The 57671-nt window shown below is 58.7% G+C and carries 49 protein-coding genes and 1 pseudogene (2 of these 50 running past the window's edge); 13 read left to right on the top strand and 37 right to left on the bottom strand.

Translation table 11 applies throughout. The annotated features are described in order from the left end of the window. From OQ273_RS11050 to iolB, 3 genes are all read left to right on the top strand, one after another. Positions 1-402, top strand: partial view of a MurR/RpiR family transcriptional regulator gene (locus OQ273_RS11050; RefSeq protein WP_267990559.1) — the end only. The gene continues 441 nt to the left of window position 1, outside the view; only the last 402 of its 843 coding nucleotides appear in the window; the start codon falls outside the window, past its left edge; the stop codon is at positions 400-402. An 86-nt stretch (positions 403-488) separates the two neighbouring features. Beyond that, on the top strand, positions 489-2420 hold the full coding sequence (locus OQ273_RS11055) for a bifunctional 5-dehydro-2-deoxygluconokinase/5-dehydro-2-deoxyphosphogluconate aldolase (protein ID WP_267990560.1): 1932 nt from the start codon (positions 489-491) through the stop codon (positions 2418-2420). Positions 2421-2434: 14 nt separating this feature from the next. After that, the gene (iolB, locus tag OQ273_RS11060) at positions 2435-3232 is read left to right on the top strand and encodes a 5-deoxy-glucuronate isomerase (protein ID WP_267990561.1); all 798 of its coding nucleotides are present in this window, start codon (positions 2435-2437) and stop codon (positions 3230-3232) included. A 9-nt stretch (positions 3233-3241) separates the two neighbouring features. Here iolB and OQ273_RS11065 read toward each other — a convergent pair whose 3' ends face one another. The 15 genes from OQ273_RS11065 to OQ273_RS11135 form a co-directional block, all read right to left on the bottom strand. Next, positions 3242-3637, bottom strand: coding sequence for a RidA family protein (locus OQ273_RS11065; protein WP_267990562.1), 396 nt, complete (start codon positions 3635-3637; stop codon positions 3242-3244). Between the two features lie 37 nt (positions 3638-3674). After that, positions 3675-4361: an ABC transporter ATP-binding protein gene (locus OQ273_RS11070; protein ID WP_267993081.1), complete on the bottom strand. Its 687-nt coding sequence runs from the start codon at positions 4359-4361 to the stop codon at positions 3675-3677. Continuing rightward, a complete protein-coding gene (locus tag OQ273_RS11075; RefSeq protein ID WP_267990563.1) occupies positions 4358-5107 on the bottom strand; it encodes an ABC transporter ATP-binding protein in 750 nt (249 codons plus the stop codon). Before OQ273_RS11075 ends, OQ273_RS11070 begins: the two co-directional genes overlap by 4 nt. Continuing rightward, positions 5100-6080 (bottom strand): branched-chain amino acid ABC transporter permease, encoded by a 981-nt coding sequence (locus OQ273_RS11080; protein ID WP_267990564.1) that lies wholly within the window; start codon positions 6078-6080, stop codon positions 5100-5102. The genes OQ273_RS11075 and OQ273_RS11080 overlap by 8 nt, the downstream gene beginning before the upstream one ends. Before the next feature lie 7 nt (positions 6081-6087). Next, entirely contained in the window at positions 6088-7008 is a 921-nt protein-coding gene (locus OQ273_RS11085; RefSeq protein ID WP_267990565.1) for a branched-chain amino acid ABC transporter permease, read from the bottom strand. Between the two features lie 75 nt (positions 7009-7083). Further along, on the bottom strand, positions 7084-8220 hold the full coding sequence (locus tag OQ273_RS11090; RefSeq protein ID WP_267990566.1) for an ABC transporter substrate-binding protein: 1137 nt from the start codon (positions 8218-8220) through the stop codon (positions 7084-7086). A gap of 19 nt (positions 8221-8239) precedes the next feature. Next, positions 8240-9871 carry an AMP-binding protein gene (locus OQ273_RS11095; protein ID WP_267990567.1) on the bottom strand — a complete coding sequence of 544 codons (1632 nt, stop codon included), beginning with the start codon at positions 9869-9871 and terminating at the stop codon, positions 8240-8242. Continuing rightward, positions 9868-11034: an acyl-CoA dehydrogenase family protein gene (locus tag OQ273_RS11100; RefSeq protein WP_267990568.1), complete on the bottom strand. Its 1167-nt coding sequence runs from the start codon at positions 11032-11034 to the stop codon at positions 9868-9870. The genes OQ273_RS11095 and OQ273_RS11100 overlap by 4 nt, the downstream gene beginning before the upstream one ends. Before the next feature lie 2 nt (positions 11035-11036). Further along, positions 11037-11849 (bottom strand): enoyl-CoA hydratase family protein, encoded by an 813-nt coding sequence (locus OQ273_RS11105; RefSeq protein ID WP_267990569.1) that lies wholly within the window; start codon positions 11847-11849, stop codon positions 11037-11039. Further along, the gene (locus OQ273_RS11110; protein WP_267990570.1) at positions 11846-12316 is read right to left on the bottom strand and encodes a MarR family winged helix-turn-helix transcriptional regulator; all 471 of its coding nucleotides are present in this window, start codon (positions 12314-12316) and stop codon (positions 11846-11848) included. Before OQ273_RS11110 ends, OQ273_RS11105 begins: the two co-directional genes overlap by 4 nt. After that, the gene (locus OQ273_RS11115) at positions 12313-13074 is read right to left on the bottom strand and encodes an SDR family NAD(P)-dependent oxidoreductase (RefSeq protein WP_267990571.1); all 762 of its coding nucleotides are present in this window, start codon (positions 13072-13074) and stop codon (positions 12313-12315) included. Before OQ273_RS11115 ends, OQ273_RS11110 begins: the two co-directional genes overlap by 4 nt. 3 nt (positions 13075-13077) lie before the next feature. Next, positions 13078-15363, bottom strand: a complete 2286-nt coding sequence (locus OQ273_RS11120; RefSeq protein WP_267990572.1) for a bifunctional salicylyl-CoA 5-hydroxylase/oxidoreductase — start codon at positions 15361-15363, stop codon at positions 13078-13080. A gap of 174 nt (positions 15364-15537) precedes the next feature. Beyond that, positions 15538-16683: an NAD(P)/FAD-dependent oxidoreductase gene (locus OQ273_RS11125; protein WP_267990573.1), complete on the bottom strand. Its 1146-nt coding sequence runs from the start codon at positions 16681-16683 to the stop codon at positions 15538-15540. A gap of 121 nt (positions 16684-16804) precedes the next feature. Beyond that, the gene (locus tag OQ273_RS11130) at positions 16805-19276 is read right to left on the bottom strand and encodes a GcvT family protein (protein WP_267990574.1); all 2472 of its coding nucleotides are present in this window, start codon (positions 19274-19276) and stop codon (positions 16805-16807) included. 170 nt (positions 19277-19446) lie between these two features. Then, positions 19447-20367 carry a bifunctional enoyl-CoA hydratase/phosphate acetyltransferase gene (locus OQ273_RS11135; RefSeq protein ID WP_267990575.1) on the bottom strand — a complete coding sequence of 307 codons (921 nt, stop codon included), beginning with the start codon at positions 20365-20367 and terminating at the stop codon, positions 19447-19449. A 357-nt stretch (positions 20368-20724) separates the two neighbouring features. On the opposite strand from OQ273_RS11135, the gene pdxR reads away from it, so the two are divergent. Next, complete coding sequence (gene pdxR, locus OQ273_RS11140) at positions 20725-22203, top strand: MocR-like pyridoxine biosynthesis transcription factor PdxR (protein WP_267990576.1); 1479 nt, start codon at positions 20725-20727, stop codon at positions 22201-22203. 134 nt (positions 22204-22337) lie between these two features. Further along, entirely contained in the window at positions 22338-24113 is a 1776-nt protein-coding gene (gene xsc, locus OQ273_RS11145; protein ID WP_267990577.1) for a sulfoacetaldehyde acetyltransferase, read from the top strand. 101 nt (positions 24114-24214) lie between these two features. Here the strand turns inward: xsc and OQ273_RS11150 are convergent, their stop codons facing one another. Further along, positions 24215-25795, bottom strand: coding sequence for a trimethylamine methyltransferase family protein (locus OQ273_RS11150; protein WP_267990578.1), 1581 nt, complete (start codon positions 25793-25795; stop codon positions 24215-24217). Between the two features lie 406 nt (positions 25796-26201). On the opposite strand from OQ273_RS11150, the gene OQ273_RS11155 reads away from it, so the two are divergent. The 3 genes from OQ273_RS11155 to OQ273_RS11165 all read left to right on the top strand — a co-directional run bounded on the left by OQ273_RS11155 (position 26202) and on the right by OQ273_RS11165 (position 28943). After that, positions 26202-27188 carry a taurine ABC transporter substrate-binding protein gene (locus tag OQ273_RS11155; RefSeq protein WP_267990579.1) on the top strand — a complete coding sequence of 329 codons (987 nt, stop codon included), beginning with the start codon at positions 26202-26204 and terminating at the stop codon, positions 27186-27188. A 71-nt stretch (positions 27189-27259) separates the two neighbouring features. Further along, complete coding sequence (locus OQ273_RS11160) at positions 27260-28057, top strand: taurine ABC transporter ATP-binding protein (protein WP_267990580.1); 798 nt, start codon at positions 27260-27262, stop codon at positions 28055-28057. A gap of 19 nt (positions 28058-28076) precedes the next feature. Next, entirely contained in the window at positions 28077-28943 is an 867-nt protein-coding gene (locus tag OQ273_RS11165) for an ABC transporter permease (RefSeq protein ID WP_267990581.1), read from the top strand. A gap of 75 nt (positions 28944-29018) precedes the next feature. Here OQ273_RS11165 and OQ273_RS11170 read toward each other — a convergent pair whose 3' ends face one another. Together OQ273_RS11170 and OQ273_RS11175 are read right to left on the bottom strand one after the other, a co-directional pair. Continuing rightward, positions 29019-31454, bottom strand: a complete 2436-nt coding sequence (locus tag OQ273_RS11170) for a GcvT family protein (RefSeq protein WP_267990582.1) — start codon at positions 31452-31454, stop codon at positions 29019-29021. Positions 31455-31475: 21 nt separating this feature from the next. Then, the gene (locus OQ273_RS11175; RefSeq protein WP_267990583.1) at positions 31476-32075 is read right to left on the bottom strand and encodes a helix-turn-helix domain-containing protein; all 600 of its coding nucleotides are present in this window, start codon (positions 32073-32075) and stop codon (positions 31476-31478) included. A 270-nt stretch (positions 32076-32345) separates the two neighbouring features. Here OQ273_RS11175 and OQ273_RS11180 point away from each other — a divergent pair, with 270 nt between their 5' ends. Beyond that, the gene (locus OQ273_RS11180) at positions 32346-32477 is read left to right on the top strand and encodes a hypothetical protein (RefSeq protein ID WP_267990584.1); all 132 of its coding nucleotides are present in this window, start codon (positions 32346-32348) and stop codon (positions 32475-32477) included. A 60-nt stretch (positions 32478-32537) separates the two neighbouring features. On the opposite strand, the gene OQ273_RS11185 is transcribed toward OQ273_RS11180, so the two are convergent. Further along, positions 32538-33710 (bottom strand): NAD(P)/FAD-dependent oxidoreductase, encoded by a 1173-nt coding sequence (locus OQ273_RS11185; RefSeq protein WP_267990585.1) that lies wholly within the window; start codon positions 33708-33710, stop codon positions 32538-32540. Between the two features lie 22 nt (positions 33711-33732). Beyond that, complete coding sequence (locus tag OQ273_RS11190) at positions 33733-33969, bottom strand: Lrp/AsnC ligand binding domain-containing protein (protein ID WP_267990586.1); 237 nt, start codon at positions 33967-33969, stop codon at positions 33733-33735. A 216-nt stretch (positions 33970-34185) separates the two neighbouring features. Here OQ273_RS11190 and OQ273_RS11195 point away from each other — a divergent pair, with 216 nt between their 5' ends. Continuing rightward, a complete protein-coding gene (locus OQ273_RS11195) occupies positions 34186-35049 on the top strand; it encodes an alpha/beta hydrolase (RefSeq protein ID WP_267990587.1) in 864 nt (287 codons plus the stop codon). Between the two features lie 19 nt (positions 35050-35068). Here OQ273_RS11195 and ccoS read toward each other — a convergent pair. The 8 genes and pseudogenes from ccoS to ccoN form a co-directional block, all read right to left on the bottom strand. Beyond that, positions 35069-35209 (bottom strand): annotated as a pseudogene (gene ccoS / locus OQ273_RS11200) (cbb3-type cytochrome oxidase assembly protein CcoS); the annotation flags it as partial. Further along, entirely contained in the window at positions 35206-37524 is a 2319-nt protein-coding gene (locus OQ273_RS11205; RefSeq protein WP_267990588.1) for a heavy metal translocating P-type ATPase, read from the bottom strand. The gene OQ273_RS11205 and the pseudogene ccoS, both read right to left, overlap by 4 nt. Then, the gene (locus OQ273_RS11210) at positions 37524-38024 is read right to left on the bottom strand and encodes a FixH family protein (RefSeq protein ID WP_267990589.1); all 501 of its coding nucleotides are present in this window, start codon (positions 38022-38024) and stop codon (positions 37524-37526) included. Before OQ273_RS11210 ends, OQ273_RS11205 begins: the two co-directional genes overlap by 1 nt. Next, positions 38024-39592, bottom strand: coding sequence for a cytochrome c oxidase accessory protein CcoG (gene ccoG, locus OQ273_RS11215; protein WP_267990590.1), 1569 nt, complete (start codon positions 39590-39592; stop codon positions 38024-38026). The genes OQ273_RS11210 and ccoG overlap by 1 nt, the downstream gene beginning before the upstream one ends. A 218-nt stretch (positions 39593-39810) precedes the next feature. Continuing rightward, positions 39811-40674, bottom strand: coding sequence for a cytochrome-c oxidase, cbb3-type subunit III (ccoP, locus tag OQ273_RS11220; RefSeq protein WP_267990591.1), 864 nt, complete (start codon positions 40672-40674; stop codon positions 39811-39813). A 3-nt stretch (positions 40675-40677) separates the two neighbouring features. Then, complete coding sequence (locus tag OQ273_RS11225) at positions 40678-40854, bottom strand: cbb3-type cytochrome c oxidase subunit 3 (RefSeq protein ID WP_267990592.1); 177 nt, start codon at positions 40852-40854, stop codon at positions 40678-40680. 10 nt (positions 40855-40864) lie between these two features. Next, positions 40865-41596 carry a cytochrome-c oxidase, cbb3-type subunit II gene (gene ccoO, locus OQ273_RS11230; RefSeq protein WP_267990593.1) on the bottom strand — a complete coding sequence of 244 codons (732 nt, stop codon included), beginning with the start codon at positions 41594-41596 and terminating at the stop codon, positions 40865-40867. 12 nt (positions 41597-41608) lie between these two features. After that, positions 41609-43231 carry a cytochrome-c oxidase, cbb3-type subunit I gene (gene ccoN, locus OQ273_RS11235; protein ID WP_267990594.1) on the bottom strand — a complete coding sequence of 541 codons (1623 nt, stop codon included), beginning with the start codon at positions 43229-43231 and terminating at the stop codon, positions 41609-41611. Positions 43232-43457: 226 nt separating this feature from the next. Here ccoN and OQ273_RS11240 point away from each other — a divergent pair, with 226 nt between their 5' ends. After that, positions 43458-43982, top strand: coding sequence for a hemerythrin domain-containing protein (locus OQ273_RS11240; RefSeq protein ID WP_267990595.1), 525 nt, complete (start codon positions 43458-43460; stop codon positions 43980-43982). Between the two features lie 6 nt (positions 43983-43988). Here the strand turns inward: OQ273_RS11240 and OQ273_RS11245 are convergent, their stop codons facing one another. After that, the gene (locus OQ273_RS11245; protein ID WP_267990596.1) at positions 43989-45797 is read right to left on the bottom strand and encodes a DUF4153 domain-containing protein; all 1809 of its coding nucleotides are present in this window, start codon (positions 45795-45797) and stop codon (positions 43989-43991) included. Between the two features lie 135 nt (positions 45798-45932). Continuing rightward, positions 45933-46661 carry a Crp/Fnr family transcriptional regulator gene (locus OQ273_RS11250; protein WP_267990597.1) on the bottom strand — a complete coding sequence of 243 codons (729 nt, stop codon included), beginning with the start codon at positions 46659-46661 and terminating at the stop codon, positions 45933-45935. Positions 46662-46931: 270 nt separating this feature from the next. Here OQ273_RS11250 and hemN point away from each other — a divergent pair, with 270 nt between their 5' ends. Both hemN and OQ273_RS11260 read left to right on the top strand, forming a co-directional pair. Then, positions 46932-48284, top strand: coding sequence for an oxygen-independent coproporphyrinogen III oxidase (gene hemN / locus OQ273_RS11255; protein WP_267990598.1), 1353 nt, complete (start codon positions 46932-46934; stop codon positions 48282-48284). A gap of 202 nt (positions 48285-48486) precedes the next feature. Further along, a complete protein-coding gene (locus OQ273_RS11260) occupies positions 48487-50097 on the top strand; it encodes a GMC family oxidoreductase (protein WP_267990599.1) in 1611 nt (536 codons plus the stop codon). Positions 50098-50138: 41 nt separating this feature from the next. On the opposite strand, the gene OQ273_RS11265 is transcribed toward OQ273_RS11260, so the two are convergent. The 7 genes in view from OQ273_RS11265 to aptA are tightly spaced (at most 60 nt apart) and all read right to left on the bottom strand, a layout consistent with a single transcriptional unit that may run on beyond the window. Beyond that, positions 50139-51122, bottom strand: coding sequence for an ABC transporter substrate-binding protein (locus tag OQ273_RS11265; RefSeq protein WP_267990600.1), 984 nt, complete (start codon positions 51120-51122; stop codon positions 50139-50141). Between the two features lie 42 nt (positions 51123-51164). Next, entirely contained in the window at positions 51165-52025 is an 861-nt protein-coding gene (locus tag OQ273_RS11270; RefSeq protein WP_267990601.1) for an ABC transporter permease, read from the bottom strand. Next, entirely contained in the window at positions 52022-52918 is an 897-nt protein-coding gene (locus tag OQ273_RS11275; RefSeq protein WP_267990602.1) for an ABC transporter permease, read from the bottom strand. The genes OQ273_RS11270 and OQ273_RS11275 overlap by 4 nt, the downstream gene beginning before the upstream one ends. A 45-nt stretch (positions 52919-52963) precedes the next feature. Beyond that, positions 52964-53743: an ABC transporter ATP-binding protein gene (locus tag OQ273_RS11280; protein WP_267990603.1), complete on the bottom strand. Its 780-nt coding sequence runs from the start codon at positions 53741-53743 to the stop codon at positions 52964-52966. Between the two features lie 60 nt (positions 53744-53803). Beyond that, entirely contained in the window at positions 53804-55261 is a 1458-nt protein-coding gene (gene hydA / locus OQ273_RS11285) for a dihydropyrimidinase (protein ID WP_267990604.1), read from the bottom strand. 39 nt (positions 55262-55300) lie between these two features. Continuing rightward, complete coding sequence (locus OQ273_RS11290; protein ID WP_267990605.1) at positions 55301-56548, bottom strand: Zn-dependent hydrolase; 1248 nt, start codon at positions 56546-56548, stop codon at positions 55301-55303. A 31-nt stretch (positions 56549-56579) separates the two neighbouring features. Next, positions 56580-57671, bottom strand: the 3' portion of a protein-coding gene (aptA, locus tag OQ273_RS11295; RefSeq protein ID WP_267990606.1) for an omega-aminotransferase AptA. It continues 231 nt past the right edge of the window; only the last 1092 of its 1323 coding nucleotides appear in the window; its start codon lies off the right edge, out of view; the stop codon is at positions 56580-56582.

The raw sequence follows: 57671 nt of genomic DNA on the forward strand, positions 1-57671 counted from the left end.
GCAGACACGATCTATCTGCTTGCACGACGTCGCTCCTATCCGCTGATAGCTCACATGGCTTACGCCTTCGGCAAGCTCAAGATCCGCAATAGCCTGATTGCCTCCACCAACGGCATTGATCCGGAAATCGCATCCATGGCGCGCCCGCAGGACGCGGCGCTGGCGATCAGCTTTTCGCCCTACGCCGCCGACTGCATCACTCAGGCGCATCTCATGTCAGAGGCTGGCGTGCCTGTCGTGGCGATTACCGATTCAGCCTTCTCCCCGTTGGCGGCCTGCGCCACGCAATGGCTGGAGATCGCCGAAGCGGACTATGGCGGCTTCCGTTCGCTATCGGCCAGCATGGCCCTTTGCACGGCACTGCCGGTTGCCGTTGCAGAAGCGCGTCAGCACGGGGCGTAGAGCTTGCTACTGAATTCAATGACTATCGTTTCACGCTCCAAATCCACGGCTTGCGCCGTCGCGATTTTCCATTGGAGAGACCGGACATGAACGCTACGGCATCGCACGACGCCTCACAAACCCTGGACGTCATTACGATTGGCCGGTCCTCGGTGGATCTTTACGGCCAACAAATCGGCTCACGGCTCGAAGACGTCAGCTCCTTTGCCAAGTCGGTCGGCGGATGCCCGTCCAATATCGCGATAGGCTCGTCACGTCTCGGATTGAAATCCGCCGTCATCACCCGGGTCGGTAACGAACAGATGGGCGGCTTCATACGGGAACAGATGCAACGGGAAGGTGTTGACTGCCGCGGTATCGTGACGGATCCGGACAGACTGACGGCGCTGGTGCTCCTGTCGGTCCAAAACGACACCACCTTCCCGCTCATCTTCTATCGCGAAGACTGTGCCGACATGGCTTTGTGCGCGGACGATATCGATCCGGACTTCATTGCCCTTTCCCGTTCGGTGCTTGTTTCGGGAACGCATTTTTCGAAACCCGGTCCCGCCGCCGCCCAGGAAAAGGCGATGCGCCTTGCACGGCAGAACGGTGCGAAGGTAGTTCTGGACATCGACTACAGGCCGAACCTTTGGGGTCTGGCCGGGCATGCATCGGGTGAAGAGCGCTATATCGCTTCCGGTGCGGTGTCGGAAAAAATGAAGGCCGTGCTGGCGGCTTGCGATCTCATTGTCGGCACGGAGGAGGAAGTGCTGATCGCATCCGGAGAGAATGAACTTCCGGCGGCTCTCAAGACGATTCGCGGCTTGAGCGATGCAACCATCGTTCTCAAACGCGGTCCGATGGGCTGTATCGTCTACGATGGTGCGATACCAAACGACCTCGAAGACGGTATCGTCGGCAAAGGCTTTCCGATCGAGGTCTATAATGTCCTCGGTGCCGGTGATGCCTTCATGTCCGGTTTCCTGCGTGGCTGGCTGCGCGGAGAGGATCACAAAACCAGTGCGACATGGGCCAATGCCTGTGGCGCATTCGCCGTATCGCGGCTCTTGTGCTCTCCGGAAATTCCCACCTGGGAAGAACTCAGCAGTTTTTTAAGGGATGGCTCGCCCCACCGCGCCTTGCGCAAGGACGAGAGCATCAATCACATTCATTGGGCAACAACACGCAACAAGGACATTCCGCTGCTCATGGCGCTGGCGATCGATCATCGGGTTCAGCTGACCGATATGGCCGACTCCGCCGGCGCCGACTACGCCCGGATTGCTCAATTCAAACGCCTGGCCGTCGCATCTGCTGCGCAGGTGGCCGACGGACGGCCGGGTTTCGGTATGCTTCTCGATGAACGGTTTGGCCGCGAGGCTTTCTTCGACGCGGCAAGACACAATTTCTCATGGCTTGGCCGCCCGGTGGAGGATCCAGGCTCCAGGCCGCTGCGTTTCGAATTCAGCCAGGACATCGGTTCGCAACTTGTTGAGTGGCCGAACGACCACTGCATCAAAGCGCTGTGTTTCTATCACCCGGACGATGACGAGGCGCTCAAAGCCGAACAGCAGGAAAAGCTTCTGAGCTTGTTTGAGGCAGCGCGGAAGGTCGGCCGTGAGCTGCTTGTCGAGATCATCGCAAGCAAACACGGAAATCTGAAGGACGACACCATCGCCCGCGCCTTGGCAGAACTCTATGCCCTTGGCATCAAGCCCGACTGGTGGAAACTTGAGCCGCAGACATCGCCTGCCGTCTGGTCGAAAACCGAAGAGGTCATAAAGCGCAACGATCCTTGGTGCCGGGGCATTATCGTTCTGGGGCTCGATGCAACGGTTGCCGAACTGGAAGATGCGTTCCGGGCTTGCGCTCAAACCGAAACTGTCCGTGGCTTCGCCGTCGGACGGACAATTTTTGCCGATGCGGCCAAAGCCTGGCTCGCGGGCGAGATCAATGATGAACAGGCAATTGCGGACATGACGGAGCGGTTTGAAAAGCTCTGCGCGCTTTGGCTCCGTTGCCGCAGTTCACACTGAGAGGAGATTTTGACGTGTCGAAACTTCTGGTGAAGCCCAAGGACGGGCACGGCCTCGTCACCCACATCACTCCCCAGGCCGCCGATTGGGAATACGTCGGTTTCGATCTGCACAAACTGCGGCCGGCTGACACGGTTGGCGCGCAAACGGGCGATCGTGAAATCTGCCTTGTATTCGTGAGTGGTCAGGGATCGGTTTCCATAGGCGGTAACGATCTCGGCCTTCTGGGCGAGCGTCTGTCGCCATTCGATGGTGTACCTGCCGCTGTCTATATCCCTGGCGGATCAAACTGGCAGGTGACGGCCAGGAGCGATGTCGAGCTCGCCGTTTGCTCGGCACCCGATACCGTTCACAACCTGCCACCACGGATTATTGCACCGGACAATCTCAGCAAGGAAACGCGCGGGTCAGGCACCAATACACGCTACGTTACCAATATCCTGCCGGAAGATCAGCCGGCCCAGTCATTGCTGGTGGTCGAGGTCATCACGCCGGGCGGACACACCTCTTCCTATCCGCCCCACAAGCACGATCAGGACAATCTTCCGCATGAATCACGGCTTGAGGAAACCTATTATCACCGTTTGAACCCGCCTCAGGGCTTTGGCTTCCAGCGTGTCTACACAGATGACCGGTCATTGGACGAAGCGATGGCCGTGGAAGACGGCGACGTCACGCTTGTGCCGAGGGGATATCACCCCTGCGCGGCCTGTCATGGCTATGATCTTTATTATCTGAACGTCATGGCCGGCCCCAGGCGGACCTGGAAATTCCACAATGCCGCCGAACACGAATGGCTGCTTGATACTTAACGCGCGTTCCTAGTCATCTGGAAGCACGGCCGTCGCCTCGATCTCGACCTTGGCCGCGTCATCCATCAGCGCGACCACCTGAACGACGGCCATGGCCGGAAAATGCCGGCCGATCACGCGGCGATAAGCAGCACCGAGTTCGCGCTGGCATGCGAGATATTCGGCTTTGTTCGTGATGTACCATGTCATGCGCACGATGTGTTCCGGACCGGCTCCGGCTTCCGCCAGGACGGCGACGATATTGCGGAAAACCTGCTCGCACTGACCGACAAAGTCATCGGTTTCAAAAACCTGGTCTGCATTCCAGCCGACGAGGCCGCCAGTGACGACAACGCGGCCGCTGGCCTCAATACCGTTGGCATAACCTTTTGCCGGTGCCCAACCTTCGGGATTTAGAGTTCTCATAATGCTCTTGCCTTCACTTGATACGTTCTTCCGGCCATCAGACCCCAAGAAAACGGTCCTGAATATCTTTGTTGAGATCGGATGGCGGACCATCCCATACACTGGTTCCACGCTCGAGAATCGAACAACGGTCCGCCACCTTCATGAGTTCCTTCAGCGTTTTGTCGACAATCAGGATCGACTGGCCCGCCATTTTCAATTGCGAAACCGCGGACCAGATTTCCCGCCGGATAACAGGCGCAAGGCCTTCAGTCGCCTCATCGAGGATAAGCAGTTTCGGGTTGGTCATGAGCGCCCGCCCAATGGCCAGCATCTGTTGTTCGCCACCCGACAGCGTGCTTGACGATTGCCGCTGGCGCTCCTTGAGGCGCGGAAACATCGCGTTGACCCGTTCCAGGGTCCATTCGCCCGGGCGCGCCGCCACCACCAGGTTTTCGTGCACCGTCAGATTGGGGAAACACCGCCGCCCCTCCGGCACCAGCCCTACGCCAAGCCGGGCAACCCGATGCGAGCGCAATGGGCCCAGGTCACGGCCGCGGAAACGAACGGAGCCGTGCCTGTAGGGCAGAATTTTGCAGGCCGAGCGTATGGTAGTCGTTTTGCCCATTCCGTTGCGGCCCATGAGGGCAACGACCTCTCCCTCGTCGACACTCAGATTGACGCTGAACAGCGCCTGGGAGCGTCCATAAAATGCCTGCAGGCCTTCGATCTCAAGCAGCATTATTCTTCCTCCCCGAGATAGGCTTCCCGCACATCCGGGTTGGAACGGATTTCTTCCACGCTGCCGCTGGCGATCACGCGGCCATAGACCAATACGGAAATACGGTCGGCAAGCGAGAAGACGGCTTCCATGTCGTGTTCGACCAGAAGAATCGGCACCTCGTGCCGAAGCGCATCGAGAAACTGCGTCAGGCTGCGTGAACCTTCCGGCCCCATGCCGGCCATGGGCTCATCCAGCAGGAGAAGCTGCGGTTTCAGCGCCAGCGCCATGGCCATTTCAAGCTGACGGCGCTCGCCATGAGAAAGCTCGGCAGCCGGAATATTTGCCCGTTCGGAAAGGTCGACGGCTTCCAGCTTCTCCATCGCGGCATCGATCAGTGCACGGTCACGCATGACCGGCCTGAAGAAGCGGAAGCTCGAGCCTTGCGTGCTTTGAACGCTCAACATGACATTGCGCAATGCCGAGAATTCCGGTGCAACGGACGAGACCTGGAATGTACGTCCAAGACCGCGGCGCACACGTTGAGCAACGGTCAGGGCGCCGATATCCTCACCGAGAAAACGAATATTGCCCCCATCCGGCGAGAGCGAACCGGCGACCTGGTGGATGAGCGTCGATTTGCCGGCGCCATTGGGTCCGATCAGGGCGTGGATTTCGCCTTCATGCACATCAAGCGAGACATTGTCCGTTGCCTTGAGCGCACCGAAACTCTTGCGCAGCGAGTTGAGTGACAGGACGGCTTCAGCCATGATCGCGTCTCCCCGCCAGGACTCCGATCACGCCGCCGCGTACAAACAACACAACGCAAAGCAGGATCAGTCCGAGGAAAAACTGCCAGTGCTCGGTGATACCGCCAAGGTAGAACTCCAGGACGATGAAAAGAGCTGCGCCAGCAAGCGGACCGAAAAGCCGGCCAACGCCTCCAAGAATCACAAAGATCATGATTTCGCCGGACAGGTGCCATGACAGCATCGACGGTCCGACAAAGCGGTTCAGGTCCGCAAACAGCGCACCGGCAAGCCCCGTCATGCAGGCGGAAATCACATAGGCCACAAGGCGGACATTGAAAGGCGCAATACCGGTTGCAGCCAGCCTGACTTCATTTTGACGCGCGACTTGCAGTGCAGCGCCGAAACGCGAGTCGCGCAGCCGGGCAGATAGGAACAGGCCAAGCATCAGCGCCGCATAACAGATAAGGAAGAACTCGATCGGATTGAGTGTGTTGAGCCCCGGAAAGCCGTTGCGCACGTAGAATGACAGCCCGTCCTCGCCGCCATAGGAGGGCCAGGAAATGGCGAAGTAGTAGATCATCTGGGCAAATGCCAGGGTGATCATGATGAAATAGACACCCGATGTGCGCAGCGCGATCATACCGATCGCCACCGCAACCAGCGCGCAAACAAGGATTGCGACAATCCAGATGACAATCATGTCGTTGGTGCCGGCGATGGTAAAGGGAACGGTGAGAAACGGCTCCTGGTTGAATGCATGGATGGCTAGAATGCCAGCCGCATAACCGCCAAGCCCGAAAAAGGCAGCATGGCCAAACGACACCATTCCGCCAAACCCCAGCGCCAGATTGAGACCGACACCGGCGAGAGCCAATATGGCAACACGCGTTGCCAGCGTGACGTAAAAGGTCTCATCGGCCCACAGTGCCAGGAATGGAACGGCCAGAAGGCCAAGTCCCAAAATCCAGTTGATGGCTGTTTCACGCTTCATCGTAACCTCACGCTCCAGCCGAAAACAGGCCCTGCGGTTTAACCGCAAGGATGATCGCCATGAGGATGTAGATGGCCATCGAAGCGAGCGCCGAGCCGACCGATGTCGCCTGCGAGGCCTCCATGAAGAGCGCAAAGAACTGCGGCAGGAGAATGCGGCCCAGCGTGTCGACAACCCCGACAAGGATGGCGCCGATCAGCGCGCCTTTGACCGAGCCGATCCCACCGATGACAATCACCACGAAGGCAAGGATCAGAACCGGCTCCCCCATGCCGACCTGTACCGACTGGATTGCTCCGACAAGCGCGCCCGCAAGCCCGGCAAGCGCCGCGCCAAGTGCAAACACAACGGTGTAGAGCGTGCGGATGTCGACACCCAGCGCACCGATCATTTCCCTGTCGGACTCCCCTGCCCTGATGCGCATGCCAAGCCGCGTACGCGAGATCAGCAGGTAAAGCCCAAAGGCAATCAAAAGACCTATGGCTATGATTGTCAGACGGTAGAGCGGGTACTCCGCCCCGCCCGGCAAGGTCACTGCACCCTGAAGCACAGGAGGAATATCCAGAAAGAGCGGGAACGAGCCGAAGACCCAGCGTGTACCTTCCGAGAAGATCAAGATAAGGGCAAAGGTCGCCAGCACCTGATCAAGATGATCGCGGTCATAGAGCCGCCGGATCACTGCAATCTCGACCACCGCGCCGGCGGCGGCGGCCCCGGCAAGGCTTGCGACCAGCCCCAGCCAGAAGGAGCCGGTTGCCAGCGCCACGGTCGCGCACAGGAATGCGCCGATCATGTAGAGCGAGCCATGAGCCAGATTGATCAGCCCCATGACACCGAAAACCAGCGTCAATCCGGCTGCCATCAAAAAGAGCATGACGCCGAACTGGATGCCGTTCAGCAATTGCTCCGTAAGAAGGACAAGTGTCATCGCTCGCGCAGCCTTTTAAGAAGCTCGTGATCAGTAAATGCGGACGAAAGTGACCCCTCCGCCCGCATCGTCATCTTAAAGCTTGCAGTCCCCGACATAGGCGCTGGAGCGGTCTTCCAGGCCAACGCCGACGATCTTGTTGGTCAGCACGTCCCCTTCCTTGATGACCTCACGGACATAGATGTCCTGGATCGGGTGCTGGTTGCTGTCGAACTTGAAGTCGCCCCTGACACTGTCGAAATCCGCTTCCTTCAAGGCGGCCCGGAAGGCATCGGCGTCCTTCACATCGGCTTTTTGCATCGCGGACAGGATCAGATTGGCCGTATCGTAACCCTGGCTCGCATAAAGCGACGGCAGACGGCCATATTCAGCTTGAAAAGCCTCGACAAAGGCCTTGTTCGCCGGATTGTCGATATCCTTCGACCATTGCGACGAGTTCTTGACGCCAAGCGCCGCATCACCGACTGCTTTCAGGATGCCCTGATCAAAGGAGAAGGCCGGTCCCATTACCGGAACGTCCACGCCGGACTGGGCATATTGCTTCATGAAAGCGATACCCATGCCGCCCGGCAGAAAGAAGAAGACGCTGTCGGCGTCCGAGGCACGGATTTGCGCGATCTCGGCGGCGTAGTCGGTCTGGCCGAGCTTGGTGTAGAGTTCACCTGCGACATCGCCTTCGTAAAAGCGCTTGAAGCCGGTCAGCGCGTCCTTGCCGGCCGGATAGTTGGGCGCAAGGATAAACGTGTTCTTGAAGCCGGCGCTGCTTGCATGACCGCCCATGGCCTCATGGAGATTGTCGTTTTGCCAGGCAACATTGAAGTAGTTCTCATGGCAGCCCTTGCCAGCCAGCATGGACGGGCCGGCATTGGGCGACAGGTAAAAGACGCCCTGCGCCACGGATGACGGCACCACGGCCATGGCAAGGTTGGACCAGATAATCCCGGTCAGTACGTCGACCTTTTCCTTCTGGATCATCTTGTCGGCGATCTGAACGGCGAGATCCGGCTTTCGTGCGTCGTCCTCCACGATCACTTCAAGATCCTTGTTGCCGGCCATTTTGGCCGCGAGCAGGAAACCGTCGCGCACATCGACACCGAGGCCGGAGCCACCGCCCGAAAGCGTGGTGATCATGCCCACCTTGACGGGCTCGGCATAAGCCGCGCCAACCGTCATCGACAGCCCGGTCAGACCGGCCAATAGCAGTTTCTTCATGTCATTCCTCCCTAGTTTTTCAATCTTGTTCTTTTAGTCTAAAGCGCTGAACCTTGCCAGTCTGTGTTTTTGGCAAGCTTTTGATAAACTTGACTGATCTAGGATATTTATAGGGAGCGATCGTCGCCTTCACATGGTCCTGCAGACGTTTGGCGGTTGCCTCATCGGCGGCCACGCCCTCGCGCAACACGATATGCGCTTCGACAATTTGCCCGCGCTCCTCATCAGCCGCGCCTATTACACCGCATTCGACAACGTCTTCATGGGCCAGTAGCGCAGCCTCGACCTCCGGGCCGGCAATATTATAGCCCGATGAAATGATCATGTCGTCGGCGCGGGCAACAAAATGGAAGACGCCGTCTTCATCCTGCATGAAGGCATCGCCTGTCAGGTTCCAGCCGTCGCGGACATAGTCCTGCTGACGGGTATCGTTGAGATAGCGGCAGCCTGTCGGCCCGCGCACGGCAAGCCTTCCGGGCTCCCCACGCGGTTTTTCGGTCATGTCGTCACCGACTATCTTGGCCTCATAACCCGTTACAGGCTTTCCGGTCGCGCCGGCCTGCGAACTCCCGATGCGGTTCGAAATGAAGATATGCAGAAGTTCCGTGGCCCCGATGCCATCGAGGATCGGTTTACCGGTCTTTTCACGCCACAGGTCATAGACCGGTGGCGGCAGCGTTTCGCCCGCCGACACGGCGATCCGAAGGGACGACAGATCGGCCCCCTCTTCCATCGCCGCAAGCATGGCACGATAGGCAGTTGGTGCAGTAAAACAGATCGTCGCCTTATAGGCCTGGATGATCTCGACCATGTTCGGCGGCGTCGCGCTTTCCAGCAGCGTCGCCGCCGCACCAAAACGCAGCGGGAAAATCGCCAGGCCGCCAAGACCGAAGGTGAAGGCAAGCGGCGGGGAGCCGACAAAAACGTCATCGGGCGTCACGCCGAGAACTTCGCGCGCATAGCCGTCAGCGATGATGAGCAGATCGCGATGGAAATGCATTGTGGCCTTCGGTTCGCCCGTGGTTCCGGAGGTAAACCCCAGTAGCGCCACATCGTCACGGCCGGTATCGACCGCGTCGAATTTGACCGGCTTGTTCAAGGCCACCCGGTCGAGTTCGGCATCATGGTTGGCCGTGCCGTCAAAGCCGATCACCTGCTCGAGGTGCTTGTTGTCCTTTGCACACTGCACCAACTCATCCATGAGCCGGGTGTCGCAAAGTGCCAGCGATATCTCGGCCTTGTCGACGATCTGGCCGAGTTCGGCCGCGCGCAGCATGGGCATGGTGTTGACCACCACCGCCCCGGCCTTGGTGGCGGCAAGCCAGCAGGCAACCATGGCCGGATTGTTGGCTGAACGGATGAGGACGCGATTGCCCGGTTTTACGCCATAATCCTCGACCAGCGCGTGGGCGATGCGATTGGTCCAGTCGGCCAGTTCCTTATAGGTCCGCCGGCGCCCATTGCCGATCAGAGCGGTGTGATCGGCAAAGCCTTTGTCGACCATCACATCGGTCAGCTCAACCCCGGCGTTGAGGCGATCAGGATAATCGAAGCCCGACAGATCAAGCTGCGGCCAGGTCTCAGCCGCCGGCAGATTGTCGCGGGTAAACGTATCGATATGGGCCGTCGGACCCAGATTCGTCTGTGTCATGATTTTGCTCCCGCACCGGCCAGAGCCTGCCGCGCAATCACGATTTTCTGTACATCCGAGGCGCCTTCATAGATGCGAAGCGCCCGAATATCCCGGTAAAGGCTCTCGACAATATGACCGCTGCGCACCCCGTCACCGCCGTGGATCTGTACGGCCTTGTCGATGACCTCCTGCGCCTTGTCGGTCGCGTAGAGCTTCGCCATGGCCGCTTCGCGGGTCACCCGCGCTGCGCCCATGTCCTTGGTCCACGCAGCGCGGTAAATCAGCAGCGCGGCGGCATCGACGTCGAGCGCCATGTCGGCAATGTGTCCCTGCACCATCTGCAGATCAAAGAGCGGCGCGCCGAACAGTTCGCGTTGCGACGCCCGGCTGACGGTCTCGTCAAGCGCGCGGCGGGCAAAGCCCAGCGCCGCCGCGCCGACCGTGGAGCGAAAAACATCAAGCACCGACATGGCAATGCGGAAACCGCCGCCGGCCTCGCCGATCAGGGCGCTGCCGGGAATTCGGCAGTTTTCGAAAGAAAGCCGTGCAAGCGGGTGAGGCGCGATCACATTGATCCGTTCGGCAATACTCAGACCCGGCGTATCCGCCGGGACGACGAAAGCACTGATGCCCTTGGCTCCCGGCGCCTCACCGGTGCGTGCGAAGACCGTGTAAATATCGGCAATACCGCCATTTGAAATCCAGGTCTTTTCCCCATTGAGGACAAAACCGTCACCATCGCGATGGGCCGACATTTCCATATTTGCGACATCGGATCCCGAGCGTGGTTCTGAAAGGGCAAACGCCGAGAGCGCCTTGCCTGTCCGTGTTCTGAAAAGCCATTCCCGTTGGTCAGGCGAACCAAAGAAGGATAACGCGCCCGTTCCAAGCCCCTGCATGGCAAAGACAAAATCGGCAAGCCCGTCGTGGCGGGCCAATATCTCGCGAGAGAGGCAGAGCGTGCGCACATCAAGCGCCGATGACTCATCTGCGGGATCGACTGCCGTTGGTGAAAGCCAGCCGGCCTCGCCCAGCCTGTCGGCAATCATCCGGCAGCTGGCATCGATCTCATTGTGGTCGATACCAGTAAGATTTTCACTCACCCAGGCATCGAACCGCTCGTAATAATCGCGGTGCCAATCTTCAAAAAAGGGCCAGTTGAGAAAGCTGCGATCCGCCATGGTCAGTCGCCCTCAAATATCGGCTTCTGCTTGGCGACAAAGGCATCGTAGGCACGCCGGAAGTCCTTTGTCTGCATACAGATTGCCTGCGCCTGCGCCTCAGCTTCGATGGCCTCATCAATGGACATTGCCCATTCCTGCTTCAGCATGGTCTTGGTCATCATGTGGCCGAAGTTGGGACCGGTGGCGAGACGCTGAGCGTAGGCCACGGCCTCTTTCTCCAGCGCATCGGCCTCGATCAGCCTGTTGAAAAAGCCCCATCGCTCACCTTCTTCGGCGCTCATGGTACGTCCGGTAAATAACAGCTCGTTTGCCCGGCCCTGACCGATAATACGCGGAAGGATCGCGCAGGCTCCCATATCGCAGGCGGCTAGCCCCACCCGCGTGAACAGGAAGGCTGTCTTTGCCTCGGACGTTGCAAAGCGGATGTCGGAGGCCATGGCGACAATTGCCCCGGCCCCGACGCACACACCGTCGACTGCTGCAATGATCGGCTTTCCGCATCCGATCATCGCCTTCACCAGATCGCCGGTCATACGGGTGAACTCCAGCAGCCCCTTCATGTCACGGTCGAGCAGCGGGCCGATAATATCATGGACGTCACCGCCGGAACAGAAATTGCCGCCATTGGAAGCAAACACGACGGCGTCCACATCGTCGGCATAGACCATTTCCCGGAACGTATCGCGCAGCTCCGCATAACTCTCGAAGGTCAGCGGGTTCTTGCGTTCAGGCCGGTCCAGCGTGATAACCGCCACGCTGCCATCCATACGCCAATTGAAATGTTGTGGCTTCAAATCTGCCAACGCACTCATCGTACCCGAACTCCCCTGATCTGCATGTTGTCGAGAAGCTCGACAAGAATGTCTGCGTCCTCATCGCTCAGCATGTTCAGCATCGATGCGATCCAGCCTTCATGCACCTGCGCCATGTGCGCGAACTCATTGCGGCCCGTTTCAGTCAATCGGACGATCATGGCCCTGCGATCGCCGCTGACCGGCACGCGCACGACAAAACCGTCGGTGACCAACCGCTCGACGATACCGGTGACGTTACCATTGGACACCATCAGCGCGGCGGACAAGGCGGTCATCTTCATGCCGCCCGGCTCGCGATAGAGCGCGGCCATGACGTCGAAGCGCGGAAGCGTGGTTGCGAACTCCACACGCAGGCGCTCGCGGATCTCCGCCTCCATCTGCCGGGAGATTTTAAGCATCCGCAGCCAGATCCGCAGTTTCTGCTTGTCGCGATCCGAACCGGTCAGTTCCGCGGCCGTCGTCATACTTCACCCCCTGAAACGGATATGGCCTGGCCGGTGATGGCGCCGGAATCAGGGCCGCACAGCCAAAGAACCGTGCGGGCAACTTCCTCGGGCTGAATGAACCGGCCCATCGGATTGGTTCTCAGCAACGCTTTTTCCGCGTCGGCGCGTTCCATTCCGGTTTTGTCCATTACGTTCTCCAGTGCCCGTGTGAGCATGGGTGTCTCGGTATATCCGGGACAAATGGCATTGACCGTTATGCCGCTTGTCGCAATCTCCATCGCCAGGGAACGGGTCAATCCGATCACACCATGTTTGGCGGCACAATAATGAGCCACATAGGGATAACCCCGCAGCCCCGCGACGGATGCTATCGAGATCATTCGACCCCAGTCTTTTCCCTCCATGGCGGCAAGCCCGCCATGCAGCGTCAGGAATGCGCCGGTCAGATTGACATCGATGGTCCGACGCCATTCCTCGACTTCAAGTTTTGCAAAGGGTGACGCCTCGGCGGCCCCGGCATTGGCAATGACAATATTCACACCGCCATGCTCTTCGCGCAGTGCAGAGAACAGCGATGCAACGCTATCGGGATCAGTCACATCGCAGGTTCTGGCTGAAATCCTGTCGGCCGATCCGGCGACCGCATCAAGCGCCTCACGCCGCCGGCCGCTGACGGTCACGGTCGCTCCCTTCTCGGCAAGAGCAAGAGCGATAGCCGCGCCAACACCCGAGCCGCCGCCGGTGACCACCGCATGCTTTCCGGATAATTTCGCCATCGCCTATACCCTGACGGTCTGGGTTTCGCCGCGTTCGGTCAAACGGACAAACTGGTCCCGACCGGCCAGGTAAGGCAGCGGCCAAGGCGTCTGGGCGTCCCCCATATAGGCGGCTGTGTGCAGCGTCCAATAGGGGTTAGAAAGATGCGGACGCGCCAGACAGACGAGATCTGCCCGCCCCGCCATCAGGATCGAATTGACATGATCGGCTTCATAGATGTTGCCGACGGCCATGGTCGCCATGTCGGCCTCGTTGCGTATCCGGTCGGAAAAAGGCGTCTGGAACATGCGGCCATAAACCGGCTGCGCCTGGATGGACGTCTGTCCCGCCGATACGTCGCAGATATCAACACCGGCCTCTTTCAGCATGGCGGCAATCGCCACCGCCTCGCCCGGCGTTACACCCTGTTCGCCGACCCAGTCATTGGCGGAAATCCTGACGGAAATCGGCTTTTCGTCCGGCCATGCGGCGCGCACGGCGCGGTAGACTTCAAGCGGATAGCGCATGCGGTTTTCAAGCGATCCGCCGTATTCATCGTCGCGCCGGTTCGTCAGCGGCGTAATGAAGGACGACAGGAGATAGCCGTGGGCCGCATGGATCTCCAGCATGTCGAATCCACAGGCATCGGCCATTCCGGCAGCCGCAACAAACTGGCTGGTCACCCGGTCCATATCTTCACGGTCCATGGGCTTCGGTTTCTGGTTGTCAGGCGACCAGGCAACATCGGACGCAGAGATAATGGGCCAGTTGCCGTCCTTGAGCGGGGCATCCATCTGTTCCCAACCAAGCTGCGTGGACCCCTTGGCTCCCGAATGGCCGAGCTGCATGCAGATCTTTGCAGGTGTCTGCGAATGGACAAATTCAACGATACGACGCCACGCCGCCTCATGCTCGGGCGCATAGGTTCCCGGACATCCGGGCGTGATGCGCCCTTCCGGGCTGACACAGGTCATTTCGGTATAGATCAGCGATGCACCACCCTTCGCACGCTCGCCGTAGTGAACGAGATGCCAATCGGTCGGGCAGCCATCGACGGCCTTGTATTGGGCCATGGGCGAGACAACCACGCGGTTGTGCAAATCCATGTCGCGCAGCCTGTAAGGCGCGAACATGGGTGCGCGGTGCCCGTTGGCTCCGGCCCTGGCCTGGAACCATCCTTCCGCGCGCTCCATCCAGTCCTTGTCGCGAATGCGCAGATTCTCATGGCTGATGCGTTGCGAGCGCGTCAGCAGGGAATAGTTGAACTGAACCGGGTCGAGATGCAGATAACGCTCCACATTCTCAAACCATTCGGTCGAGTTGCGCGCCGCGGACTGAAGGCGCAGGACCTCGACACGCCGCTCATCCTCATAACGCTCAAAGGCAGCGCTCATGGACGGTTCGCTGTGCAGATAATCCGCCAGCGCGACGGCGCTCTCCATCGCAAGTTTTGATCCCGAACCGATCGAGAAATGCGCTGTTGCCGCGGCATCACCGAGAAGCACGATGTTTTCGTGCGACCAACGTTCACAAAGCACCCTTGGGAAATTGAGCCATGCGGATCCGCGAATATGATTGGCGTTCGACATCAGGGGATGGCCGCCCAGATGTTTGGCGAAAATCCGCTCGCAGGTCGCGATGGATTCTTCCTGGCTCATCTCGCCGAAGCCGAACTTCTCCCATGTCTCCTCACGACATTCGACGATGAAGGTCGCCGTGTCGGCATCGAACTGGTAGGCATGAGCCCAGATCCAGCCATGCTCGGTTTCCTCAAAGATGAATGTGAACGCATCGTCGAATTTCTGATGGGTGCCGAGCCAGACGAACTTGCATTTGCGGACATCGATTTCCGGACGGAACGTGCCGGAAAATTCTTCACGTGTTCTTGAGTTCAGGCCGTCGGAGGCGACAACGAGATCATAGTCTTTCGCATAGGCGGCGGCACTGTCGATTTCCGTTTCGAAACGCAGATCGACGCCAAGCTCTCTTGCCCTTTGCTGCAGGATCAAAAGAAGCTGGCGGCGGCCGATGCCGCAAAAACCGTGTCCCGTGGATAGCTGTGTTGTGCCGCGATAGTGGACGGCGATATCGTCCCAGTAGGCAAAATGATTGCGGATCTGCTTTGCGCTTTCGGGATCGTTGCCCTCGAAATTGTCGAGCGTCTCATCCGAGAAGACCACGCCCCAACCGAATGTATCGTCGGGTTTGTTGCGCTCGAACACCACCACCTCATGGGCGGGATCGCGCAGTTTCATACTGATTGCGAAATATAGGCCGGCCGGCCCTCCTCCAAGGCATGCAATACGCATCGGCACATTCCTGTCATTACATCGTTGGGCACCGCAGCGGCGGGCACAGGAAACTTTCTACGCCCAAATGGTGCCACTCCTCCAAATTTATTTCAAGCTTAAAATTTTTAGGCTCAACATATTTTTGGTTCGGTGACGAACGATACCGGATTGCTGGAAACTGCGCGGTGTTACCTACGGGGTGCGCAAAAGCCGCTTTGGGGAAATTTCATCGATATCAAAACCGAAATCAGTCAATTGCGGCCCGGAAGTTGTCGATTTTATCATTCCGGCGGCCAGTTGCGACAGACCGGGCGCTGATTGAATACCGTAACCGCCGTGACCGGCGAGCCAGAACAGGCCGTCCACCGTTTCATCATAGCCGCAGACCGGCACACCGTCGGCAACAAAGCTGCGCAGCCCCGCCCAGCAATGCTCCACCCGGTGCACGTCAAGTGCAAATGCCTTCTGTATCCGGTCGATACAGATCGCTACGTCAATTTCCTCGGGCTGTGCGTCACAAGGGGCCGAAGGTGTCTCGTCAGCCGGAGAGATCAGAAGACGGCCGGCATCCGGTTTCAGGTAGAATTGCTCGTCGACATCGACGACGGCCGCCCAATTGGCGGGGTCAAGCCCGCTGGGCGCGGCGACGGTAAGCGCCGTGCGCCTTTTGGGCACCAGGCCAACCGGCTCTGCGCCGAATATGGAAGCCAGTTCATCCGCCCACGCGCCGGCCGCGTTGACAACGATCGGTGCGCAAACAGTGCTGCGACGGGTCGTCAGTTCCCAGACCCCGTCCTCACGCCGAGCCGCATTGACGGCGGCATCGACAAGCAGCTCTCCGCCCCGGCTGCGCAGACCGCGTAAATAGCCATGATGCAGGGCGTGCACGTCGATATCGCTTGCCAGTTCTTCGTAGAGTGCGGCCTGCGCATAGTTCGGCCGCAACAAAGGCACCAACTCCGTCACCGCAGCAGCATCGGACACCGCTGTCACCGGCGCACCGCGAAGACGGTCGGTCAATCGCTCAAAGCTTTCATTCTGATCGGCGCGGGCGACATACAGGACACCCCGCTGCGACAAAAGCGGCTGATCTCCGAACGTCTCCGGAGGGTTCTCAAAGAAAGGCCGTGACCGACGGGTCAGGGCCCGGATCGGCCCCGGGCCATAAACCTCCGAGAAGACGGCGGCCGAGCGCCCGGTCGCGTGATAGCCTGGATGGCTCTCCATCTCCAGGATGGCCACGTGGGCATCGCCCGCCAACTCATAGGCGAGCGAAGCCCCGGCCATTCCGGCGCCGATAACGGCGATGTCGAAATGACGACGGGATGTCTGTGTCAATACCGGCTCCGCTTTCGAAAACCCGCAGGATGGAGCCCGCGGGAATTGTATCCGAGTCAAACAACCGGCAGTTTATTCACTCTTATGAAAATGCAAAGAGTACAATTTCACCGAACGTCGTTTATTGCCTGATCTGCTCATTTGTCGGATCATAAAGCGGCTTCAGGCTGGCTGTTGCGGCAACACGCCGCCCGGCGACTTCGATCTCGAACTGCGAGGCCAGCATGTCCTTGGCGCTTTCACCCTCTCGCACGGGGACATAGCCAAGACCGACCGCGCCGCCAAGATGGTGACCGTAATTTCCGGATGTCAGATAACCGACCACTTCACCGTCGCGCACGATGGGTTCGGTGTGAAACAAAAGTGGCTCCGGATCGTTGAGCAGGAACTGAACCAGCCGGTTCTTCAATCCCTCTTCCTTGCGCGCAACCACGGCATCCCGGCCAATGAACGGGCCGAACTTGCCATCTTCCTTGGCCGTCTTGACCGCGAAACCGAGACCAGCTTCCAACACATGGTCTTCATCCGTGACATCGTGACCGAAATGCCGGTAACCTTTTTCCATGCGGCAACTGTCGAGCACATGCATGCCGGCAAGGCGCAGGCCCTCTCCCTCGCCCGCTTCCATGACCGTGTCGAAGACATGCCGGGCCATATCGGCCGAGACGTAGATTTCCCAGCCAAGTTCACCGACATAGGTGATGCGGTGCGCCCGCACCGTTACCATGCCTAGCTCTATGGTCTGAAACGTTCCGAACGGGAATGCCTCCTTCGACAGATCAGCCGGCGTCACTTTCTGCAGGATTTTACGGGCATTCGGGCCCATGACGCCAAGGACTGCTTCGGCGGCGGTCATGTCGACCGCGATGCATCTTGCTTCCTCGGGGATATGCCGTTTGAGCCAGGTGAAGTCACGCGTGCCGACGGCGGCGCCGGTGATGACCATAAACCTGTCGGCTGCAAGGCGTGAGACCGTGAGGTCCGCCTCGATGCCGCCGCGCTCGTTAAGCCATTGGGTATAGACAATGCGTCCGGGTTCAACGTTGATGTCGTTGCCGCAGATGCGCTGCAGAACATCCATCGCATCCGGCCCCTCGACGAGGAACTTGCCGAATGCCGACAGGTCAAAGGCTCCCGCCTTTTCGCGCACGGCGCGGTGTTCTTCGGCGGCGTAACCGAACCAGTTCTGCCGGCCCCAGCTATATTCATATTCGGGTTTGACACCCTTTTTGAGATCGTCCGCAGGCACGAACCAGTGCGGCCGCTCCCAGCCGGCAGTTTCGCCGAAGCAGGCGCCGCGTTCAGCCATCTTGTCGTGGAATGGCGTGTGACGAATGTCGCGGGCGGTCTCGTACTGCCGGTAGGGAAAGTGATCGGCATAGAGCAGACCGAGCGTTTCGGTCACGCGGTTCTTCAGATAGGTCCGGTTGCCCTGGTAGGGCGACATGCGGCGGATATCGACATCCCAGAGATCGAAAGGCGGCGCGCTGTCGACGATCCATTCGGCAAGCGCCTTTCCGGCACCGCCGGCAGACTGGATGCCGACGGAGTTGAAACCGGCGGCGACAAAGAAGTTTTCCACTTCCGGCGACGGTCCGAGGATATAGCGATCGTCCGGCGTAAAGCTCTCCGGACCATTGAAGAAGGTGTGAATGCCGGCGGTTTCAAGAAGTGGCAGACGCTCGACGGCCTGTTCAAGGACCGGCTGGAAGTGATCGAAATCCTCCGGCAGTTCATCGAAGCAGAAATCGTCCGGAATGCCGTCCATGCCCCAGGGTTTGGATACCGGCTCGAAAGCACCGAGCAGGATCTTGCCCGCATCCTCCTTGTAATAGGCGCATTCATCGGGGACACGCAGCACCGGCAGGTTGCCCGGCAGGTCCTGAACCGCTTCGGTCAGAATATAGAAATGCTCGCAGGCATGCAGCGGAACGTTGACGCCGGCCATGCGGCCCACCTCATGCGCCCACATACCGGCGCAATTGACCACGATATCAGCGCTGATCTCGCCCTTGTCTGTCAGCGCACCGGTTGCACGGCCGTCCCTGATGTGGATCGCCTCAACCTTTGTATTTTCAAAGACCTTGACGCCCTTTTGGCGAGCACCGCGCGCCAACGCCATTGCAATGTTCGCCGGATCGCCCTGCCCGTCCAGCGGAATGTGCAGGCCACCGACCACGCCATCCGTATTCAGATAGGGATACATATCGCCGCAGTCTTTCGTGGTGAGCACATTGACGTCCACGCCATGGGTCTTGGCCATGGACGCGTTGCGCAGGAATTCCTCCATGCGGTGCTCGCTCGTTGCGACAGCCAGCGATCCGTTGCGCTTGAAGCCGGTCGCAATGCCGGTCTCTTCCTCCAGCTTGCCGTAGAGTTCCTGGCTGTATTTGGCGAGGCGCGTCATGTTGATGGTCGCCCGCAATTGCGCAATCAGCCCCGCCGCATGCCAGGTGGTGCCGCAGGTCAGCTGCTTGCGCTCCACCAGAACCACATCGGTCCATCCGAGATGGGCCAAATGATAGGCAACGGAGCATCCGACCACGCCGCCGCCAATGATGAGTACCTGAGTATTCTTGGGAAAGTCTGCCATCGTTGTCTCCCGGCAAAAAATGGCCAAGATGCCTTCGTGAAATTTTCGGCATTATTTTCACGAAACAGAGAAAACGTCCAGACGGTCAGAAGAAATTTTTTCGCCTAGTCCGCACCGGAGAAAGTGCCGGGATTTTCACGCGAAATCATCGCCGCGAAAACGGTTGCGGATCAACCCATATCGGAGCACAGCTTGGCCAGCGCCACAGACGCAAGCCGCGCCTCCGCCGGGTCGGCACGGCTTGTTAAAACGATGGGGATGCGCCCGCCAAGCACGACGCCGGCTGCACAGGCGGAGCTGAAATAGACCATCATCTTAAACAGCGCGTTTCCCGTCTCGATATTGGGCACGAGAAGAATATCGGCGTGACCGGCGACAGGATTTTCAATTCCCTTGAGTTCTGCCGCGGCCGGCGAAACGGCATTGTCAAATGCCAGGGGCCCGCAGACATCGGCATCTTTGACTTCTGTCGCCGCCCAATCGGACAATTCCGCTGCCTCCATGCTTGACGGCATTTGCGGCAATGGCGTTTCGGTGGCTGAAAGAATCGCGACCCTGGGACGTTCGATCCCGACGGCACGGGCGAGACCGACCGCATTGACGATCGCCGCCTTTTTGGTCGTTGCGTCCGGCGCGATGTTCACCGCGGCGTCCGTGATGATCAGCGGCCGGTCATCTCCTGGAACCGTCATGTGGAAACAATGGGTCATCCGGCGCCCGGATTGGCGAATGCCGATCTCGCCCTTAAGCAAGGCCGACATATAGGCATCGGTGTGTACATGGCCTTTGACCACCATGCCGATATCGGATTGTGAGGCACGTAGTGCCGCCTTGCGCGCAACATCTTCATCGCCCGAGGCCTCAATCAGTTCGACATCATCCAGGCTGAAGCCGATCTTGCCGGCAATCGCCTTGATCTGCGATGTCTCGCCAACCAGAACGGGAACAATGAGGCTTGACTCGACAGCGTCGCGAACACTTTCGATGACCACGTCCCGGTGTGCGCCGACGATAACGGCCTTGCTGGCGCTGCCGCCTTTGGCACGCTGCATGAGGCCTGCAGGAAGTTCAACCGGCTTGTCGCTGATCATTTGGCTTCAATCTCCTGAATGAGTATCTGACATCGTTCTGGCTCCACCTGCAATGCAACTGGCCCCTCTGGCCTCCCGGCCGCACTCCATAGCCCCGAGGGAGGGCTTTGGACATTCCGCAAGAGACAACAGCTTGACACCCGTTACCACAACAAGCGCGGTCACTGCCTATTGTGTGGAGGCAAACCGGCGGCCAAGGCGGGCCAGACATGTACCTGCCTTTCGCTCCCGTCCATAACCAGTCGAAAAAAAACTTCAGTCCAGACCTTGATCTGGTCCACTATTTTGGCCTCATATTAGGACCAGTCTGGTTCGACCAGCGAAACGTCACCGGATAGTCAGGGCAAGCTGAACCTCATGCGCAACTCGTTATTTCATATCGAACGGATGGAGATGACCACGCTTCAGACGCAGATTCGCGAGATGCTGGTATCTGCCATGCTCTCCGGACAACTGCCGATAGGCGCTCCAATCCCCTCTACCCGTGCGATGGCCAAGCGGCTCAAAGTGTCGCGCAACACCGTCATGCTTGCCTACCAGGCCCTGGCCTCCGACGGCTATCTGATCGCCAGGGAGCGCTCGGGCTTTTATGTCTCGCCCAATATCCATGATGGAACAGTTGCCGGCCTTCCCCAGCCGACACCATCTGTGGAGGATGAACCCGAGCCCGATTGGGACGGCCGGTTCAGGGTTCAGCCGAGCGGACAGGTCAATATCGAGAAACCGGTAAACTGGCACGACTACCCCTACCCCTTTATCTATGGTCAGGCAGACGCGGCGTTGTTTCCGATCGCGGCCTGGCGCGACTGCATGCGCCAGTCGATGGGCAGGAAATGGCTGGATGCCTGGACCAATGATCACTTTGCCGAGGATGACCGTATCCTCATCGAACAGATCCGCCAGCGCATACTGACCCGCAGGGGTATTCTGGCAAACCCCGACGAGATCCTCGTCACCCTCGGAGCGCAAAACGCGCTTTACATTCTGTCCAGCCTTCTGGTGAAGCGGAACACGACCGTTGCAATCGAGGATCCCGGCTATCCGGACATTCGCAACATCTTCCAGCTGCGCACCGAGCATATCCGACATGTCCCGGTTGATGGCGACGGCATCACGATCGGCGAGGAGCTGATGGGATCGGAACTGGTGTTCGTGACGCCAAGCCACCAGTACCCGACCAATGCCACTATGAGCCTGGAACGCCGCAAGGCCCTGCTTGATTGGGCGGCAACCAACAACAGCCTGATCATCGAAGATGATTACGAGTTCGAGACCAATTATGAGGGCGAGCCGACACCGGCGCTCAAATCCCTCGATCACGGACAGCGGGTGCTTTATGTGGGCAGCCTGTCGAAATCGCTTATGCCGGGGTTGCGCATGGGCTTCATGGTTGCTCCCGCCGCGCTGATCCGCGAGGCGCGGGCATTGCGGCGTCTCATGCTGCGCCATCCCCCGGGCAACAATCAGGGCGTTGTGGCGCTGTTTCTTGCCCTCGGCCACCACGACACGCTGATCGGACGGCTGCACCGCAGTTACCGCAGCCGGTGGATCGCCATGGGCAACGCATTGGAGAAACACTTTCCCGGCTGGGCCGAAACACCGGGTTTCGGCGGCACCTCCTATTGGGTCAAGGGTCCCAAATGGCTGGACAGTACGGTGCTTGCCGCGCGCGCGCTCGAAGAAGGCATCATCATTGAGCCGGGCGATATCTATTTCTCCGAACCGGACAAACACCGCAACTATTTCAGGCTGGGTTTTTCGTCGATTGCCGAGGAGCGTATCGAACCCGGCATTGAACGCCTGGCCGGAATTGTCCGCCGCATGGAATCGGATTGACCGGCGCTGGTTCAGACTATTGGACCAATCTGGTTCTACGAGATGGTGCCAGTCACCCCCTATCAAGCACGCAGCCCGCGCGCGTGCATTTGCACGCCCATACCAAGACCGTCAGTTAAAGAGGAAATTCCGCCATGAAGATGACGACTGAAGAAGCCTTTGTAAAGGTTCTGCAGATGCACGGTATCGAACACGCATTCGGGATTATCGGCTCTGCCATGATGCCGATCTCGGACCTGTTTCCTCAAGCGGGCATCACGTTCTGGGATTGTGCGCATGAGACCAATGCCGGCATTATCTGTGACGGTTACACCAGGGCGACCGGAAAGGTCGCGATGGCCATTGCCCAGAACGGCCCCGGCATCACCAATTTCGTCACGCCGATCAAGACCGCCTATTGGAACCACACGCCGATGCTGCTGGTCACGCCCCAGGCCGCCAACAAGACCATCGGCCAGGGCGGTTTTCAGGAAGTCGAGCAGATGGCGCTTTTCCGCGACATGGTCTGCTATCAGGAAGAAGTACGCGACCCGTCGCGCATGGCCGAAGTGCTCAACCGAGTAATCGAGAAAGCCATCCGCGGATCGGCACCGGCACAAATCAACATCCCGCGCGATTACTGGACGCAGGTGGTCGACATCGAACTGCCGCAGATCGTTCGTCTGGAACGCCCTGCCGGTGGTGCGGATGCGATCGACCGGGCCGCCGAGCTGCTCTCCAACGCCAAGTTCCCGGTCATCCTCTCCGGCGCCGGCGTTGTTATCGGCGGTGCGATCCCCGAGACGCAAGCCCTTGCCGAACGCCTCGATGCGCCCGTTGCAAGCGGCTATCAGCACAATGACAGCTTCCCTGGCAGCCACCCGCTCGCCTGCGGCCCGCTGGGCTATAACGGCTCAAAAGCCGCCATGGAGCTCATCTCCAAGGCCGACGTGGTGCTGGCGCTCGGCACACGCCTCAATCCGTTCTCGACACTGCCGGGCTACGGCATCGATTACTGGCCGAAGGACGCCGACATTATTCAGGTCGACATGAATTCCGACCGGATCGGCCTGACCAAGAAAGTCACCGTCGGCATTTGCGGCGACGCAAAGCAGGTCGCGACGCAGCTGCTTGAAAAACTCTCGCCATCGGCCGGCGACAACGGCCGCGCCGAGCGCAAGGCGCTGATCCACCAGACCAAGTCGGCATGGCTGCAAACGCTCAGCAGCATGGACCATGAGGATGACGATCCGGGCACAAGCTGGAACGAGGACGCCCGTGGCCGTCAGCCGGAGCGCATGTCGCCGCGCAAGGCATGGCGCGCCATCCAGGCCGGTCTGCCGAAGGAAGCCATTATTTCCTCCGACATCGGCAATAACTGCGCCATCGGCAATGCCTATCCGACCTTCGAAGAGGGCCGCAAATATCTGGCTCCCGGTCTGTTCGGTCCGTGCGGTTACGGCTTTCCGGCAATCCTCGGCGCGAAAATCGGCTGCCCCGACACACCGGTTGTCGGCTTTGCCGGCGACGGCGCCTTCGGCATCTCCATGAATGAAATGACCTCCTGCGGCCGCGAAGAGTGGCCGGCCATCACCATGGTCGTTTTCCGCAACTACCAGTGGGGCGCTGAAAAGCGCAACACGACGCTGTGGTTCGACAACAACTTCGTCGGCACCGAACTCGATCCGCAACTGAGCTATGCGAAAGTCGCGGAGGGCTGCGGGCTGAAGGGTGTCACCGTGACAAATCAGGAAGATCTGACAACGGCCCTGCAGCAATCGTGCGAAGACCAGAAGAAGGGTATCACCACATTCATCGAAGTGGTTCTCAACCAGGAACTGGGCGAGCCGTTCCGCCGCGACGCAATGAAGAAGCCTGTTGCAGTCGCCGGCATCAATCCGGAAGACATGCGTCCGCAGCCGGGCGCCTAAACGCCCGCACGAACGCGGCTTTGTGTGAAAATCTGATCGGCACGTTTCAGTCGTGCCGATCAATCCGCCCGGCAGAAGTCTTATTCGATCGGGTTCAGAACCTACCGTTCCAGTGCAGCAAGCCTGATATCGAACCGCTCTCGGATGGCTGCATCCGTTTCAGCCGACACATGGCCCGGCGCTGGCGATGACAGGATCCTGTTTTTTTCGACTATTGCGGTTTCGACAATATCAGGCCTGCCTTTTTCCACCCATTCCTTCGGACTGGTCCGGTCGCCAATCACCGGATAGATGTACTCGGTTTCCATCAGCGCCAGGGTCTGTTCATGGCCAAGGAAGTGACCTGGCCCGTTTGTGCAGACATCCGTTATCGTCGGCAAGGAAAGCGTTTCATCGTTGACCTCGATCCCCCGCACACAGCGCAGGCATTGGCCCAGCATGTCGTTGTCGATGATCAGGCTCTCAAAGGAAAAGCCAAGCAGCGAGGCGTGCATACCCGCCGATTCATAGACCATGTTCAGCCCCGATAGACCGGCAAGCACATTGGTTATGCCCTTTTCATATCCGGACTGGACGTCCGGCACCTTGGAATCGGCAATGCCGGCTGCCGCTCCGCCCGGCAGATCGTAAAAATGGGACATCTGTGCGCAGGCGGCCGAAAGCAGCGCCTGTTCACCCGAGCCGCCCGACATCGCCCCGGTCCTGAGATCGGAGACGAAAGGCCATGTTCCGAATATGGCCGGATGTCCCTCGCTTAAGGCGTTGACATAGACGAGGCCGGCCAGCACCTCGGCAACAGCCTGAACCACCGCGCCGGCTATCGCCGCAGGTGCGGTCGCTCCGGCCTGCCCTGCCGAAAGCAACAGGACCGGCATGCCGCCGCGCACGCACTCCTCCAGCACGGCGCAGGCATCTTCGGCAAAACGCAGCGGCGGAACGACAAAGCAATTGGTGTTGGAGACGAAGGGTCTTGCACGAAACGCCTCTTCTCCGCCGGCAACCAGATGAAGGATTTCCAGGCACTTGGGAACGCTTTCGGCGACCGTGAAACTCGTACCCACATGTTTGCTGGTACCGAGCACGCTGGCGTAGAGCGTGTTGATATCGAGATCGACCGGGTCTTCAATGTCGCGGGCCACCAAGGGCCGCTGGAAGAAATGGACATTGTCCAGCGTTTCAACGATGCGCGCTGCATCATAAAGATCGCTTAGGACCGATTCGCGATATTCGCGTTTTTCCACATCGACGATATGGACCGCCGCGCCCGCCGTACCGAAATGCACCCGGTGGCCGGCCAAGGTCATGTCATGGGAACGGTTCTGGCCATGCAGCGTCAGGTTTCGCCCGGCCTTGCGGATCGTGTCCATGACCAGATTTCGGGGAAACCGCAGGCGGCCGTCTTCACCATAGTCAGCACCGATGGCCGTACACACTTCAATGCAGCTTTCGATGGGTTGAGCCATCCCGACATCCTCAAGGATTGTCAGCGCCGCTTCGTGAATGCGCTCCATATCGTTTTGAGACAATGGCCGGTATGTGTCGGAAGACATTCCGGGCCTGACTGGCCGCATTGCCTTGTCGATCGGCGCCGCGCGCATGGCCCGGCGTGCCTCACGACCACCGGACCGGCGCCTTGACCTTTCCACGCCCGGCACCTCCACTTCATCCAACAACCTCGACATCGCTGATGATCCTCCACCCGACAGTGTATGAACCGACGCTATCACGCGGATTTACGTGGCGGATAGAACCAGATTTCACGAGTTCGGTTCGCGCAAAATGGAACCAGATTCATGAAATCAGGGCATCGTATTTCGCCATATGGTTGAGAATTGACCCCAATTTCGCCGATTTGGGCCGCTGGCACCAAGCAGGACTCGCGGCTGGCACTACCTTTGGTCACTGCAATCATTGCCTAATGATGATGGGAGTTCGGGAGTAACGTGGCGCTACGCCGCAGGTGGTAATTGATGCCAGTCTGCGAGCGGAGACAATCGCGACATGATTTGTGCCCAATTCTCCCGTTGAACAATAATGCCGGAAAATCCGGTACTGTGCAGTATCAAGTCCGAACAAGGGGAATAATTGATGTCCGTTAAATCGAAACTGACTGCTCTTGCCAGCGGTGTGCTTCTAACCGCCGTCGGTGGGATTTCAAGCGCATTGGCTCTCGACGAGATCACAGTCGCATATTTTCTCGAATGGCCTACAGCAAACCAGGTCGCCCAGCTTGAGGAAACCTACGACAAGGAACTTGGCGTCAAAGTCAACTGGCGTGCTTTTGGCAACGGCAATGAGATGACGCAGGCCATGGTCTCAGGCGACATCCAGATCGCTTACAGCCAGGGCTTCGTTCCGTTCGTTGTTGGTGTCAGCACCGGCGCACCGCTGAAGATGGTCGGCGTCGCTGTGACCTATGCTGAGAACGATCTGTGCGTCGTGCGCGATGATGCAGGAATCACCAAGGACAATGCCAAGGAGCTGGAAGGCAAGAAGGTTGCCACACCGATCGGCAACGTCACGCACTACAAACTCCTTCGCACGCTCGACCACCTCGGTGTCGATGTGAACAAGGTCAATCTCGTTCAGATGAATCCGCCAGACGGCGCAGTGGCACTGACGCGTGGCGACGTTGTGATGGCTTGCGGCTTCGGCGGCGCACTGTCACGTATGCGCGAAGTCGGCAGCCCGCTGATGACCGGCGCCGAGCAGGAAGCGATCGGTATCAACACCTTCGATATCATCTCGGTGACCGAGAGCTTCGCGAAGGAACATCCTGAACTCGTCGAAAAGTTCATGGCCGTGACCGAGGCTGCGAATGCCGCCTACAAGGCCGATCCGGATGCAGCCCTGCCAACCATCGCAAAAGCCGCTGGTATGGACGAGGACGCAACCAAGAGCACGCTGGCAAACTTCGGTTTCCCGAGCGCAGCTGACCAGAAAAGTGAAAACTGGCTCGGCGGCGGTGTCCAGCAGATGACCAAAGGCGTTGCCGATGTCATGGTTGAAGCCGGTGGGATGGACGCAGCTCTCGACAGCTACGATCAGTTCATCGATCCGAACTACCTGAACTAATGCCGTAAATCGAACGGGCGGCCTTTGAGCCGCCCGTTTCGTCTCATCCACATCAAACTTGGAGAGAGAAGATGACCGGCATTGTAATCGATAACATTTCCATGGTCTTCACGCTTCCCGGTGGCGGGCAGGTCCATGCTCTCAACAATGTCAACCTGGACATCAAGGAAGGAGAAATCGTCTCCGTTCTTGGGCCGTCCGGATGCGGCAAAACCACTCTTTTGAACATCGTTGCAGGCTTTCTGGCACCCACTGCCGGCGAAGTGCGTCTGAACAACCATTCGGTCACCGGCCCCGGCTCGGAACGCGGTATGGTGTTTCAGCAAGGCGCCCTGTTTGAATGGCTGACGGTAGAACAAAACGTAGCGTTCGGCCCGAACATGGCGGGCAAGCCCAAGGCCGAAACCGCCGAGAAGGTCGAGCACCTGCTTCAGACCGTTGGCCTGCAGGATTTCGGCGAAAAGCCGGTCTATCAGCTCTCCGGCGGCATGCAGCAGCGTGTTGCGCTGGCAAGATGTCTTGCCAACGATCCCGATGTCATCTTGATGGATGAACCGCTCGGCGCACTGGATGCACTGACCAGGGAAAAGATGCAGGGGCTTGTGCTCAAGCTCTGGAAGGAGACCGGCAAGACGATCATCCTGATCACCCACTCGGTCGAGGAAGCGCTATTCCTTGGAGAGAAGCTGATCGTGATGGCGCCGCGGCCCGGACGCATCGAAAAAATCTACGAACTTCCCTTCGCCGACCAAGGCATCACGCAAAGCCCGCGCGAGATTAAAGCCGGTGCTGATTTTGTCGAGAAGCGCGAGGAAATCCTCTCCATGATCTGGGAAATGGAAGAGGAAATCATGGGACAGACTGCATAGCGCAGACTGGAGACTGAAAATGGCAGAAAAAAAAGAACCATCAGAGGCGGCCATCTGGCTCGGACTGGCAGACAACACGTTCACGCGCCAGAAGACCGTCAAGTTCGGTGACGCCAGCGCGGTCAATTCGGGACGCTTCTACAGCATTCTGATCGTCTGCGGCCTCATCGCATTGTGGATACTTTCCTCCCGCCTTGGCCTGGTCAAGGAATTCTACTGGCCGACAATCGGCGGCACGATCAACCGTGTCATCCTTCTTGTGACCGAGGGCTTCCGTAATGTGTCCCTTTGGGAACATGTCGGCATCAGCGTCTACCGCGTCCTGTCGGGTGTTCTCTACGGCGCGCTCGTCGGGATCCCTCTTGGCTTTGCCATGGGGCTGTCCTCGACCGCCCGGGGTCTATTCGATCCGATCGTCGAGTTCATGCGCCCCATTCCGCCGCTGGCCCTGATCCCGCTGATCATCCTGTGGTTCGGCATTGATGAAACCGCCAAGATCTTCCTGCTTTTCCTGGCGTCACTGTTCATCATGACCATCGCGGCACGGGCCGGCGTCTCAAGCGTGCGCATTTCAAAGGTGCATGCGGCCTATTCGCTGGGCGCATCGAAGCTGCAGATCCTGCGTCATGTCATCCTGCCAAATGCACTGCCGGAAATCTTCACCGGCCTGCGCACCTCCATGGGCGTTTGCTGGGGAACGGTTGTTGCTGCCGAGCTGGTTGCCGCCGACAAGGGCGTCGGATCCATGATCATGATCGCCAAGAACTTCCTGCAGACCGATACGGTGGTCATCGGGATCATCATCATCGGCATCATCGGCTACGTGATCGAGATCATCATGCGCTATCTTGAGCGGCTGCTGATCCCCTGGAAAGGCAAGGGCTAGCAGGAAGCCTGAGATCCACTCGCAAAAAAGCCGCGGTCCAAGCCGCGGCTTTTTTATTGCGTTGAGGTCCGGGCTTTAAGCCCTCAGGCGATCGTTGTTCGGATCGTAGATCACCTCCGGAACAACCGTCGCCTTGCGCATATCGCCAAAGACATCGACCAGCAGTTCCGATCCTTCCTCGGTATGTTCGGATGCGACATAACCGAAGGCGATCGACTTTCCTGTCCTGTGGCCGAAGCCGCCCGATGTGATGAGACCAACCTTTTTGTCGCCGACGAAGATCGGGCTGCCATAGGCAGCTTCCGTACGGTCAGCCGTGTCCAGCTCCATGACAACAAAACGTTCCGCAACGCCTTCCTCGCTCTGTTTGAGCAGCGCCTCGCGGCCGATGAAATCCGGCTTGTTCAGGCGCACGAAGCGGTCGACACCCGATGTCAACGGCGTGTATTCGGACGACAGGTCCTGTTTCCAGGCCCGGTAACCTTTTTCAAGGCGCATGGAATCCATCGCATACATGCCAAACTGGCCAGCCCCGTGCGGCTCGCCTGCGGCCAGCAGCTGGGCGTAAACCGCCGGCATTGTCTCGAAAGGCATGTGCAGTTCGTAACCGAGTTCACCGACGAAGTTCACACGCAGAACCATGCCCCGGGCCGTTCCGATGGTGATGGGCATGGCGCAGAGCCATTTCAGCCCGTCATTGGAGACATCCTCATCCGCGATTTCAGCCAGGATCTCCCGCGATTTCGGACCGGCAAGCACGATCGTGCCGTATCTGGTCGTGATGTCCTCCAGCCGCACGGAGCCGTCATCCGGCATGTGCTGCCTCAGCCAGTCGCGGTCGTGCCAGTATCCGGCTGCAGGGCCAATCAGCCAGAAACGATTGTCATCAAGCCGGGTAACGGTGAGTTCGGTGACAACCCGGCCGCTCGGCGCGCACAGATAGGCGAGCGATACACGCCCCTGACGCGGCAGAGCGCCGCTGATCATTCCGTCCAGCCAATCCGAAGCGCCCTCGCCCGAAAGCTCGAAGCGTGTGAAGCCGGTCAGATCGAGTATGCCGGCCCGCTCGACAACGGTTTTGACTTCCTCTGCGACCGCGTCGTCGAAATGCGGTTTGCCGAAGGTCAGGTCCGGCTCTGGCCGGTCGCCTTCCCTGGCAAACCAAATGGGGCGTTCCCAGCCGCCAAAATCGCCGAACTGGGCGCCGCGCTCTGCAAGCGTATCGTAAAGCGGTGACGTCTTTGCCGGACGCCCCGCCGGCCAAGGCCGGTGCGGCAGATGCATCGCATATTCATTCTGATAGACCTCGATCGCCTTCACGGTCGCATATTTGCGGGTGGCATAGTCGGTAAACCGGCGCGGATCGACCATCCACAGGTCGAGTTCCGTCTCGCCTTCCGTGATGTGTTCGGCAATGACCTTGCCGGCGCCACCGGCCTGGCAGATGCCGAATGTGAAGACGCAGGCCTCGTAGAAATTCGTCAGGCCCGGTGCCGGCCCGATCAGCGGCAATCCGTCCGGTGCATAAGGGATCGGTCCGTTGATCACCTTCTGGACACCGCCTTCCATCAGCATCGGCACCCGCTCGCAGGCGGCGTTGATGTACCATTCCAGCCGCTCCAGATCGTCCGGATAAAGCTGGAAGGCGAAATCTTCAGGTGTGCCTTCCGTCAGCCAATGGGGCGTCGCCTGCCATTCGTAGGGGCCGAGGATAAAGCCCTTGCCTTCCTGGCGCAGATAGTAGCTGTCATCCGGGTCGCGCAGCATCGGGATTTTTTTGTCCATGGCTTCCAGTTGGCCAACGGCTTCGGTGACCAGATACTGGTGCGACATGGTCACCATGGGGACATTGCGGCCCACCATCCGGCCAATCTCGTCGGCGTAATAGCCGGCGGCGTTGATGACGATCTCGGCGTTGATCGAGCCCTTGTCTGTCTCGACATCCCATGTGCTGTCCGGCCGCTGGCTGATGCCGGTCACCTTGGTGAAGCGGACGATTTTCGCTCCCAGATCGCGCGCGCCCTTGGCAAAGGCCTGGGTGAGCTGCGCCGGGTCAATATCGCCGTCTTCCGGATCCCACAATCCGCCCTGAAGGTCGTGGATCTCCATCCAGGGGAAGAACCGGTCCTTCATTTCCTCGGGCGACATGGTCTCCATCGTCATGCCGGCTGCGTTCGCCATGGCCGCCACGTGTTCGAACTCCTGGACACGCTCCTTGCTGTGGGCAAGCCGCACAGCCCCCGTCATATGACGGTTGATCGGGTAATCCACCTCTTCGCCAAGACGGTTGTAGAGGCGGTTGCCGTAATTCTGCAGCTTCATCAGGTTGAGATTGCCTGAAAAATTCGGCGTGTTGCCGGCGGCGTGCCATGTGGAACCGGATGTCAGTTCGTTCTTTTCGATAAGCACCGCGTCCGTTATTCCGGCAATCGCCAGATGATAAAGGCAGCTTGCGCCGACGGCGCCGCCGCCGATGATGACAATACGAGCATGGGAAGCGAGTTCAGCCATGGTAACCTCCCTGGTTATGGTTCAATAGATCGGCGGAGAAACAACCCAGATGGCCACAGCCGGTTTGGTTGAGTTGTTTTCCCAGTAGAATTCTTCTTCCTGGAAGCGAAAGCAATCGCCCGCATGGACGGTAAAACTCCGCTTCCCGATATGCACATCCAATTGACCGGAGACCATATAGGCGGTCTCCTCCGTCATGCGCAGATGCGGCTTGGATGATCTGGCGCCTGGCGCAAAAACGCTGCGCATGACCTCGTAGGATCCGGACAGATCGGGCGACAGGAGTTCTTCCGAAAGCCCTTCGCCATCTTCACCGCTCATGCGCCTGAGACCGGCGCGGGTGATCAGCCCCCGCTCCTCCTCCGGGACATCGGAGAGGACCAGAAACCAGCTTACCGGAACGTCAAAGAGTTTCGCGACCTGCCGCAGCTCCTCCGTCGACAGCACCGAAATGCCGCGCTCGACCTGACTGAGATATCCGACGGAGCGGCCAAGCCTTTCGGACATCTCCGCCAGCGTCATGCCCTTGGACTGACGCACGGCCCTCAGGTCACGCCCGATATCGGCCGAAAGATTACCGGATTTTTCCTGTTCCGCCTGGTCGGTGGCACCAGATGTCATTGGCTTTCCCAAATCACGTGGAGCGCGCACGGCAACCAGCCCGAACGCATTCCTGAACTTCGTTCAAGCCAAATGAAAAATCAACAGTTTTTTTCACGGGTATGGCCGATTGCCGCAACACTGTCGGGTCAGTCAAGAAAAGGCGCCGGTATGAGCGCGAGCCTTCCAGCGTGCCGATCCCAAGGGGTAGATACGCTACAAACCACGGGTCAAGCATCATTCGCGCTATCGATCTGATAAGTGAATTCTTGCCCATGCGGCAGTTGGACCGTGACCGGGCCGGATGAGTTCATCGAAGCCCATATCTATGTCGATGAGGATGGAATGACCCGCGACAAGGCAACAGGCAAATATGCCGGAACCGGGCAAAACGGCACCCATTTCACCTACGTTGTTTATTGATTTGTATGAGTGCCGGCGCGACCCATAATCTTGATCTGCAAAAGCGGTTTACCCAACGGTTTAACCCGCCTGCCCCGCCAGTTCACGCCTCGCCATCATGTGCGCTCTCGGCATGTTGACCGCATCCACGCAAATCAGGCGGTCATCCTTGTAGTAGCGGACAGCGAAGGAGTTTTGCGCCTCGTCGCCCTCGGTCTCCGTGCGGTCATAGCCTTGTGACAACCCGGCGATCTGCAGCTTGATTTCATACTGGTCCGACCAGAACCACGGGACGGGATCGTAAGGCTCCTTTGTTCCGAGCATTGCGTTTGCGGCGTGTTTGCCCTGGTCGATCGCGTTCTGGACGCTCTCCAGCCTTATATGCCGGTCATAGCGGGCGGAATAGAAACTGGCGCAATCGCCCGCGGCGTAGATGTGCGGATCGGACGTCAGGCAGTCGGTGTCGGTCTCGATGCCGTTGTTGATCTTCACGCCCGCATCGGCCGCCAGATCGCAGACCGGTTCGGCGCCGACCGCCATCAACACCATATCGGTTTCAATGACCTGACCATCGCCAAGCCTCACCCGCTCGACGGACCCGTCGCCTTCAAGGGCCTCAAGGCGCGCATTGACGAGAATATTCACGCCATGGCCCGTGTGCAGATTGTGGAAATAGGCTGACATCTGCGGGCTGACGACACGCTGCAGAACCCGCTCCATGCCCTCGACAACGGTTACCTCACTGCTGAAGGAGCGCAGCGCGGACGCCACTTCCAGGCCAATATAGCCGCCGCCGATGATTGTGACGCGGCTGGTGGGCACGAGGGCCAAAGCCGCTGTGATCGCCTCGACATCGGCGATCGTGCGCATGTAAAAAACATTATCCAGTTCGAGACCAGGGACCGGTATCCTTCGTGATCTCGTACCGGTGGCAAGCAACAGCCTTGAATAAGCGATCGGTTCCGCGTCCGCGGGCGAAATTGTTCTTGCCGCCGGATCGATGGATTGAATCGGACAGGACAGACGCGCATCGATATCGAACTTTTCGAAAAAATCCGACCCTTTCAGCATCAGCCCTTTGAGCGGCAATTCCCCCTTGAGGAACGCCTTGGACAGGGGTGGCCGCTGATAAGGCGCATGCGGCTCGTCGCCAATGAGCATGAGGCCGTCCTCATATCCCTTTTGGCGCAGAGTTTCAGCAGCCTTCAGTCCGCACTGCCCGGCTCCGATGATGATGATGGGATCAGTAGTCATTCAGCAGGTCTTTCGAGATTGATCAGAAGGCTGTAAAAGTCATCGTCGTCAGTGACCGCGCGATGCCCGGGATATTCAGAACATTGTCGTGAATGTATTTTCCAATGTCCTCGTCCTTCGGGACATAGATCTTCATCATCAGGTCGAACTCTCCGGAGGTTGAATAGAGTTCGGATACGATCTCGCGATCATAGATCTTGTCGGCAACGGCATAGGCCTTTCCCGGTTGGCATTGAAGTTGAACGAACACACATGTCATGGCATTCCCCGTCACGGTTCCGGCACCCCTGCAGGCGCGGATTGAAGGCTGTTGTCCGCCGGCGGGGATTTTGCCCGCCAGGCTGGTTTTGCTAAAGTCTATTGCACTCTTCATGGCCGCAGGCAACTGCGCATAAGCAAGCATGCACGCCAAGGGCGTGCATCTATGTCGCTGCCTCCCACACTTGCACAAAACAAGGCTTTCAGGTCACAGTGAATGGCTGCAAGAGAAGAAAGAAAAGGGCAGTACTCCATGCTGATGCATCAGATTACCGATTGGGACGATGCCTATGCCAACGCCGCGCACATTCCGGGCGGTGCCGATTTTCCGGAAAAATGGACGAAACTGGCCGAAGCGTTCCGGTCACGGTTTCGCGGCTCGGATCAGGCGCAATTCGATGTCGAATACGCAAATGGCGATCGAAACCGGTACGATGTGTATCATCCGGCAGCAGCATCCAAAGGGCTGGTGATCTTCATTCACGGGGGTTTCTGGCGCGCCTTTGACAAATCCTCCTGGTCGCATCTTGCTGCCGGCGCCCTGGAACACGGCTACAGTGTTGCCATGCCATCCTACACGCTTTGCCCCGATATTCGCATCTCGGGCATTACCGAGGAGATAGCGGCGGCGGTGACGGAAATTTCAAGAATCGTTCCCGGCCCGATCCACCTGACGGGCCATTCCGCTGGCGGCCACCTGGCTACGCGTATGGTCTGCCGCAATACGCCGCTCGCCGCGGATGTCCTGGAGCGCATCAGGCGGGTGGTGTCGATCAGCGGCGTGCATGATCTCAGACCCCTGATGCGGACCGAGATGAACAAGACGCTCAATATCGACCGTATGGAAGCGCTCACCGAAAGCCCGGCGCTGTTGGAGCCGGTTGGTGACACAAGGCTGATTTGCTGGGTGGGCGGCGGCGAGCGGGCCGAGTTCCTGCGTCAAAATGCCTTGCTCGCTAGTGTCTGGAAGGGGCTTGGCGCGGCCACCGTCGCGATCGATGAGCCGGACCGGCATCACTTCAATGTCATTGACGGCCTTCAGGAGGCCGACCATCCTTTGACGTGTGCACTTTGCGCGTGACGTCCTCATCGGGAAGCGGCCCGTCGCTGTCGTCAAGGATACGGTGGGCGGCGCCGTCGAGATCGTCATATTGGCCTGATCGCAAGGACCACAGGAAGGCCACCAACCCCATGGCGCCCAAAAACAGCGCCACAGGTATCAGATAGAGCAGATTGTTCACCTGCCCTGCTCCACGGTCGCCGGCTCAAGTCCGGCCGCACCTTGCCTCGCGACGGCGATGTCACGTTTGATTTTTTCGGCATCCGCCTTGGCGCCGGCGCGCAATCTCAGTGCGTTGGCGACCACAACCAGCGAGGACGACGACATGGCCAGCGCCGCAACGAGCGGCGAGGCATAACCGAGGATAGCGGACGGGATGGCGATCATATTGTAAATAACCGCAAGTCCGAGATTCTGCCGGATCAGCTGACCTGATTTTTTCGAGATCTCGATAGCCTTCGTCACCGCAGTCAGGCTTTCGTGCAGGAATACAAAATCAGCAGCGTTGCGGCCGACATCCGCCGCTGTGGCCGGCGCCATCGACACATGGGCGCTGACCAGCGCCGGGGCATCATTCAACCCATCGCCGACCATCAGGACCTTTTTGCCGTCATCGCTCAGCCGCGAGACGTAGCGCGCTTTGTCTTTTGGCAGCGCGCCGGCCCTGAACTTGTCGATACCAAGCGCTTCTGCAAGCCGGCGAACCACTCCGGCCCGGTCCCCGGAAATCATCTCAACCGGCCCGGTCGCTTTCAGAGCGGCCACCGTTGCGGCTGCATCGCTGCGCAAGCGGTCTTCAAACACGAAGGCTGCGAGGAAGCGCCCATCCGCACTCAGGACCGCCTGCCCCTTGTCGGAGTTGGTCTCTCCGCCACCCTGAACGTTTCCTGACAAGGCCCAATCGGCCCGTCCCAGCCGGTAAGTGACACCGTCACGCCGTGCCTCGAGGCCGGCACCCGGCGTTTCCTTGATATCGTTGAACGCCTGATCGTCTTCAACCCGACCGGCGGAACGCGCAAGCGCCCGCGACAATGGGTGGCGGGAATGCACCCCCATCTGGGCGGCAAGTTTCAGATGGGCCGGATCGATCTCATCGCCGTTCAGCAAGCGGGGCTGGCCGAGCGTCAACGTTCCGGTCTTGTCGAAGACCACCATGTCGGCTTGGGCCATGCGCTCCATGGCGGAGCCTTCCTTGACCATGACGCCGTTTTCAAAAAGCCGTCCTGCGGCAACAACCTGCACAACGGGAACCGCCAGTGCCAACGCACATGGGCAGGTGATGATCAGTACGGCGATCGCCGTGTAGAGCGATTGCTGCCAATCGCCGGAAATGATCGTCCAGCCGATAAAAGTGAAGAGCGCAACAAGATGCACGATAGGCGCATAGAGCTCGGCGGCCCGGTCGGCGATACGCCGGTACCTGGCCTTTCCGCCCTCCGCCCTTTCCATCAGCTCCATCATTTCCGCAAGGAAGGACTGACTGGCCGGGGCCATTGCCTCGATCTGCAGCGCACCCGTCAGGTTGAGCGTACCTGCCCGCACGATATTGCCCTGTGAAACCGTTTGCGGCGCACTTTCCCCATTGACGAGAGAACAGTCCAGATCGCTGGTTCCCGAGACAACGCGCGCGTCGACCGGAATGCGGTCTCCTGCGGCAAGCAGGATCATGCTTCCAGCGGTGATATCGTCGACCGCAACAAATTCACGCGAGCCGTCGGCTTTGAGAGTCATCGCACCGCGCGGCGCCAGCTGCGCCAGGCCCTTGACCGCTGACCTTGCCCTTTCGCGCATGAGATGGTCGAGCGTGCGGCCAATCAACAGGAAGAACAGAAGCGTAACGGACGCATCGAAATAGACATGGTCACCGGAGTTGGCCGTCTCGTAGAGGCTCATCGCGAAAGCCAAAATCACCGCGAGCGAAATGGGAACGTCCATATTCAGCCGTTTGTGGCTCAGCGCATTATAGGCCGAATGGAAGAAAACGCGTCCTGAATAGGCGAGCGCCGGAGCGGCAATCAGCGCGGAAATCCAATGGAACAGATCCCGTGTCGCAGCCTCGGCGCCTGACCAGACCGACACCGACAGCAGCATGATATTTGCCGCCGCAAAACCTGCGACTGCGAGCGAACGCAACATCAGAGGGAGGGTTGAGTCCTCATTCTCGCTGGAAAAGTCGAAAAGGTGCGCCTCGTATCCAAGGCCATGAAGCGCCTCAACGATGACATCGGGTTTTTCGGCATTTTCGGACCAGACAACGCTGACCCGCTTTGTCGACATGTTGACGCGCGCGCTTTTCACGAAGTCCAATGTGCCAAGGCCGTTTTCTATGGTTCTGATGCAGGCGCCGCAATGAATGCCGGGCACGCTCAGATCCGATTGCCGAAGCCCCTCGCCTACCGACCGGCTGGTCAGCCGCAACTCCTCGCTGGACGGCCCCGCATGCAGGGCTTTTTCCAGCTCAACCGCAGATTCCGTTCCAGGCGCGCAGCAGCTCATCAGCTTTCCTCGTCAGCCTTGATAAAGACACGCTGGACGTCACTGTAGAGCACGTCGGAATCGCGCATGGCCTTTATCTTGATCAGCCATTGGCCCGGATTGACCTCGTGAGCGGCATAATAGCTGCCGTCTCCCTGGCGGTCGAGTTCCAGCGTACGGTCGCTGTTTTCTTCGACCGGACTGCTGATGACAACGCTGACACTGTCCGCTTCAATCGGCGTTCCAAGGGCATTGGTGAGCTGGTATCGCACCGAGCCGGCATCGACTTCCAGAGCCGAAGACCAGCCACGCGCCTTCATCGCTTCGACCCGCGCGACTTCGTCATCGAATTGCTGACTTGCAACATAGGTGTTTTTGACAATCAGCCCGCTCCAGCTTGAGCCGGCGAAATAGGCCAGTGTCAGATTGACTGAAATGATGACGCCGTAAAACAGACCCATGAAGCCGAGCATGTGCCAACCCGTAAACGGGCCGCGAAAAACGCCCTGTATTCCTTGCATCACTTATCCTCCGGAGCATCAAAAGTCGCGTTGTAGACATCTTTCTCGTTGCTGTTCTTGTCCTCAGCAATGATCTTGAACGCCGTCTTGCCGGGCTCGACCAGTTCCGGCGGTTGCTTGATGTAGACTTTCAAATTGCGCAGCCTGTCAGGCTCGACCGGGATGGCGAAAGAACGCCCCTCGGGCTGATCAATGCCGGTAATCGCCATCGTTGCCCCCGGCAGCCCTTCGATCGAGACGGATATGACCCTTGGTTTGGCAATCATATTGAGCAGTTTGACCGTGTAGCCGTTGCGTATCGAACCGTCCGACAAGGTGACGTATTGCGGATTGCGGTCGTGGAGGACATTGACCCCCAGCCGATCCCGTGCGCCGAGCGCCACGAGCAACCCGATACCGACCAAAGCCCAGATGGAAAAATAGAGCACGGTGCGGAAACGCAGGAGGATCTTCCAGTTGAAGTGCTGAACCTTGTCGAGGAAAGACCCGTCGGCATTGCGAACGAGTGACGGATTGATCGGCTCGGTGCCCCCGGCAGTCGCCAGGCTCATGTTGTCGGCGTATTCGCTCAGTGTGGCGTAGGCAATCAGCCCGCGCGGTTTGTTCAACTTGTCCATCACCGCATCGCAGGCATCGATGCACAGGGCGCAGGTGATACATTCGAGTTGCTGGCCATCGCGAATATCAATGCCCATCGGACACACGACCACACAGGCGTTGCAGTCCACGCAATCACCGACAACCTTACCTTCGGCCTTGGCCTTCTTGGCATGGCGCGAGCGCGGCTCGCCGCGCCAGTCATTGTAGGTGACCACCAGCGAATTTTCGTCGAGCATCGCGGCCTGAATGCGCGGCCAGGGACACATATAGGTGCAGACCTGCTCGCGCAGCAAACCACCGAAAACGTAGGTCGTTGCTGTCAGAATTGCGACGGTGATGTAGGCGATCGGCTGGGAGTTGCCGGTAACGAAATTGACCAAGAGCGTCGGCGCATCGGCAAAATAGAAAATCCATGCACCGCCGGTTGCAACGGCAATCATCAACCAGATCGCGTGTTTGGAGACGCGTTTGGCGACTTTGTTGAAGCTCCACGGGGCCGCGTCCAGTTTCATGCGCTGGTTCCGCTCACCCTCGATAGCACGCTCAACCACCAGGAACAGATCAACCCAGACGGTTTGCGGACAGGTATATCCGCACCACGCCCGCCCGACCGCCGTCGTCACCAGGAACAGCCCAAGCCCTGCCATCACGAGGAGACCGGCGACAAAGAAAAACTCCTGGGGCCAGATTTCAATGAAGAAGAAGTAGAAACGACGATTGGCAATGTCCACGAGAACCGCCTGGTCCGGCGCAAACGGGCCACGGTCCCAACGCAGCCACGGCGTCAGGTAGTAGATACCGAGCGTTACCAGCATGATCAGCCACTTGAAGCGCCGAAACTGGCCGCTGGCGCGCTTCGGAAAGATCTTCTTGCGTGCTTCGTAAAGCGGTTTGCGTGCCCACGCCGCATTGACGGCTTCGGCATCGAACTGCTCGACATTGGTGCTTTGAGAACGTGTATCCGTCATCGTTTCATCTTTGGTTGCGGTTGGGTTGAGACGCGGCCCTGGCTTCTTGTCAGTGTGTCGCGTCAATAGCAGGCTGTATAAGGCCTACACCAAACCACCCCTTTGTTGATCCGGCCGCTATGCGACCGAACGAAGCAGCGCGGCGATCTGCCCCAAAACCCATTGAATTCAAATGGTTCAGAGGCACGGGGTATATCGCCGCAGCCGCATTTTTCAGCCTATTGGCCACCGCCGAGCGAGTGGACAAACACCGCGAGCTGCTTGATGACCGGATCACCAAGGCGATCCGCCCAGCCAGGCATCACGCCGTGCTGTGGATTGGCGACCTGCTGTGCAATCTCGTCTTCGGTGCCGCCATAAAGCCAGATCGCATCGGCCAGATTGGGAGCTCCGAACTCGACATCACCGGTTCCGTCGTCAGAATGACAGGCGGCGCATTGTTCAGCATAGATCGTTGCACCGGCTTCGGCCAATGCCGGGTCGGAAGGTGTGCCCGACAAGCCGTAGACATAGGCAGCCACCTGCCGGATCTCGCCTGGCTCCAGCAGATCGGCATAGACCGGCATGTCGGAGAACCGCGAGTCATCATCCGCCTCCCAGCGTACTCCATGGGCGATCGTATCGTAGATGGCGTTGATATCACCACCCCACAGCCAGCCATCGTCATTCAGGTTCGGATAGCCGGGCGAGCCTTGCGCGCCGGAACCGTGACACTGAACGCAGTTGACCTTGAAGGCGGCCGAACCGCCCGCAACGGCGAACTGCAGCAGATCGGGGTGACCGGAGATCTCCTCGACCGGCATTTGCGCAATGCGGTCCAGATATTGCGACTGATCGGCTTTCGCCGCCGCAATATCACGGTCGACATTGGCGCGGCTGGAGTAACCCAGCAGCCCCGTTGTCGCACTATTGATGAGTGGTATGGCCGGGTAGGCAATCATATAGCCGACCGCCCAGACGATCGTGGCATAGAAGGTCCAGACCCACCAACGGGGCATCGGTGTGTTGAGTTCCTTGATGCCGTCCCATTCGTGACCGGTGGTCTCAACGCCGCTGATTTCGTCAATTTGCTTCTCGGACATCACTTAATCCTTGTTATCCTCTTTCCGGTCGCCATCGTCTTCCAGTGGTATCCGGGCAATCTCGTCAGCCTTCTTCTTGCTGCCGGGCCGGAAGGTGTAGACCACCACCACCACAAAAACGATCACCAGGAAAAGCAGACCCCAACTGTCGGCAAAGGTCCGCATGGTTTGGTAATCCATGACCGGTCCCCTATCGGTAACCTGACGTTGGGTCGTAGCTGGAGAAGTCGACGAGCGTGCCGAGCATCTGCAGATACGCAACGAGAGCATCCATCTCCGTCAACCGGGTTGGATCGCCATCGAAATCGCCGAGAACGGCTTTTGGATAACGCTCCTCGATACCCGACCAGTCGGCATCCGGATCAGCCTGGGCCTCAAGATCGGCCTTGGCATTGGTGACCATCGCCTCGTCATAAGGCACGCCGACCGCGATGTTGGCTTTCAGCTCCATCTCGATATTGGCGTATTCCAGCGGCGCATCCGCCAGGAACGCGTAGCTGGGCATGATCGATTCAGGAACAACCGAGCGCGGCTCAATGAGGTGCTGCACATGCCACTCGTTTGAGTAACGCCCGCCAACACGCGCCAGATCGGGCCCCGTACGCTTGGAGCCCCACTGGAACGGATGGTCGTACATCGACTCCGCCGCCAGTGAATAAGGTCCGTAGCGCTCCACCTCATCGCGGAAGGGACGGATCATCTGACTGTGACAGACATAGCAGCCCTCACGGATGTAGATGTTCCGGCCCGCCAGCTCGAGAGGTGAGTAGGGTCGCATGCCCTTCACCTTCTCGATGGTGTTTTCAAGGTAGAACAGGGGCGCAATCTCCACGATACCGCCGATGCTGACGACCACGAGAGACGAGACCAGAAGAAGGGTCGCGTTCTTTTCGAGGATTCTGTGTTTATCAATGAATGCCATTGTTATTGTCCCCTATTCAGCCGGCTGCATTGCAGGTTGGCTGCCCGGAATGGGAGCCTCTTTGCGCTCGTGACCGCGGATCGTCATGAAGATGTTGTAAGCCATGACGAGACCGCCAACGAGATACAGCGCGCCGCCGATGGTCCTGAGGATGTAGTAAGGTTTCATCGCAGCAACGGACTCGGCGAAGGAGTAGACCAGGAAGCCCTGATCGTCGTACTCACGCCACATCAGGCCCTGCTGGATACCAGCCACCCACATGACAGCCGCATAGACGACGATGCCGAGGGTTGCGAGCCAGAAGTGCCAGTTGACCAGCCGCAGCGAATAGAGCCGCTCGCGATGCCACAGTTTCGGCACCAGATAGTAGATCGCGCCAAACGAGATCATACCGACCCAGCCCAATGCACCGGAGTGCACGTGACCGATGGTCCAATCGGTGTAGTGGCTCAGGCTGTTGACCGCCTTGATCGACATAACCGGCCCCTCGAAGGTGGACATGCCGTAGAAAGCGACCGCAATCACCATCATCCGGACGATCGGATCGGTGCGGATCTTGTCCCAGGCCCCCGAAAGGGTCATCAGACCGTTGATCATACCGCCCCAGCTCGGCATCCACAGCATGACAGAGAAGACCATGCCGAGGGTCTGCGCCCAATCGGGAAGTGCGGTGTAGTGGAGGTGATGCGGACCCGCCCAGATGTAAAGGAAGATCAGCGACCAGAAGTGAACGATCGACAGGCGATACGAATAGACCGGCCGTCCGACCTGCTTCGGAATGAAGTAGTACATCATCCCAAGGAAGCCGGCCGTCAGGAAGAAGCCCACGGCGTTGTGGCCGTACCACCACTGCGTCAGCGCATCCTGTACTCCGGCGAAGGCCGAGTAGCTCTTAACACCAAGGAATGAAACCGGAACCGCCAGATTGTTGACGATATGCAGCATTGCAATCGTCACGATGAAGGCAAGATAGAACCAGTTGGCCACATAGATATGCGGCTCCTTGCGCTTGAACAACGTGCCAAGGAAGACGAGCAGGTAAACAACCCAGACAATCGTCAGCCAAAGGTCGACATACCACTCGGGCTCTGCGTATTCACGGCTCTGCGTGATGCCCAGGAGGTAGCCCGTCGCGGCCATGATGATGAAAAGCTGATAACCCCAGAACACGAACCACGCAGCGTTGCCACCCCAAAGGCGCGCCCGCGTCGTGCGCTGGACCACGTAAAACGATGTCGCCAGCAGCGCATTTCCGCCAAATGCAAAGACCACTGCTGATGTGTGCAGCGGCCGCATGCGGCCAAAATTGAACCACGGCTCGATGTTGAGATCGGGAAAGGCCATCTGCGCCGCGATGACGACGCCAACCAAAAAACCGACGACACCCCAAAACATCGTCGCGACGGCGCCGTATTTGACCACCTCATCGAAATATTCCGATTCAGTCGCCTCCCCTGACGCGGCTTTTACCGCGCCGAAAGATGCTTTGCGCAGCAACAGCACCACAGAAACGAGCAACACGAAGAACAGCACCCACATATGGGCTTCAAACAGGCTGTCCGCCGCGAATGCTGCGCCGAGCAGAGCAAGAAACGCTCCGATCCCCACAGCGACGGTTTCAACTCCAAATTTCATAAATGACCCCCAATTAGGCAGCTTGTCCGTGCGGGCAGGACTCACGGTCCTACCGATCAGAACGGCTTATTTCAAAATGTGTCCAGATATTCCTTGATCTCGATCAATGCACCAGTTGACCTTTCGACGCATATCTCTCCGTTATGCAGAACGTCTGTTTGACAATAGCCAATTCGACCGAACCCCACCAGCGAGGGTCTAACACATGGACTGGCAGGAGGTTTTGATGAACCAGCCGGCTGCGCTTGATTTGATTGATGAATCGGCCCGTTTCTTCAGCGAACCAGCCGGTGATCCGCTGGTTGCATTGGAAAAAGCTCACCTGACACAGCTTACGCTTTGCGACATGCTGGAGCAGATCGCTGATTCGATCCCGGGACAGATCAACCGTGAAGTCTGCAGCCGGCTCGCAGCCGGATTGCTACCGCTGATTCGAGACATCCATCAGTTTGAAGAGGAAATACTCTATCCACAGGCGCTTGATCGCCTGGGGACGGCACCCGAGATCGAATCAACCATCAGACGATTGCGATACGAGCACTGCGAAGACGAGTGCTTTGCCGAGGAGCTGGCCGACGCCCTCTATGAACTCGGGACAGGCAAGGCCCCGCGCAACCCAGAAGCCATCGGCTACATGCTTCGCGGTTTCTTTGAAGCGATGCGCCGTCATATCGCCTTCGAGCACGAACACCTTGTGCGCCTGCTGCGGCAGACGGCAACGGATGGCCAGCAAGGTTTGGTAACCGGCTAGAACAAGCTAGTCGCCACGCGGCAGCACCAGATTGGCGCGCCCGAAATTGATCACCGTGCGATCCGGGTCGATACGCCCGTCAATCTCAATCAAAGCGAGTTGTGCCGTACCCCGGTCACCCGGAAGAACGAATACCAGTGGCTTCGACAGGCTCTCATCCTGGGACGCCCTTGCCTTCTCCAGCAGAGCCGCCGACGCGATCTCCCACGCGTCGCCATCATAGGCAATGATCAGCTTGCCCCCTTCGACGATGATGGCGGGCCTCTCTCTGCCGGCGGGCAGGCCGCCCGTCCAACCGTCACCGAAGCGATGCACGCCGGAAAGGATGGCATCGGCGCCGGAGTTGAGTTCTATGGGATATTGCGCGGAAAAATAAACGGGAATCGGGTGTCCGCTTTCGGCCGTCCCGGTTGCGGAGCGGACAAAGTTGAGAACCTGCAATGTCGCATTCAACCGGGCCTGCCGGGTATCGCCCTCAAACGGGTTCTCGGGATGGCCATCAAACCACGATGCGAGAAGATCAAGGCGTCCGGCCCGCGAAAGCAACGTGACAATGGAATACCCTTCGTTAGAAACAGCCGGATCGAATTGTGCCTCGTGATCGATCTTGCCGTTTTCCAGATGTCCTGCCTCTTCCATGAGCGATGCAAGCCGCGAAAACTGGCTCTGAACCGTCATCGACACCGCACCCCAGGGACCGAACGAGGCCGCGACGAGCAGAATTGCAAGGGACCCTACAATGAAACGCGGCCGGACGGCCGACGGGCGAACCGAGCGCCACAACAGGGTCAAAAGCAGCCAGATGCCGACAATCGCCAGCCCGTAGCGCTCAGGTGTAAGGCCGTAATCGCTAACCCGCCGATAAAGCCCGATTGCCAATAGGCACAGAGGCACGATAAGCAGGAAAAACCAAAGCCTGCCAAAGGTTCCAAGAAGCCTGGATCCCGATTCTGCCCACGGCTTGGCGATCAGCCAAACCGCGGTCCCGCCGATCGAGAACAGAAGAACCATGAGACCGATCTGACCGCGCGGCAAATCCCATTCCAGAAGAATCCGCCCGGCGTACAGATAAAGGATGGCCACATAAACAAGCACGAGCGGAACGAGAAGATAGTTGAGCAGCAGCCTGGACCCGGAGATCAGCAGCCCGGATTCCAATTGCGGATCGAAGCTTTCATCAAGGTCGCTTGAGACCATTGAAAGGCCAAAGAGCGGCCCGACGAGTGTTACGGCGGCACAAATGAGATATGACATGCTGTCGGAGCCGAAATTGACGGCAAACAAGTATTCGACGCTTTCCACGACCGCGGCGAGGCCGAGAAAAAACACCAGGGCGACAATGACGGCCAGGACAATCGCCATGGCCAGACGCGCATTGAACATCCACATGGCATTGTCGTCGTTGTTCGACAGATAGCCGGCGACCATGACGCAGAGCACCAGCCCGGGCATCCAGAACATGAACAGGACGGTCATGTTGAGCGCCGCGGCCAACCAGAATGGCGCCGTGGCAATCAGACCGGTTGCTACGGCAACGGCAATACCGCGCACTGCGTTCCAATGACGGCTCTCGGCATAAAGATGCGCGGCGCCGGAGGCAAGAAACGCGGAGGCCAGCGCGCCATAGAGCGGTTCGGCAAATAGCCGATGCGAATGATCGTTCGGTTCGTAAATACTGCCGGGACTTATCACGCCGGCGATTTGAAGCGTACCGATGATAAAAACCGACACGCTGAACGCAACCGGCACAGGAAAGCGGTAAAGGGTCTGCGACAGATCGGGCAACAGGCGGCCCAGTCGATTTGAACGTACCATCTACAATCGTCCCGGCTGCTCGCCGGCATCACATACGGAAATGCGGCGGCTCAAACCTTTGTTTTAAAGGCACGATCATGGCTAAAATCGGTATGACCGCCTCCAGCGCACATCAACTACCCGGCACGAGGCTGCCTAAATGCTGGCCCGATGAGCAAGGCGTTCAAGGTCGGGAACGGTGACATGACGGTTGTTTTCAATCTCGACCACACCGTCTTTGCGCAGCTTTGTCATCTGCCGGCTGACCGTTTCGATCGTCAGCCCGAGGAAGTCGGCAATGTCTGCGCGGGTCAGCGGCAATTCAAAGGACACGCCGTCGACGGCATCTGATTCCGGATTGATATGGGTCGCGATCAGATAGAGGAAACTCGCCACCTTTTCGGCGGCGGTTTTACGGCCAAGCGTCACCATCCACCCCCTCGCCTCGTCCAGCTCGTTCAGCGTCTGCTGAAGAAGACGGTGCTCAAGGGACGGGCTGTCCTCTATCATCCGGTCCACGGCACTGCGGGGAAAGCTGCACAGGCGCACCGTCGTCGCCGATTCGGCATTGGTTTCACTCGATGTCTTGAACGGCCGACCGAGGAAGTCGGGAGCAAACTGCAGACCGACAATCTGCTGACGGCCATCGGACAAGATCTTGGTCAGTTTGACCACGCCGGACAGGATATTGGAATAGTGGGTCACGGCCTCACTGTCGGCAACAAGGGCCGTACCGGCCGAAACCTCCTTACGGCTCGCGATCTTGTTCAGTTGCGTCAATTCATCCGGCGTGAGTGAACCGCACATGCCGTGATGACGCGCTTCGCATGCCTGGCAAAGAGCCGGCATTTCCGAATTGTGAATATCCCTGCGTTTTTCTGTCATTTTTATCCGGTTCGACGAGCAATCGTCCTGCACCTAATTAATACACTTTCAGCAAAAATGCGACCTATTGTCCACATTTGAGCAAAGCCCCCCAAAACCCCTTGTTCCCCTGCAAGACAAGGGTTTTTTCGCGGCTTTCAGTGGTTGCTTCAATTCGCCTCACCCTTGACCAAGATCAAATCGCAAAAACAGTGGGCGCGGTAGATACGGACAATCGGGCCTTAAGAGCGGTGACAGACCGCCTACGAACGCAAGACGAGGGACTCTGCAATGCAGGACATACTGGTCGAAAGGCTGAAAAAGCCGACCCCACGCTATACCAGCTATCCGACCGCGCCGCATTTCCACGACGGTATCGGTCCCGAGCAGTACGAAGGCTGGCTCAAGGCGCTTGCGCACGGCAGTACGCTTTCGCTCTATGTCCACATTCCGTTTTGCGACCGTTTGTGCTGGTTCTGTGGATGCACGACCAAACAAACCAATAAATACAAACCGGTAGAACGCTATCTTCAGTCCCTGTATCGGGAGATCGGGACCATCGGGCGCCTGACGGGGTCCCGCGCGAAAGTCAACGCCCTGCATCTGGGCGGCGGTTCGCCAACCATGCTTTCGCCCGAGGACTTCGAGCGCTTGCGGGCGATCATCGATGCGCATTTCGAGTTCACGGCAAATGCTGAAATCAGCATTGAGATGGACCCGAACGACCTTGACGAGGATAAATACGACGCGATGGCGGCTTTTGGTGTCACGCGTGCGAGCCTCGGCGTCCAGGATTTCGACGAACGGGTTCAGGCGGCCATCAATCGCCCGCAAACATTTGAGCAGACCCGGGAGGTGGTGGATGCGATGCGCGCCCGTGGCGTCGGCTCTGTCAATCTCGACATGCTTTACGGGCTGCCGCATCAGAGCCTTGAAACCATCGACGACACCGTCGCCAAGATCATCGAACTCGACCCGGATCGCATCGCGCTCTTCGGATATGCCCATGTGCCGTGGATGAAAAAACACCAGAAGATGATCGACGAAACCCGCCTGCCCGGCGTGAAGGAACGGTTTGAACAGGCCAGTCATGCGGCCCGGCTGCTTGCCGAAAACGGCTATCACAGCATCGGAATGGACCATTTCGCGCGGCCGCACGATACGCTGAGCAAAGCCGACAAAAGCGGGGCGCTGAACCGGAATTTTCAAGGTTATACCGTGGACAATGCGGATGCGCTGATCGGTCTTGGCGCCTCCTCTATCGGCCGTCTGCCGCAGGGTTACGTCCAGAACACCCCGTCCACGCACGACTACCAGCGCCGGGTCGATCAAGATGGCGGCCTGGCAGTTGTACGCGGTCTCGAACTGACCGGGGACGACCGTATGCGCGCCTGGCTGATCGAGAGACTGATGTGTGATTTTCAGTTCTCATCGTCGGAGCTGACATCCCGGTTCGGAGCGTGTGCCAATTCGGTGATCAGCGAAGCCTGTGCCATCGCAGCAGCGGATGAGGACCGGCTTTTTGTCCAGGATTGCGATACGTTCAAGGTCACGGAAAGCGGACGCCCCTATGTGCGCACCATTGCCGCCGAGTTTGACCGGTATCTGAAGCGCGGCACCGGCAGGCACTCGGTCTCCGTTTAACCAGTCAAGCATACACCGGACCGCCGGCCGATACGCCTGCTGCACCCTGCCTTCAAACACGCCCTGTCAGGCTGGCCGATGTTTCTTGTGTGACCATCAAAATGTCCGATCCTTATGTCATTGGGCCCGCCCGGTGTGCTAGATCCGTATCCGGAGGATCGTGCTACCGGACCATTCGGACCGGCATCGGGAGAAATCGGCGATGTATGATTATGTAATCGTCGGCGGGGGTTCAGCGGGCTGCGCACTTGCGGCACGACTGAGCGAGGATCCGAACAAGACAGTCTGTCTTCTTGAGGCCGGTGGCGACAGCAAGGGGTTGCTGTTCCGAATGCCGGTCGGAGCTGCTGCGATGCTGTCAGGCTGGCCGTTCAAGATCAACAACTGGGCTTACGAAACAGTCCCGCAACCGGGTCTCAATGGCCGGAAAGGATACCAGCCGCGCGGAAAGGCGCTTGGTGGATCAAGCGGCATAAACGCCATGCTTTATGTTCGCGGTCACCGTACGGATTATGACCATTGGGCAGATATCGGCTGCGACGGCTGGTCATTTGAAGACGTCCTGCCCTATTTCCGGGTGGCGGAGAACAATGAGCGTGGCGGCGACGTCAGCCACGGCGCGGACGGCCCGCTCCATGTGTGCGACCAGCGCTCGCCAAGGCCCATCAGCAGCGCATTCCTGGAAGCCGCGATTGCTTGCCAGCACAAGTACACCGATGATTTCAACGGTGAAGAGCAGGAAGGCGTGGGGCTCTATCAGGTCACCCAATTCCATGACCGGGACCGCAATGGTGAGCGCTGCTCAGCGGCCGCAGCCTATGTTTATCCGAACAAGAACAGGCCGAACCTGACGGTGATCACCAGGGCACATGCCACCCGCGTCCTTTTTGACGGCAAGCGCGCGATCGGCGTCGCGTACAGCCAAGGCAGCAAGCAGCTAACGGTACGCGCAAGACAGGAGGTCATCTTGAGCGGCGGCGCGTTTAACTCACCGCAACTGCTCATGCTGTCGGGGATCGGGCCGGCTGACGAGCTTCGCAACCATGGAATAGGCGTAGTGCACGAACTGCCAGGTGTCGGTCGGAACCTGCAGGATCATCTCGACTATGTGTTCCTGACGGAAAGTGGAGACACCGATCTTGTCGGCCTGTCATTCAGGGCGCTGGGCAAGAAGATCGCCGCGGCGGCCGAGTGGGCGAAAACCGGACATGGCCTCCTCGCCTCGCCGTTCTCAGAGGCCGGGGCATTCCTAAAGACCGACCCGCGGCTTGAGCGGCCTGATATCCAGCTCCACTTTGTTGTGGCTATGCTTGATAACCATAGCCGGACGCTGCATTTTGGCCATGGCTATTCCTGTCACGTCTGTGTTCTGCGTCCGCATTCGCGCGGCTCCGTTGGCCTGTCGGACTCCAACCCGATCAGCCAACCGCGCATCGACCCGTGCTTTCTTGCCGACAAGCGCGACGAGGACGCTTTGCTTGGCGGTGTCAAACTGACACGTCAGATTCTTGAAGCCCCTGCCCTCCAGCCCTATCGCAAGCGGGACATCTATCCCTACTCCGGTTTGAGCGACGAGGAGCTGCGCGAGGATATCCGCGCACGGGCCGATACGGTCTATCATCCGGTCGGCACCTGCAAAATGGGCACCGACAATATGGCGGTCGTCGATCCGCGGCTCAAAGTGAGAGGGCTGGAAGGCCTGCGCGTTGTCGATGCCTCCATCATGCCGACCATCATCGGCGGCAACACCAATGCACCGGCGATCATGATCGCTGAAAAGGCAGCCGACATGATCAGGGCCGACGCAAAATAAAAAAGGGGCCGGACGGCCCCTTTTTCACATCGGAATGTCGCTTACATTCCTTTGGTGATCTTGTCGGTATGAGCACCTTCGGGCTCTTTGGAAATCACCGGATCGGAACCGCCGGACAGCAGTGATTTAACCGTGCGGTCATAGTCGGCAACATTAAGCGATCCATCGGAACCGGCGACAAGCTTGTTGATCTCGCCCATCATCCGCTTCTGGTGCTTTTCCGTCTGCGCGCCGGTTGCATCGTTTTCAAGCACGATGTCAGCGGCCTCAGCCGGGTTCTCAGCGGCATAGTTCCAGCCCTGCATAGAGGCTTTGACGAAACGCTGGAACATATCGACCTTCTTCGGATCATCGAGATCGGCTTCCATGACATAGATGCCGTCTTCAAGCGTTGCGACGCCCTGATCCTCATACTGGAAGGTGATCAGATCCTCCGCGGCGATGCCCGCATCGATGATCTGCCAGTACTCGTTGTAGGTCATGGTCGAAATGCAGTCGGCCTGCTTCTGCAGCAGCGGGTCGACGTTGAAGCCCTGCTTGAGGACCTTCACACCATTGTCCGAACCATCGGTCGGAATGCCAAGCTGGCTCATCCAGGACAGGAACGGATACTCGTTACCGAAGAACCAGACGCCGAGCGTGCGGCCACGGAAATCTTCCGGCGATTTGATACCGCTTTCCTTCAGGCAGGTCAGCATCATGCCGGAACGCTTGAAAGGTTGGGCGATGTTGACAATCGGCACACCTTTTTCACGCGAGGCAAGCGCAGACGGCATCCAGTCAATGATCACGTCGGCGCCGCCGCCGGCAATCACCTGCGCCGGTGCGATATCCGGTCCGCCGGGTTTGATCTCGACATCGAGATCAACGGCGTCATAAAAGCCCTTGTCCTTGGCCACGTAGTAGCCGGCAAACTGGGCCTGCGTTACCCATTTAAGCTGCAGGACAAGCTTGTCCTTCGCCATGGCCACGCCTGAAGCAAGGGCCATGGACAGGCCGAGCGCCAATGCCAATAGTTTCTTCATTTCAATTCACTCCTCTGGTTGAGGCTCCGTCTCTTCGTTGTGTCAGCTCCTGTAGGACGGATGCCAGAATGTCACGGCGCGTTCCAACAGGGCAATAAGTCCATAGGACAACGAACCTGCCAGCGCTGCAACAAAGATTTCAGCCCAGACCATGTCGATATTCATGCGACCGACCTCGGTTGAAATTCGAAAACCCATACCGACGATCGGCGTACCGAAGAATTCGGCGACAATCGCTCCGATCAAAGCCAGCGTGGAATTGATCTTAAGGGCATTGAAAATGAACGGCATTGCGGCGGGAAGCCGCAGCTTCAAGAGCGTCTGCCAATAGCCGGATGCATAGGTCTGCATCAGGTCCCGCTCCATGGCACCGCTCGCGGCAAGACCGGCCACGGTGTTCACCAGCATGGGGAAAAACGTCATGACGACAACAACAGCGGCTTTCGACTGCCAGTCGAAACCGAACCACATGACCATGATCGGGGCGATACCAACGATCGGCAGCGCCGCAACAAGATTGCCGATAGGTAAGAGGCCCTTGCGCAGGAACGGCACGCGATCCACTGCCACGGCAACCGCGAAACCGGAAATACACCCCATCGCGTAACCGGCCAGCACCGCCTTAAGGAAGGTCTGGGTAAAATCGGCCCAGAGAATATCAGTCGAGGCGGCAATTCGCGCCCAGATCATTGACGGGGACGGCAGCAGGACGGGCGAAATGTTGAAGCCGACCGTAATGCCTTCCCAGATGACGATCAGTGTCACACCGAAGATCAGGGGAATCAGCAGATTGATGCCGCGGGCCAGCACCTGATTTGAGGGATTGAGCTTCACCAGCCAACTGTTGGCGAACCATGCCACCATCCAGAAGAACGTCGCTGCTACGATCGCGCCATTGTTCATCGCGCCATCCCCATTCGGCTCATGACGATGCGCGCGATGATGTCAACCAGCATGACCAGAAGAGCCGCCAGAACCGCAGCGGCGATCAATGCCGACCATATCTGGATCGTCTGGCCGTAATAGGATCCCGTCAGCAGGCGGGCGCCGAGACCGGCAACCGCCCCGGTCGGCAACTCACCAACAATTGCCCCGACAAGACTGATGGCCACGGCAACCTTCATGGACGTGAACAGGAACGGAACCGCCGACGGCCAGCGCAATTTCCAGAAGGTCTGCTGGTTGCTGGCGTTGTAGGTCCGCATCAGGTCGAGATGTCTTGGATCCGGCGATCGCAGGCCTTTCACCATGCCGACCGTCACAGGAAAGAAGGACAGGTAGGCCGAGATAAACGCTTTGGGTAACAGGCCCGAAATGCCGACAGCGTTCAGGACAACGATGATCATGGGGGCTATGGCGAGGATCGGAATGGTCTGACTGGTGATAACCCAGGGCATCAGGCTTTTGTCCAGGACGGCGGAGTGCACGATCAGCACCGCCAGCAAAATGCCCAGCATCGAGCCCATGGCGAAGCCGAGCAGCGTCGACGACATGGTAATCCATGTGTGATAGATCAGACTGCGCTTGGAGGTGACCTTCTTGAGTGCCGTTGTCTTCCAGATTTCATCGGCGACCTGATGCGGCGCCGGCAGAACCGGTCTTTCCTGCGCCAGCGTCTTGTTGACCAACTGCATGGTCGTCAGCGATGTGTCGGCCCTCGCCGCCTGATCGCGCTCAAACGGCGCGTTGAGGATCACAGCAAACCCGTACCAGATGACCACAATCGCCACGACCATCGTGCCGACCGGCAGGACGCGATCCACAAACCATCTATTTAGCCCCCCGGATTGCGCCATCAGCCCTCCGCCCCGATCAAGACCGGCCCAGAATGTGTTGCGCGATCAATCGTCATAGGAGTGTCCCTGCCTCAGCCCCTCGCGCACCCGATGCGCAATTTCGAGGAACTCCGGCGTCTCCCGGATATCAAGCGACCGATCATGGCCCAGTTCGCAATCGATAATCTCGTGGATCCGTCCCGGACGCGGGCTCATGACAACAATGCGCGTTGACAGGAAAACCGCCTCAGGAATGGAGTGAGTCACGAAGACCACGGTCTTCTTCGTCTTGGCCCAGAGCTTCAGAAGCTGTTCGTTGAGATGGTCCCGGACAATCTCGTCGAGAGCGCCGAACGGCTCGTCCATCAGCAACATGTCGGGATCGAAGGACAGCGCGCGCGCGATCGATGCCCGCTGCTGCATGCCGCCCGAGAGCTGCCAGGGGAATTTCTTCTCAAAGCCGGTCAGGTTGACGAGGTCCAGATTGCGGCTGATCAGTTCGGCCCGTTCAGCCTTCGGATACCCCATGACCTCCAGCGGCAGCGAGATGTTGCCACCGATCGTCCGCCAGGGATAAAGCGCCGCGGCCTGGAAAACATAGCCGTAAGCTCGTGACAGCCTCGCCTCCTCGGGTGAGACTCCATTGACCGAGATCGAACCGCCTGTCGGCTTTTCAAGGTCGGCAATGACACGCAGCAATGTGGTCTTTCCGCACCCGGACGGGCCGATCAGCGAGACAAACTCGCCGGTCAGCACCTTCAGATCGATGTCGGACAAGGCATGCACCGGCCCGTCATTGGTCTGAAACGTCAGATCCAGACCCTCGGCGTCGATAACAATACTCATCCGCTACGCCCTGCAACAGGCGACCGGCGCCTGATGGAACCGGAATTCACAACCATCCCCCTAGACCCCGCTTGCCGGAATGCCGGTGCGCTGGACCTTTCTGGGCGCAGTGACATCCTTCCACGTTGAAAGCGCCCTGTTGACCGCATGGAACGGTTCACGCGCCACATATTCGCCATGCCCCTCTTTGGTCTTGACCTCTCCGTCGTCGATCGAAAGATGTCCGCGCGTCAAGGTGAAACGCGGCAGGCCTTTGACTTCCTTGCCCTCAAAGACGTTGTAGTCGATCGCAGATTGCTGGCTGGAGGCAGCTATCGTCTTTTCCTTGTTCGGATCCCAGACAACGATATCGGCATCGGAGCCCACGAGGATCGCGCCCTTTTTCGGGTACATATGCAATATCTTGGCGATATTTGTTGAAGTAACGGCGACAAATTCGTTCATGGTCAGCCGGCCGGTCACGACGCCGTAGGTCCACAGCATCGGCATGCGGTCTTCAAGTCCGCCGGTCCCGTTCGGGATCTTGGTGAAATCACCGACGCCGTAACGCTTCTGCTCCGTTGTAAAGGCGCAGTGATCCGTCGCCACGACCTGAAGCGAACCGGCGGCAAGGCCATGCCAGAGCGAATCCTGATGCTTTTTGTTGCGGAATGGCGGCGACATCACCCGGCGCGCCGCATGATCCCAATCCTTGTGTTTGTATTCGCTGTCGTCGAGCGTCAGGTGCTGAATGAGCGGCTCACCGTAAACGCGAATGCCGTTCTGACGGGCCCTGCGGATCGCCTCATGCGCCTGTTCGGAGGACGTGTGGACAACATAGAGCGGTACACCTGCCATGTCGGCAATCATAATGGCGCGGTTGGTGGCTTCGCCTTCCACCTCCGCAGGCCGCGAATAGGCGTGAGCCTCCGGTCCGTTGTTGCCCTCGGCAAGCAGCTTTTCCTGAAGCTGGGCAACGACGTCGCCATTTTCAGCATGCACAAGCGGCAGCGCACCCAGTTCCGCGCAGCGCTGGAACGATGAGAACATCTCGTCGTCATCGACCATCAGGGCGCCCTTATAGGCCATGAAATGCTTGAAGGTATTGATGCCTTTTTCACGCACCACCTGTTCCATTTCATTGAAAACCTGTTCGCCCCACCAGGTTATCGCCATGTGGAAGGAATAGTCGCAATTTGCCCGGGTCGATTTGTTGTCCCACATCTGGATTGCTTCCAGAAGAGACTGGCCGGGCGACGGCAGAGCAAAGTCCACGACCATTGTGGTCCCGCCAGACAGGGCCGCGCGCGTTCCACTTTCAAAGTCGTCCGACGAATAGGTGCCCATGAACGGCATTTCCAGATGCGTGTGCGGATCGATGCCACCCGGCATCACGTAGCAGCCTGCAGCATCGAGGACCGTGTCACCCGAAAGGTCAGGACCGATCTCGGTGATGACACCGCCCTCGATCTTTACGTCCGCCGAATAAGTCAGGTCGGCTGTGACGATCTGACCGCCCTTTATAACTGTGCTTCCCATAGCTTCCTCCATGCGCCGAGCAACGCGGGATCGGGTGCTCTATTCTATGATTTGTGCCGTCTCCACGACCGCGTGGAACAGGACATCGGCACCCGCACGTGCCCATTCCGGCGAGATTTCTTCATCTTCATTGTGGCTCAGCCCGTCTACGCACGGACACATGACCATCGCCGTCGGCGCCATACGATTGATCCAGCAGGCGTCGTGGCCGGCGCCCGACACCAGGTTGCGATGCGAGTAGCCGAGACGCTCGGCCGCATCCCGCACGGCGGCAACGCAATCTTCGTTAAAGGCGACCGGATCGAAGTGCCCGGCCTCCTCGATTTCGATCTCAAGACCGAGATCGGCGGCGATTTTGCCTGCTCCGGTCTCGATGCGCTCCTTCATATCATCGAGCACGGTTTGATGCGGCGAGCGGATATCGACGGTGAAGACCACCTTGCCGGGAATAACGTTGCGCGAATTGGGATAGACGTCGCAATGACCAATCGCGCCGACCGCTTCGGGCTGATGGCTCATGGCCGTTTCGTGCACCAGCTCGGTGATGCGCGCCATGCCAAGGCCGGCATTCTTGCGCATCGGCATCGGTGTGGAGCCGGTGTGGCTTTCCTTGCCGGTCAGCGTGATCTGTATCCACCAAAGCCCCTGGCCATGGGTGACAACGCCGATATCCTTGTTTTCGGCTTCAAGGATCGGTCCTTGCTCGATGTGCAACTCATAAAATGCATGCATCTTGCGCGCGCCGACTTCTTCATCGCCACGCCAGCCGATCCTGACGAGTTCATCGCCGAATTTCTTGCCGTCGGCGTCCACCCGCTCATAGGCCCAGTCCTGCGTGTGCATACCGGCAAAGACCCCGGAAGCGAGCATTGCCGGGGCAAAGCGCGTTCCCTCCTCGTTTGTCCAGTTCACGACAACAATCGGATGTTTGGTCTTGATGTTCAGGTCATTGAGCGTTCGAACGATCTCCAAGCCGCCGAGCACGCCCAGGATACCGTCATATTTGCCGCCCGTCGGCTGGGTATCGAGATGGCTGCCCACATAGACCGGAAGTGCATCCGGGTCAGTTCCCTCGCGACGGAAAAACATATTGCCCATCTGGTCGACGCCCATCGTCATGCCGGCGTCTTCACACCATTTCTGGAACAGGGCGCGACCCTCGGCATCCTCGTCGGTCAGCGTCTGACGGTTGTTTCCACCGCGCACACCCGGTCCGATCTTGGCCATTTCCATCAGGGCATCCCACAACCGGTCACCGTTGATCCTCATATTTCCAGCCAGTGTCATCGGTGTCCTCCGTGGATTGTCATGCCTTGCCTCAGTCCAGTGATTTCAAAACGCTGCCGAGGGTTTCGATGATGAAATCTATCTCGCCCTTCTCAATGATGAGCGGCGGCGACATGGCAATGATATCGCCCGTCGTCCTGATCAGCAGGCCTTTATTGTAGGCATCCAGGAAGGCCGAGAATGCACGCCGCGTCGGCTCACCGGCAATCGGATCCAGCTCGATCGCACCGATCAGGCCGATATTGCGGATATCGATGACATGCGGCAGGCCCTTGAGCGAATGCAGAGCCTCTTCCCAGTAGGACGCGAGTTCGGCACCGCGGGTCAACAGTCCTTCTTCCTGATAGGTCTCAAGCGTGCCGAGCGCAGCCGCTGATGCCATCGGATTGCCGGAATAGGTATAGCCGTGAAAGAACTCGATCATGTGTTCAGGACCATGCATGAACGCATCATGGATTTCGCTTTTCACGAACACAGCACCCATGGGAATGACGCCATTGGTCAATCCCTTGGCGGTTACGATGATATCCGGTGTGACGCCAAAATAGTCTGCACCGAAAGGCGTTCCCAGGCGTCCGAACCCGGTAATAACCTCGTCGAATATCAACAGGATCCCGTGCTTGTCGCAGATATCGCGAAGCTTTTGGAGATACCCCTTGGGCGGCAGCAGAACACCGGTCGAACCGGCAACGGGCTCGACGATCACCGCGGCAATCGTTGAAGGGTCGTGCAGCGTGATGATGCGCTCCAGCTCATCGGCGCGTTCGGCTCCATGTTCAGGCTGCAGCCGCGTAAAGGCATTGCGCTCAAGATCGTGGGTGTGGGGCAGATGGTCAACACCGGTCAGGAGCGTGCCGAACATTTTGCGGTTCGCAACGATACCGCCGACCGAAATCCCGCCGAAATTGACGCCGTGGTAGCCGCGTTCGCGGCCGATCAGGCGGAAGCGTGAGCCATCGCCCTTGACCCGGTGGTATGCAAGCGCGGTCTTCAGCGCCGTTTCTACCGATTCGGACCCGGAATTGGTGAACATGACATGGTCGAGGCCCGGCGGTGTGAGCTGCACCAGCTTCGAAGCGAGCTCAAAAGCCTTTGGATGGCCCATCTGAAAGGCGGGAGCGTA

Source organism: Hoeflea prorocentri, from assembly GCF_027944115.1.
GTDB lineage: Bacteria > Pseudomonadota > Alphaproteobacteria > Rhizobiales > Rhizobiaceae > Hoeflea_A > Hoeflea_A prorocentri.

What these genes read in the sequence shown, in the direction of transcription:
- OQ273_RS11130 (WP_267990574.1), bottom strand. Translation starts at nt 19,276, where the DNA reads ATGGCAGACTTTCCCAAGAATACTCAGGTACTCATCATTGGCGGCGGC.
- OQ273_RS11190 (WP_267990586.1), bottom strand. Translation starts at nt 33,969, where the DNA reads ATGACATGTGTGTTCGTTCAACTTCAATGCCAACCGGGAAAGGCCTAT.
- OQ273_RS11085 (WP_267990565.1), bottom strand. Translation starts at nt 7,008, where the DNA reads ATGACACTTGTCCTTCTTACGGAGCAATTGCTGAACGGCATCCAGTTC.
- OQ273_RS11265 (WP_267990600.1), bottom strand. Translation starts at nt 51,122, where the DNA reads ATGAAGAAACTATTGGCATTGGCGCTCGGCCTGTCCATGGCCCTTGCT.
- OQ273_RS11225 (WP_267990592.1), bottom strand. Translation starts at nt 40,854, where the DNA reads ATGGATTACCAAACCATGCGGACCTTTGCCGACAGTTGGGGTCTGCTT.
- OQ273_RS11175 (WP_267990583.1), bottom strand. Translation starts at nt 32,075, where the DNA reads ATGACATCTGGTGCCACCGACCAGGCGGAACAGGAAAAATCCGGTAAT.
- OQ273_RS11120 (WP_267990572.1), bottom strand. Translation starts at nt 15,363, where the DNA reads ATGCGTATTGCATGCCTTGGAGGAGGGCCGGCCGGCCTATATTTCGCA.
- OQ273_RS11080 (WP_267990564.1), bottom strand. Translation starts at nt 6,080, where the DNA reads ATGAAGCGTGAAACAGCCATCAACTGGATTTTGGGACTTGGCCTTCTG.
- OQ273_RS11250 (WP_267990597.1), bottom strand. Translation starts at nt 46,661, where the DNA reads ATGACAGAAAAACGCAGGGATATTCACAATTCGGAAATGCCGGCTCTT.
- OQ273_RS11280 (WP_267990603.1), bottom strand. Translation starts at nt 53,743, where the DNA reads ATGAGTATTGTTATCGACGCCGAGGGTCTGGATCTGACGTTTCAGACC.
- OQ273_RS11110 (WP_267990570.1), bottom strand. Translation starts at nt 12,316, where the DNA reads ATGACGACGGCCGCGGAACTGACCGGTTCGGATCGCGACAAGCAGAAA.
- OQ273_RS11275 (WP_267990602.1), bottom strand. Translation starts at nt 52,918, where the DNA reads ATGGCGCAATCCGGGGGGCTAAATAGATGGTTTGTGGATCGCGTCCTG.
- OQ273_RS11240 (WP_267990595.1), top strand. Translation starts at nt 43,458, where the DNA reads ATGAACCAGCCGGCTGCGCTTGATTTGATTGATGAATCGGCCCGTTTC.
- OQ273_RS11290 (WP_267990605.1), bottom strand. Translation starts at nt 56,548, where the DNA reads ATGACACTGGCTGGAAATATGAGGATCAACGGTGACCGGTTGTGGGAT.
- OQ273_RS11210 (WP_267990589.1), bottom strand. Translation starts at nt 38,024, where the DNA reads ATGCAAGGAATACAGGGCGTTTTTCGCGGCCCGTTTACGGGTTGGCAC.
- ccoG (WP_267990590.1), bottom strand. Translation starts at nt 39,592, where the DNA reads ATGACGGATACACGTTCTCAAAGCACCAATGTCGAGCAGTTCGATGCC.
- OQ273_RS11160 (WP_267990580.1), top strand. Translation starts at nt 27,260, where the DNA reads ATGACCGGCATTGTAATCGATAACATTTCCATGGTCTTCACGCTTCCC.
- OQ273_RS11065 (WP_267990562.1), bottom strand. Translation starts at nt 3,637, where the DNA reads ATGAGAACTCTAAATCCCGAAGGTTGGGCACCGGCAAAAGGTTATGCC.
- OQ273_RS11185 (WP_267990585.1), bottom strand. Translation starts at nt 33,710, where the DNA reads ATGACTACTGATCCCATCATCATCATCGGAGCCGGGCAGTGCGGACTG.
- OQ273_RS11100 (WP_267990568.1), bottom strand. Translation starts at nt 11,034, where the DNA reads ATGGCGGATCGCAGCTTTCTCAACTGGCCCTTTTTTGAAGATTGGCAC.
- OQ273_RS11090 (WP_267990566.1), bottom strand. Translation starts at nt 8,220, where the DNA reads ATGAAGAAACTGCTATTGGCCGGTCTGACCGGGCTGTCGATGACGGTT.
- OQ273_RS11115 (WP_267990571.1), bottom strand. Translation starts at nt 13,074, where the DNA reads ATGGCGAAATTATCCGGAAAGCATGCGGTGGTCACCGGCGGCGGCTCG.
- hydA (WP_267990604.1), bottom strand. Translation starts at nt 55,261, where the DNA reads ATGGGAAGCACAGTTATAAAGGGCGGTCAGATCGTCACAGCCGACCTG.
- pdxR (WP_267990576.1), top strand. Translation starts at nt 20,725, where the DNA reads ATGCGCAACTCGTTATTTCATATCGAACGGATGGAGATGACCACGCTT.
- OQ273_RS11095 (WP_267990567.1), bottom strand. Translation starts at nt 9,871, where the DNA reads ATGACACAGACGAATCTGGGTCCGACGGCCCATATCGATACGTTTACC.
- OQ273_RS11245 (WP_267990596.1), bottom strand. Translation starts at nt 45,797, where the DNA reads ATGGTACGTTCAAATCGACTGGGCCGCCTGTTGCCCGATCTGTCGCAG.
- OQ273_RS11165 (WP_267990581.1), top strand. Translation starts at nt 28,077, where the DNA reads ATGGCAGAAAAAAAAGAACCATCAGAGGCGGCCATCTGGCTCGGACTG.
- OQ273_RS11075 (WP_267990563.1), bottom strand. Translation starts at nt 5,107, where the DNA reads ATGGCTGAAGCCGTCCTGTCACTCAACTCGCTGCGCAAGAGTTTCGGT.
- OQ273_RS11205 (WP_267990588.1), bottom strand. Translation starts at nt 37,524, where the DNA reads ATGAGCTGCTGCGCGCCTGGAACGGAATCTGCGGTTGAGCTGGAAAAA.
- xsc (WP_267990577.1), top strand. Translation starts at nt 22,338, where the DNA reads ATGAAGATGACGACTGAAGAAGCCTTTGTAAAGGTTCTGCAGATGCAC.
- OQ273_RS11055 (WP_267990560.1), top strand. Translation starts at nt 489, where the DNA reads ATGAACGCTACGGCATCGCACGACGCCTCACAAACCCTGGACGTCATT.
- OQ273_RS11150 (WP_267990578.1), bottom strand. Translation starts at nt 25,795, where the DNA reads ATGTCGAGGTTGTTGGATGAAGTGGAGGTGCCGGGCGTGGAAAGGTCA.
- OQ273_RS11135 (WP_267990575.1), bottom strand. Translation starts at nt 20,367, where the DNA reads ATGATCAGCGACAAGCCGGTTGAACTTCCTGCAGGCCTCATGCAGCGT.
- ccoP (WP_267990591.1), bottom strand. Translation starts at nt 40,674, where the DNA reads ATGTCCGAGAAGCAAATTGACGAAATCAGCGGCGTTGAGACCACCGGT.
- OQ273_RS11105 (WP_267990569.1), bottom strand. Translation starts at nt 11,849, where the DNA reads ATGAGTGCGTTGGCAGATTTGAAGCCACAACATTTCAATTGGCGTATG.
- ccoN (WP_267990594.1), bottom strand. Translation starts at nt 43,231, where the DNA reads ATGAAATTTGGAGTTGAAACCGTCGCTGTGGGGATCGGAGCGTTTCTT.
- OQ273_RS11155 (WP_267990579.1), top strand. Translation starts at nt 26,202, where the DNA reads ATGTCCGTTAAATCGAAACTGACTGCTCTTGCCAGCGGTGTGCTTCTA.
- OQ273_RS11260 (WP_267990599.1), top strand. Translation starts at nt 48,487, where the DNA reads ATGTATGATTATGTAATCGTCGGCGGGGGTTCAGCGGGCTGCGCACTT.
- hemN (WP_267990598.1), top strand. Translation starts at nt 46,932, where the DNA reads ATGCAGGACATACTGGTCGAAAGGCTGAAAAAGCCGACCCCACGCTAT.
- ccoO (WP_267990593.1), bottom strand. Translation starts at nt 41,596, where the DNA reads ATGGCATTCATTGATAAACACAGAATCCTCGAAAAGAACGCGACCCTT.
- OQ273_RS11170 (WP_267990582.1), bottom strand. Translation starts at nt 31,454, where the DNA reads ATGGCTGAACTCGCTTCCCATGCTCGTATTGTCATCATCGGCGGCGGC.
- OQ273_RS11270 (WP_267990601.1), bottom strand. Translation starts at nt 52,025, where the DNA reads ATGAACAATGGCGCGATCGTAGCAGCGACGTTCTTCTGGATGGTGGCA.
- OQ273_RS11195 (WP_267990587.1), top strand. Translation starts at nt 34,186, where the DNA reads ATGGCTGCAAGAGAAGAAAGAAAAGGGCAGTACTCCATGCTGATGCAT.